This is a genomic window from Bradyrhizobium macuxiense (genome assembly GCF_007993935.1).
GTDB lineage: Bacteria > Pseudomonadota > Alphaproteobacteria > Rhizobiales > Xanthobacteraceae > Bradyrhizobium > Bradyrhizobium macuxiense_A.
In genome coordinates, this window is the sequence record NZ_VITY01000003.1 from 613,956 (window position 1) to 671,626 (window position 57,671).

Here is a 57,671-nt window from a genome sequence, read left to right on the forward strand (position 1 = left end):
GGCGCTCGTCTGCAGTATTTCGGCAGCCGTCTCCAAGGCCTCGTGACCCTCGTCCGCAAGGGCAAGGAGCCGATCGCGACAGATCCGGTGCTGGCGAGCAGAGCCCGGCTCAAATCCACGGCGATCACCGCTTTTCGGCAGTACGTTCCCGGTCCGTATTCCGGGCGGGTTTGCATATTCCTTCCGAACAAGGCCTGGCTGCGATCGGGTGCGGGGCCGCGCCGATGGCTTCGTGCGGTGCCTCATGCCGAATTTTTTTTCGGGCCCGAGGGCTGTCACGCGGACTCCATGCTGGAAGAACCTGACGTGTCCGCGATCGCAGCGCTTTATCGCCAGGCAACCCGGGAGCCGACCGACTGACGCAATTTCACTGATTGCAATTTGATTATTGATTGCCTGATGGAGCGTAGTTCATGAATGAAGTCCTGCCCATTGTGGAGGAGGGCGTAGCGCTTCCCCTTCTGAACCGTGCCGATCATCAAGCACTGGTTGTCGCGTATAACGCCACGGCGGCAAGCTACCCGTCGGACCGGACGATCATCGATCTGTTTCGCGACCGGGTGACGCACAGCCCGGACGCCGAAGCGATCCGCTTCGGCGATGTCATGCTGACGTATCGGCAGCTTGACGGACGCTCCAATCAGATGGCCGCGCATTTGAGCGCGCTCGGCGTGGGGCCGGGTCGGATTGCCGTTGTGTTCATGGAGCACTCCATTGAGGTCGTCGTCGCGATCCTGGGCGTCCTGAAATCCGGCGCAGCCTATGTGCCGGTGGACGCGGCAACGCCGAAGGGGCGCATCGCAACGATCCTGACGGATATTTCCGACGGAACCGACGGGCGGTCGCCAGTCGTGATCACGCAGGCGCGCCTGGAATCCGTCATCTCGCCTGATCTTGCCGAGATTGTCGTGCTCGACGCCGATTTCGCTTCGATTGTGAGCCAACCGGACTCGGCGCGGCCGTCCGCTGCCACGCCGGACGCCACCGCCTATATCATCTTCACCTCTGGCTCGACTGGCACACCCAAGGGCGTCGAGATCGCGCACCGGAGCCTTGTGAATTACATCTGGTGGGCCGCCCAGGTCTACAGTTCCGGCGAACGTCTGGCCTGGCCTCTGTTCTCATCTCTGGCTTTCGACCTGACCGTCACGACGCTTTTCACGCCGCTCATCACCGGAGGCCGCATCGTGGTCTATCTTGGTGATCCCGGCGTGCAGAGCATGGTCGTGCTCAAGGTCATCGACGACAATGCCGTCGACATCATGAAGCTGACGCCGGCGCATCTGGCGATGGTTCGCGACCGCAATCTTGAAACCACACGCTTGCGGAAATTCATCGTGGGCGGCGAGGACTTCAAGACCGAGCTGGCGCGCGACATTACGAAAGCCATCCCGCATCCGGTCGAGATCTACAACGAATACGGACCGACCGAAGCCACGGTCGGCTGCATGATTCACCGTTTCGATATCGAACGGGATCAAGCGGGATCGGTCCCGATCGGCGTGCCGGCCGCCAATGCCGGAATCTACGTCCTCAGCGAAGAATATCAGCCGACCGGTCCCGGCATCATCGGTGAGATGTTCATTGCCGGCGACGGCCTCGCGAGGGGCTATTTCAATCGGCCTGACCTGACCGACGACCGTTTCCGCACGGCGATCGATCCCCGAGATGGGTTCACGAAGCTGCGGCTGTACAAGACGGGCGATCTTGCCCGCTGGAGTCGGGAAGGGCGCCTGGAATTTCTCGGCCGCGCAGATCATCAGGTAAAGGTCGGTGGTGCGCGTGTCGAACTCGGCGAGATCGAAGCACGGCTTCTCAAGCACCCGCAGGTGCAGGAATGCGCGGTCGCCGTCATCGAACCGTCCGCGGCCGGAGGCGGCATGGCTCGACTTGCGGCCTACTACGTCTCGCCAGACGCTCTGACCGTGGCGGACCTGCGCGCCCACCTGGCCGAAGAGCTGTCGGAGTCGATGATTCCGACGCACTATGTTCGCCTCGAGCGGATGCCGCTCACCGCCAACGGCAAGGTCGACCGCAGCTCGCTGCCCGAGCCGACGGCGGAGAACATCCGGTCAGCGCAGGAATTCACCGCTCCCGCGACGGAGACCGAAAAGACGCTGGCCGCGTTGTGGTGCGATCTACTGAAGGTCAAGTCGATCGGACGTCGCGACAACTTCTTCGAGCTGGGCGGCGAGTCGCTATTGGTGGTGCGGGCGGTGGCGCGGATGCGAAAGGTCTTCGGCGTCGACGTGCAGATTCGCAACCTGTTCGAGCGCCCGACACTGTCCGAATTGGCGGAGGTGATCGACGGGATGCGCTGGGTGGCTCATTCCGAAGCCGCTTCGGCATCGGAGGGACCGAGAGAGGAAATCGAACTGTAGCGTGGCGGCACGCTCCCAATCCGGACGGAAACATTTGCGTTGGACTGATGGTAGAGCGCACGAACATGATGGACAAAGCTTTGGGACCGGCGCAAGGACCGGGGCTGCCCTGGGCGGCGGCGGAGTATGAGCTGCTGCGGGATCAGGTCCGCCGGTTCGTCGAGGAGGAGATCAAGCCCTGCGCGGACAGCTGGGAAGAGCAGGGGTTCATTCCCCGTCCCGTCCTGCGCCGCATGGGCGAACTCGGTTTCTTCGGTATCCGTTACCCCGGCGGGTATGGCGGCGCCGAGATGGACGCGGTCGCGTCGACGGTTTTCGCCGAGGAGCTTGGGCGCTCGACCTATGGCGGCGTCGCCGATGCGATGCTGGTCCAGGCCGAGATGGCGTCCGTGTATGTCTTTCATGACGGGACCAAAGCCCAGCGGGCGCGCTGGATGCCGGGCATCATCCGCGGCGAGGTGATCACCGCGGTTGCCATCACGGAACCGGACGCCGGCTCGGACGTGAAGGCCATCCGCACGCGCGCGCGCCGGGAGGGCGACTCCTATATCCTCGACGGCACCAAGCTCTACATCACGAACGGCGTCCACGCCGATCTCTACTGCGTCGCAGCCAAGACCAATCCCTCGGCAGGAAGCAACGGGATCACGATGTTCCTCGTCGAGAAAGGCACGCCCGGCTTCAGCGTCGGCCGTGTGCTGGACAAGCAGGGCTGGCGCTCCTCAGACACGGCGGAACTCGTCTTCGACGGTTGCCGGGTGCCCGCCGAGAACGTGCTCGGCGCCGAGGGGCAGGGCTTCTACTCCATCATGCGCAACTTCCAGAACGAGCGCCTTGTCCTTTCCGCCATGGCGATCGGAATGGCCGAGGCGGCGATCGAGATGACCCTCGCCCATGTGAAAGCTCGCCGTGCCTTCGGGGGCGTCCTGTGGGACTTGCAGGCGATCCGTCAACGCCTCGCGATGCTCGCCGCGAAGGTCGAGGCAAACCGCGAGTTTCTCTATGCCACCGCGTGGCGCATGGCGGCGGACGACGATTGCATCCGTGAGATCTCGATGTTGAAAGCCATCTGCGCCGAACTGGTCAACGAGGTCGCGTATGCCTGCGTCCAGTTCCACGGCGCCATGGGCGTCATGCGGGAGAGCCCGATCGAGCGCATCGCGCGTGACGCGCGCGTCCTGCCCATTGCCGGCGGCGCAACGGAGGTGATGCTGGAGGTGGTCGCCTCGATGTCGTGAGCCGCATGCGGCGCACGTCGCGGAGGGCGTCCAGCAACGACGCCTGGTCCAGCGCTGCATCGCCCCAGGCCCATATCCGTAATTCGCATAAGGTATATTATGGAATATTTATAGGCGAAGTTTCACTTCGCATACCCAGCCACTAAAGGTATGATTTCATGACCGGAATCATACCGCGTGGCCCGTCGCAGCCTTTTCCTCCCAACGGGCTTTGGAGCCTGTGGGATATGCTTTTGAAGTACGGCTATATCTGCGCGCACACGATGGATCAGATTGACGAAATCTGCATCTACGCCCGGAAGTTCCCGGATGGGACTTTCAAGAAGAACCCGCCCTTGGGTGCCTCTAACAGTTGGCCCTTTCTGACCGTCTTCCAGAACGTCGATTATCTCGCAAAAGAACTCGAAATGACGCCCGTCACGGACCAGTCGGGCCGACTAAAAAAGCAGATCGAGATACTCGACCCGCCCATGCAGGAGCTGGTGCCAGGATTCATAGAACTGCGTGTTCGGCTTGAGGAAGGACTGAGGCGCAAGGAGTTCCTGTTCATCCCAGAAGATATGGCCAAGCTTTACAACGACGCCGATCCTCGTAGGGGCGCGGCTAAAGGAATTGATCCGTTTGAGTTGGGTGACAAATTCAAGGAAACCCACGCGGACATCGCCAGCGCGGCTCGGTGCTTAGCTCTTGGTGAAGGCACCGCCAGCGTTTTTCATCTCATGCGCGCATTGGAATTTGTCGTCAAAAAGCTCTCAGGCAGGCTCAAAATTACCGTTACGCATAAAACGCCATGGCGCGTGCTGACGAACAGCATGGACGGCAAAATAAAAAAGATGGACGACGATACGCCTGCAAAAAAGAAGAAGAAAAACCAATGGGAATTGGCCTGCACCAATCTCCATCACGTTGGCTCGGTTTGGCGCAACGAAACCATGCATCCATCGGCCACCTATACGCCACGTCAGGCGATGGACGTTTTCGATGCCTGCCGCGTTCTTATGAACTCGCTCGCCCGCCTTTAGGCTTGGCAACCTTATTGAACGCCTTGTCCGCGCCCTTCTCTGTCTCGTCTGCTTCTGCCTCTTTGGCGGCCTCTAGGAAGCGTTTGGACTGCTCTGGATCGTCCGGCTTGCGCTCTAGCTTCTTTGGCATTTCGTGACTCCACGGCATTGCGCCGCCGCAAGGGCTACTTCCTGCGGCGGCCACGTTTGAATGGGATCAGATCAAGCTGATACGGCGCTTTAGGCCTCCGTTTCGCTATGAGTTGTTTGGTACGTCAGTCGCTTGCCGGGGAAGCCTTTCAGGGCCAAGTCGGCGCGCTGTTCGTCGTTGATTTCTAGCGCCTCGCGAGTGTTCTGGCGGAAGTCGAATTCTGCCAGATAGCGGTCAAGGTGCTTGGTGCTAACGCGCTGGTAGATACCAACCAGACCACGCTTCAGGACGCTGAAAAACCCTTCGAGCGTATTGGTGGAGATCATCAATTCCGGCTCGCCCGTGATCGGATATTCGTAGCGAACATACTCGCCCTTGGAATGATCCACCATGTCATGGCGGGCAACCGGCGCATACTTGTAGCGGGTCGCGGTGTCGGTCATCAGGTTGCTTTCGGGATGCACATTGGCGCGGACGACGCCCATGGCGCTGCGGTGGTCCAGCATCGTCGAACGGATATCGCCACCGCGTTCTACAAGGCTAAGGACGATGGGGTTGTGCGTCTTGCGACGGAAATCGGCCGGGCGGCGGGTCTTGCGGCTGCGGGCGAGTTCGGTTTCGTCGGCCTCCACAACCTTGCCAGCGCCACCGAGCGGGCCAATAGAGCCGCCGGGAGCCATGGCAAAGCGGACGCGATGGCCAAGGTGCCAAGCCGTCTTCATGCCGCAGCCCAGCGTCCGCTGAAGCTGGCGGGTGGAGATGCCTTTCTTGGAACTGCAAAGCAGGTGGATGGCCTGAAGCCAGAGCCTCAAGGGAAGATGGCTGTCCTCAAAGATCGTGCCGATACGAACGGTGAAGGGCTTGCGGCAGGCGTAGCACTTGCGGAGACCAACGCGGGTAGTCTTGCCCTGAAGGCGGCCGATCTTAGCCGCGTCGCTGTTCTCACAATGCGGGCAAACGGGACCGTTCGGCCAAAGCTGGGCTTCTACGTATTCAAAGGCGGCTTCTTCGTTGTGGAAGCGATCAGCGGAAAGAACAGACTTAGCCATGGCTTATCTCCAATGGCCAAGATTCTAGGTTTGGTGGCTGGGTATGTCAAGTGAAACATCGCCTATTTATATCTATAATTAGATCAGATATTTAGTGGGAAATCTTCGCACAGGACCGCAGCCAGGCGTCGGTCCTGACCGATCCCGCATCGGTCCAGCCCGTCCGGATCGCACCGCAATCCACGCGCACGCGTCTCGTCAGAAAGCCGATATTGCCGCGGCGTACGGACGCTGCAATAAGCCCAGCTGTGCAGAGATCGCTGGTGACCCCGCGGCATCAGGTCCGTATAGGAATGGCATCTCAGAACAACAACAAGCCTCTCGAGGGAGCAACACCAATGAGCTTTTCACGACGCACGCTGCTGAAGGTCTCCGCCGCTTCCGCCGTCCTGGGCGGAATTGGCGCGCCGTATGTCGCGCGCGCCCAGTCGGCCGAATTCTCGTACAAGTTCGCCAACAACCTGCCGGAGTCGCACCCGTTCGTGGCGCGCGCCCGGGAGATGGCCGCGGCGATCAAGACCGAGACCAACGGCCGGTTTGACCTCCAGGTGTTCCCGAACAGCCAGCTCGGTTCGGATACGGACATGCTGAGCCAGGTCCGCTCCGGCGGTGTCGAGTTCTTCACGTTGTCCGGTCTGATCCTGGCGACCCTGGTGCCGGCGGCCTCGATCAACGGCATCGGTTTCGCATTCCCTGACTATCCCACGGTCTGGAAGGCCATGGATGGCGAGCTCGGCGCCTATGTGCGCGGCGAGATCAACAAGGCCGGCCTCGAGGTCATGGACAAGATCTGGGACAACGGCTTCCGCCAGACCACGTCGTCGACCAAGCCGATCAACGGTCCCGACGATCTCAAGGGCTTCAAGATTCGCGTGCCGGTATCGCCGCTGTGGACCTCGATGTTCAAGGCGTTCGATGCATCGCCCGCCTCGATCAATTTCAGCGAGGTCTATTCGGCGCTGCAGACCAAGATTGTCGAGGGCCAGGAAAACCCGCTGGCGCTGATCTCGGCGGCGAAGCTTTACGAGGTGCAGAAGTACTGCTCGCTGACCAACCATATGTGGGACGGCTTCTGGTTCCTGATGAACCGCCGGGCCTGGGCGGCGCTGCCTGATGATATCAAGACCATCGTCGCCAAGAACGTCAACGCGGCGGCCGTCAAGGAGCGCGAGGACACCGAGAAGCTGAACGCCACCGTGAAGCAGGAATTGACCGGCAAGGGCCTGGTGTTCAACCAGCCCGAGGTCGGGCCGTTCCGCGACAAGCTCCGGACTGCCGGCTTCTACGCCGAGTGGAAGGGCAAATACGGCGAGAAGGCTTGGGATCTGCTCGAGAAGTCCGTCGGCAAACTGTCCTGATCGATCAGGCGGGAGGCTCGCCAGCGGGAGATTTGCTATGGCTCATGTCGAGATGACGCCGGCCGTGGCCGGCGAGGCGGCGTCACAACCCCCTCGCCGTCGCTCCGTTCTCGGTTCCATCGAGGCGGCGCTCGGATGGCTGGTCGAGATCCCGGCGGCGATCCTGGTCGTCGCCGAGGTCCTGATCCTGTTCGCCGGCGTGGTGTCGCGCTACGTGCTGCACGCGCCGCTGATCTGGTCCGACGAGCTGGCGTCGATCCTGTTCCTGTGGCTCGCCATGCTCGGATCGGCGGTGGCGTTCCGCCGTGGCGAGCACATGCGGATGACGGCGCTGGTCGCAAGCGCTGGGCCGCGGCTGTGGGCCTATCTCGACGTGGTCGCGACCTGTGCCGCGCTGGCGTTCCTGATCCTCATCCTGCGGCCGGCCTATGAATACGCCTACGAGGAAAGCTTCATCACGACGCCGGCGCTGCAGATCTCCAACACCTGGCGCGCGGCCGCATTGCCGGTCGGCACCTGCCTGATGGCGCTGTTCGCGCTGCTGCGGCTGGCGCGGGTCGGCGACATCAAGACCTGCCTGCTGGCGGCGCTGACCGTGGTCGCGTTGATCGGCGTGTTCTGGCTGGCGCAGCCGCTGCTGCGGCCGCTCGGCAACCTCAATCTGATCATCTTCTTCGTCGGCGTGGTCGGCTTCTGCGTGTTCGCGGGCGTTCCGATCGGCTTTGCCTTCGGCATGGCGATCTTCGGCTATCTGGCGCTGACCACGCGCACACCGCTGATGGTGCTGGTCGGCCGGATGGACGAGGGCATGAGCCACCTGATCCTGCTGTCGGTGCCGCTGTTTGTCTTCCTCGGCCTGCTGATCGAGATGACCGGCATGGCGCGGGCAATGGTCGCGTTCCTGGCGAGCCTGCTCGGGCATGTCCGCGGCGGCCTGCATTACGTGCTGGTCGGCGCCATGTACCTGGTCTCAGGCATTTCCGGGTCGAAGGCCGCCGACATGGCCGCCGTCGCGCCCGTGCTGTTCCCGGAAATGAAGCAGCGCGGCGCCAAGCCGGGCGATCTGGTCGCCCTGCTCGCCGCCACCGGCGCGCAGACCGAAACCATTCCGCCGAGCCTGGTGCTGATCACCATCGGCTCGGTCACCGGCGTCTCGATCTCGGCGCTGTTCACCGGCGGCCTGCTGCCGGGCGTCGTGCTGGCGATCACGCTGTCGGGGCTGGTGTGGTGGCGCTACCGCGGCGAGGACCGCAGCCACGTGCAGCGGGCAACCGGCAGCGAGATCGGCAAGGCGTTGGTGTTCGCCCTGCCCGCATTGGCCCTGCCCTTCGTGATCCGCTACGCCGTGGTCGAAGGCATCGCCACCGCCACCGAAGTCTCGACGATCGGCATCGTCTACGCCTTCGTCATCGGCCTCCTGATCTACCGCAAGTTCAACTGGCGGCGGCTGGTGCCGATGCTGATCGACACGGCGTGCCTGTCGGGCGCGATCCTGTTCATCATCGGCACTGCGACCGGCATGGCCTGGGGCCTGACCCAGTCCGGCTTCTCACGGGCGCTGGCGGCGGCGATGACCGGGCTGCCCGGCGGTTCGGCGACCTTCATCGCGGTCTCGATCCTGGCCTTCGTGATCCTCGGCAGCGTGCTCGAGGGCATCCCGGCGATCGTGCTGTTCGGGCCGCTGCTGTTTCCGATTGCGCACCAGGTCGGCGTTCACGAGGTGCACTATGCCATGATCATCATCCTGGCGATGGGCATCGGGCTGTTCGCGCCGCCGTTCGGCGTCGGCTATTATGCCGCCTGCGCCATCGGGCGCGTCGATCCGGCCGAGGGTATTCGGCCGATCTGGGGCTACATGCTGGCGCTGTTGATCGGCCTGATCATCGTTGCCATCTTCCCCTGGATATCGATCGGTTTCCTTTAAAGCACCTTGCGGATCGGATAGAGCCATGAGTGCAGCTCAAAACCAGTACTCGACCGGGCTCGACAAGACGCCCGCGAACTACGTGCCGCTGACGCCGCTGAGCTTCCTGGCGCGCTCGGCCGCCGTCTATCCCGACCATCTCAGCGCGGTCTATGAGGGCCGCAGCTTCACCTGGAGCGAGACCTACGAGCGCTGCAAGCGCTTCGCGTCCTATCTTGCCAGCCACGGCATCGGCCATGGCGACACCGTCGCGGCGATGCTGCCGAACATCCCGGCGATGAACGAGCTGCATTTTGCGGTGCCGATGACCGGCGCGGTGCTCAATGCCTTGAATATCCGCCTCGATGCGGCGTCGATCGCGTTCCAGCTCGACCATGGCGGCGCCAGGATCATCCTGGTCGATCCCGAATTCTCCGGCGTCATCGCGGAAGCGCTGACGCTCGTGAAAGGCGCAAAGCCGTTCGTGATCGATGTCGATGATGCGGCGTTTGTGGGCGGCAAGCGGATCGGTGAGATCGAGTACGAAACAGCGGTCGCGGCTGGCGATCCGGCATTCGTGGAGCGCCCGCCGGCCGACGAATGGGATGCGATCGCGCTGAGCTACACCTCGGGCACGACGGGCAATCCGAAGGGCGTCGTGACCCATCATCGCGGCGCGTATCTGAACGCGGTCAGCAACATCCTCGCCGGCAATCTCGGCCAGCATCCGGTCTATCTCTGGACGCTGCCGATGTTCCACTGCAACGGCTGGTGCTTCCCGTGGACGATCGCGGCGACCGCCGGCGTCAATGTCTGCCTGCGCAAGGTCGATCCGGCCAAGATCTTCGAACTCATTCCGCAGCACGGCGTCACCCACATGTGCGGCGCGCCGATCGTCTACAACACGCTGATCAACGCGCCCGATGCGCCGAAGGGCGGCAAGGCCAAGCCCGTCGTCGGCCTGATCGCCGGCGCGGCACCGCCGGTTGCCGTGCTCGAAGGCGCCGAGCGCATCGGCGTCAAGCTGACCCACGTCTATGGTCTGACCGAGGTCTACGGCCCCGCCTCGGTCTGCGCCGAGCAGCCCGGCTGGGACGAGCTGTCGGCCGATGCGCGCGCGCAGCTGAAGCGGCGTCAGGGCGTGTCGTATCCATTGCAGGAAGGCGTCACGGTGCTCGACCCCGAGACCATGCGCGAGGTGCCGCGCGATGGCGAGACCATCGGCGAGGTCATGTTCCGCGGCAACATCGTGATGAAGGGCTATCTCAAGAACGAGAAGGCGACGCAGGAAGCGTTTGCCGGCGGCTGGTTTCACACCGGCGATCTCGGCGTGCTCGACGAGCACGGCTACGTCATCATCAAGGACCGCTCCAAGGACATCATCATCTCAGGCGGCGAGAACGTCTCCTCGGTCGAGGTCGAGGACATCCTCTACAAGCACCCGGCCGTGCTGTTCGCGGCTGTTGTCGCCAAGCCCGATCCGAAATGGGGCGAAGTGCCCTGCGCTTTCATCGAGCTCAAGGACGGCGCCAAGGCGACCGAGGCCGAGATCATCGCCTATTGCCGCGAACATATGTCGGGCTTCAAGACGCCGAAATCGGTGGTGTTCGGGGTGATCCCGAAGACATCCACGGGCAAGATCCAGAAATTCCTGCTGCGGAACGCGGTCGGATCGGCCAAGGCGATTTCGGCCTGAGGCTTCAGCCCGCCCGGTCGAGCGTGAGCCGCATGCCGTCATAGGCCGGGATCACCCCGGCCGGCAGGCTCTGCCGCAGCACCTCGTAGTCGAGGTCGGAATGCATGTTGGTGATCACGGCGCGCTTCGGCTTGAAGCGCTCGATCCATGACAGCGCGTCGGCGACGCTGAAATGGCTGGGATGCGGCGCATAGCGCAGGCCGTCGACGATCCACAGCTCAAGGCCTTGCAGCGCCGGCCAGCTCTCCTTGGGAATATCGTGCAGATCGGGCGTATAGGCGGCATCGCCGATGCGGTAGCCGAGCGCGGGAATTTGGCCATGCTGCACCAGGAAGGCCTCGAGCTTCAGCGGACCGCCCTTCCCTTGCACCGTGTGGCTCTCGCCGGCCTCGATCGAATGCCGGGTCAGGATCGGCGGATAGTCGCTCCCCTCCGGCGAGATGAAGCAGTAGGAGAACCGCGCCATGATGTCTTTGGCGGTCGACTGGTTGAAGTAGACCGGGATGCGGCGGCGCTGGTGCAGCACCACCGAGCGCAGATCGTCGATGCCGTGGGTCTGGTCGGCATGCTCATGGGTCAGGAACACCGCGTCGATATGCTCGACATTGGCATCAATCAACTGCTCGCGCAGATCGGGCGCGGTATCGATCACGACCCGCGTGGTGCCGTGCTCCATGGTGCGCTCCGCCATGATCGAGCAGCGGCGGCGCCGGTTTTTGGGGTTGTTCGGATCGCAGGCGCCCCAGCCGAGCGCCGGGCGCGGCACGCCGGCGGAAGAGCCGCAGCCCAGGATGGTCAGTGTCAGCGTCATGCAGCAACCTTCGGCGCCGGCACCTTGGAGAACAGCCGGAAGAAGTTTTCGGTGGTCTGCCGCGAGATCTCCTCCAGCGAGACGCCGCGCGTCTCGGCGAGCACCTTGGCGACCTCGACGACATAGGACGGCTCGTTGCGCTTGCCGCGGAATTTGCCGGGCGCAAGATACGGCGCGTCGGTCTCGACCATGATGCGGTCGGCCGGCAACTCCGCGGCCAACGCGCGCAGGGCTTCCGACTTCTTGAAAGTCAGGATGCCCGTGAAGGAGATCGACAGCCCAAGCGAGATCGCCTTCATCGCGAGCTCGCGCCCGCCGGTGTAGCAGTGCAGAACGGCTTTGAACGGCCCCTTCGCGACTTCGTCCTCCAGGATGCGGCCGCAATCCGCGTCGGCCTCCCTGGTGTGGATGACCAGCGGCAGGCCGGTTTCGCGCGCCGCCGCGATGTGTGCGCGGAAGCCGCGCTCCTGCGCCTCACGCGAGCCATGCTCATAGAAATAATCCAGCCCCGCCTCGCCGAGCGCCACGACCTTCGGATGCTTGGTCAGCTCGATCAGCTCGCTGGCCGGGACGCCATCTTCTTCATCGGCATGATGCGGATGGGTCCCGACCGAACAGTACACGTCCGGAAAGCGCTCGGTGATCGCAAGCAGGCCGCCGAGCCGCTTCACCCGGGTCGAGATCGTGACCATGCGGCCGATGCCGGCCGCTTCGGCTCGCCCGACGATCCCGTCGAGATCATCGGCGAAATCGGGAAAATCCAGATGGCAGTGACTGTCGACCAGCATGAATTTCGAACCGCTCATTCGGTCTTCGGTTCCACGTAGCGCGGGAACACCCCGACCGGCGCCGGCAGCGTCGTGCCCGGCCTGATCCGCTCCGCGATCGCCGTGAAGTTGCGCGCATCCGCTGCGATGCCGAGGCTGTCGAGCATCTTGCCGCAGGACTCGGGCATCACCGCCTGTGCCATGATCGCGATCTGGCGCACGACTTCGGCGGTGACATAGAGCACCGTCTTCTGGCGCGCCGGATCGGTCTTGGCCAGCGCCCACGGCGCCTCGCCGGCAAAGTAGCGGTTGGCCTCGGCGACCACGGCCCAGACCGTGTTGAGCCATTGATGGATCTGCTGCGCCGCCATCGCGGTCCGCGACGTCTCCAGCATGGCGTCGGCCTGCGCCAGGATCGCCTTGTCGTTGTCGCTGAACTCGCCCGGCTCCGGCAGCACGCCGCCGAGTTGCTTGGCGATCATCGACAGCGAGCGCTGCGCCAAATTGCCGAAATCATTGGCGAGGTCGGCATTGATGCGCGCGACGATAGCCTCGTGGTTGTAGTTGCCGTCCTGGCCGAACGGCACCTCGCGCAGGAAGAAGTAGCGCACCTGGTCGACGCCGTACTGGTTGGCGAGATTGAAGGGATCGACCACGTTGCCGACCGACTTCGACATCTTCTCGCCCCTGTTGAACAGGAAGCCGTGCGCATAGACCCGCTTCTGCAAGGGGATGCCGGCCGACATCAGGAAGGCCGGCCAGTACACCGCGTGGAAGCGGATGATGTCCTTGCCGATGATGTGCACGTCGGCCGGCCAGTAGCGCCAGTGCTTGTCGCTTTCATCGGGATAACCGACGCCGGTGATGTAGTTGGTCAATGCGTCGACCCAGACATACATCACGTGCTCGGGATCGTTGGGGACCTTGACGCCCCAGTCGAAGGTGGTGCGCGAGATCGAGAGGTCCTTCAGCCCGCCGCGCACGAAGCTCATCACCTCGTTGCGGCGCGAATCCGGGCCGATGAAATCGGGCTGGCTTTCATAGAGGTGCAGGAGCTTGTCCTGGTAGGCCGAGAGCTTGAAGAAATAGCTCTTCTCCTCGACCCACTCGACCGGCGTGCCCTGCGGACCGCGGCGGACATTGTCCTCGCCGACAGTGGTCTCATCCTCGGCGTAATAGGCCTCGTCGCGCACCGAGTACCAACCCGCATAGGTGTCGATATAGATGTCGCCATTGTCCTGCATGCGGCGCCAGATCTCCTGCACCGACTTGTGGTGAGCAGGTTCCGAGGTCCGGATGAAGCGGTCGAAGGAGACGTTGAGCCGCTCGTCCATCTCCTTGAAGCGCGCGGCATTGCGGGTCGCGAGATCGAACGGCGTCATGCCCTCGCCCTGCGCGGTCTGGATCATCTTCTGGCCGTGCTCGTCGGTGCCAGTCAGGAAGAACACGTCCTTGCCGTCGAGCCGCTGGAAGCGCGCCAGCGCGTCGGTCGCGATCGCCTCATAGGCGTGGCCGATATGCGGTTGCCCGTTCGGATAAGCGATCGCAGTCGTGATGTAGTAGACGTTGCCACGGTCCGCGGCGGGCGCCGAAACGGATGCGGATGCGGGAGCCGCCGCTGCGGCCTTGGGCGGCTTCGGCGCGCGAACGGTTGTTGGTCGCGGCGCCTTCTCCGCAGCCGGAGGCTTCGGAGGTGCGGGCTTCCGCGCCACTGATGCGACAGCCGCTGCGGCTGCCTTCTTCGGCGCCGCCTTGGTGGCCTTCGCGGGAGCCTTCCTGGCCGTCTTCTTCGCAGCCTTCTTTACCGTTTTCTTGGCAGCTTTCTTCGTCGGCGATTTCCGGGCGCCGGTCTTGGGCTTGGCGGCCTTCTTCGCCTTCTTGGCGACGCGCCCACCCTTCTTGGCCGCGCGCGATTTCGCAGCGGCCTTCCTCGTCGCGCGGGCGGGCGATGCCTTCTTCGTCTTCTTTGCCTTCTTCGACGATTTCTTCTTAGCGGTCGCCACCACGGAATCCTTTGCAGATCGAAACGAGATTGTCGGGAGTGTTGTCAGATAGATGTGTTTTGAGACAGACGTGCTTTGAGACAGACGTGTTTTGAGACTTGGCGTCTACCGGGTCGCATCCGCGAGCATCGAAAACACTGAGAAAACCAGCGGCTTGCGCTCCAGATTGTAGGCTTCGGTATCGCGCGCCGCGCGGACGATCTTTTCCCATACCTCCGCCAGCCGTGCAAGGCGCGGCAGATTGGCATTGGCGTCGCCGGTTCGCATGCGCTCGCTCATCCAGCGATCGATGCCGTCGATGAAAGCGGCGAGCGCGACGCGGTCGCTGGTGCCGAGCGCATCGCCCAGCGCGTGCAGCTCACGTGGATCGACGCTGGGAAGTGTCGCGAGCAGCGCGGCCGTGCGTTGCTGCAGCTTGAGCGCGTCGCCGCCGAGCAGCGACAGCGCCCGCCCGACGCTGCCCTCTGATGCTGCCGCGGCTTCAGTCAGCGCAGGATCGTCCGCAGCGATGTCGGTTGCCGCCGCGGCTGCACGCAGCACATCGCCCGTCTCCAGCGGCCGCAACAGCAATTTGCGGCAGCGGGACAGGATGGTCGGCAGCACCCGCGACGGCGCGTGGCTGACCAGCAGGAATAGCGACTGCTGCGGCGGCTCCTCGAGGATTTTCAGGAGCGCGTTCGCGGCGTTGGGATTGAGCTCGTCGACGGTGTCGACGATGCAGACGCGCCAGCCGTCGACCGCGGCCGTCGAGCCGAAGAACGAGATCGTCTCGCGCGTCTCGTCGACCGTGATCACGGTGCGCATCACGCCGCGGTCGTTGAGGCCGCGCTCGAGCACCAGCAGCCCGCCATGGGCGCCCGCCGTGATCTGCCGCGCCACCGGATCGGACGGATCGACCCGCAGCGTCGGCGCGTGCTGGACCTGGGACGATTTCGGATTGCGGAACGCCAGCACGAAGCGCGCCATGCGATAGGCCAGCGTCGCCTTGCCGATCCCCTGCGCGCCGCCGATCAGCCAGGCATGCGGGATTCGCCCACTGCGGTAGGCATCGAGCAAGGCGGTCTCCGCCTCGCGATGCCCGAACAGATCGGGCGTTTCGCGTGGATGGCGAGCGGTGCTCTCCTGTTCGACCTTGCGCGCGCTCATGCGGGATTGTCCGCCGTGAGCGTTGCGCGCAGGTGCTCGCGCAGCGCGGCCCATATCTTGGCCGTGACCGTGTCCGGATCAGGTGTGGCGTCGATCAGGACGCAGCGCTCCGGATCTTCGGCCGCAATCCGGCGGTACGCGTCACGCAAATCTTGATGGAACTTGATGCCCTCGGCCTCGAAGCGATCGGCCGAAGCGTTGCCGCGGCGCGCGGCGGCGCGCTGCAGGCCGACCTCGACCGGCACATCGAGGATGAAGGTCAGATCCGGCTTGAGATCGCCGATGGTCACGCGCTGCATCGCGTTGACGAGTTCGGGCGACACCTGCCCGAGCTGGCCTTGATAGGCGCGCGTGGAATCGAAGAAGCGGTCGCACAGCACCCAGATGCCCTGGTTGAGCGCCGGCAGGATCACGGTGCGGACGTGGTCGTCGCGCGCGGCGGCAAACAGCAGCGTCTCGGCCTCGGGCCCGAGCAGCTTGCCCATTCCCGACAGCACGAGGTGACGGATGATCTCGGCCCCCGGCGAGCCGCCGGGCTCGCGGGTGACGATCGCGCGCAGCTTCGCGGTATCGAGGCGCTCGGCGAGCTTGCGGATCTGGGTCGATTTCCCCGACCCCTCGCCGCCTTCAAAGGTGATGAAGCGACCGCGCAAGCTCGGCCGTTGGACTGCTGCTTCCGCCATGTCAGAGCTTCTCGACCCCTGCGCGGAACATTCCGATGACGAGCTCCTGGGCGCCGTCGAGCGCGCGGCGCATCGTCGATCCCGTGCCGACGGCGTCCGCTGCGTAGACAGGGGCCTCCATCGCGACGTTGGCGCCGCGCCAAACCCGGACGACGCCGATCTTCTGGCCTGCGGTGATCGGCGCCTTGACCGGGCCGCTGTAGATCACGCGCGCCAGCAGCTTGTCGTTGCCGTTCTTCGACACCATCACCTTAATCGGATCGGGGCTGACCAGCTTGACGGAACGGGTCTCGCCGCCGAACACCCGGGCGTAGCCGACCGGCTGGTTTGCCGCGATCAGGACCCGGGTCTCGAAGCTGCGGAAACCCCATTCCAGCATCTTCTTGGCCTCGGTCGCGCGATCCTCCGAATCCTCGAGCCCGTTGATGACGACGATCAGCCGCGTGTCGTTCTGGACGGCCGAGCCGACCATGCCGTAGCCGCCTTCCTTGGTGTAGCCGGTCTTCAAGCCGTCGGCGCCGGGCAAGGCGGTCAGCAGCGGATTGCGGTTCTGCTGGCGGATCTTGTTCCAGGTGAATTCCTTTTCGCCGAACAGCTTGTACCTGTCCGGGTAGGTCAGGATGATGTGGCGGGCCAGCACCGCAAGTTCCCGCACCGTCATCTTGTTGGTCGGGTCCGGCAGCCCGTTGGAGTTGCCGAAGGTCGACTTGGTCATGCCGAGCTCGCGGGCGCGCTTGGTCATGAAGTCGGTCGCGAACGTGTGCTCGTTGCCGGCGATGCCCTCGGCCAGCGCGATGCAGGCGTCGTTGCCGCTCGGGATGATCGCGCCGTGCAGGAGGTCGTCGACCGAGACTTTGCTGTTGATCGCCGCAAACATCGTCGAGGTGCCGGACGGCGCCCCGCCTCGCCGCCAGGCGTTCTCGCTGATCCGGTACTCGTCGGTCAGTTTGATGTCGCCTTTCTTGATGGCGTCGAACACCACCTCGGCCGTCATCAGCTTCATCATGCTGGAGGGCGCGCGCAGCTCGTCGGCGTTCTTCTCGAACAGCACGCTGCCCGAGGAGGCCTCGACCAGGATCGCGGTCGGCGCATCGCCGTCGAACCCGCCGTCTTCCTTCTTGGCGCCCTGGACGCTGTTGTTGGCGGCATAGACCACCCCGCCGCAGCCGATCGCCGCCACGAGCGCGGCTGCGATCACGCCACGCCAGCAACGCCCGGCGCGAGCTAGCAACGTGCGGGGAACTGCGGTTGGGGCTGCCATCGGCGATGTCCTGAAAGACTGCGTTCTAACAGCTGGAAGTATCGCAAACAACTGAGGTTTCGCCGCTTGTACACGGCCGGCTGGATTGCCGGCTGGGCCGAACGCCCGTATCCTTGGAACCCAGCTAACGACAGCAGAACCGGCAAACAAGGCGGAAACGCGAATGTCATCCTCCCGCATCATTTCCGCCAACGGCATCGACATGTTCGTGCGCGAGGCCGGGCAAGGCCCGCTGGTCGTGCTCTGCCACGGCTGGCCGGAACTGTCCTACTCGTGGCGACACCAGATCGCAGCGCTGGCTGCGGCAGGCTTCCGCGTCGCCGCCCCCGACATGCGCGGCTTCGGCCGGACCGCCGCACCGGCCGATGTCGGCGCCTACACGATCTTCGATACCGTCGGCGACATGGTCGCGCTGGTGGCTGCGCTCGGCGAGAAGAAGGCTGTCATCGTCGGTCACGATTGGGGAGCGCCGGTGGCCTGGCACGCGGCCCTGTTCCGTCCCGATGTCTTCACGAAGGTCGCCGGCCTCAGCGTGCCGCCGCCATTTCGCGGCCGCGGACGTCCGCTGGAAACCCTGCGCGAGAGCGGCATCACCAATTTCTATTGGCAGTACTTCCAGCCGCCGGGCGTTGCCGAGGCCGAGTTCGAGCGCGACATTGCCCAGACCATGCGCCTGGTGCTCGGGCGCGGCGTCTCCGATCCGAGCTCGATGTTCGTCGACGAAGCCAAAGGCTTCCTCGGCAAGCTGCCGACCGGAACGCCACTGCCGGCCTGGATCACCGAGGCCGACATCGCCGAATTCGCCGAGGCCTACCGGCACTCCGGCTTCCGCGGCGGCCTGAACTGGTACCGCAATCTCGACCGCAACTGGGAGCTCACCGCGCCCTGGCAGGACGCCCAGATCCATCAGCCCTCGCTGTTCATCGCCGGCTCGAACGATTCGGTGATAACCGGGCTGATCGGCGCCAAACGGGTTGCGGACATGGAGCGGGTGCTGCCGAACCTCAAGCAGAAGCTGATCATCGAGGGCGCCGGCCACTGGATCCAGCAGGAACGCCCCGACGAGGTCAATGCGGCGCTGATCGCGTTTCTGAAATGATCAGGCCAAGGGCCTGATTCGCAATGAGTTGACTTAGTAGAGCCCGCGCCCGCTCAGCACTTCGGCGGGCCCGCGCGCGTCGATCGGCACATAGGCGGCGGCCGGGCTCGGGGTCGCAGCATAGCGCGGGTCGCTCTCGTAGGAGACTTCGCGCGGATTGTTCAGGGCGCGGCCCCGTGACCGGCTCGAGGCCGACATCTCTGAGGTGGCGCTGACCGAGGCATAATCGGCCTGGGTGTTGCCGAGGCTGTAGGGCCGGCCCTCCGGCAACGGAACATCGCCGCGGAGACGGCCGGACGAGGACGACATCTCAGGTACGAATGGCCGCGCCGAGGCGACCCGGACCATCGACGGTGACGGCGCCGGCGTTCCGGTCCGCAAGGTCGCCATCAGCTGGCGGTCGTCGGAGCCCTCGAGCGGCGCCCGGCCGACATATTCGACGCGGACGCGAGCCACGCCATTTCCTTTGAAATCAAGCAGTTCGGCGGCCTTGTTCGAGACGTCTATGAGGCGGTTGCCGTGATACGGGCCGCGGTCATTGACGCGGACGACGAGCGATTTGCCGTTGCTCAGATTGGTGACCCGCGCGTAGCTCGGCATCGGCAGGGTCGGATGGGCGGCCGTCAGCGAGCCCATGTCGAACACCTCGCCATTGGCGGTCAGGCGGCCATGGAAATCGTCGCCATACCAGGACGCCAAGCCTTCGGCGCGGTAGTTCTCGTTCTCCTCCGGCACGTAGGTGCGGCCGGCGACGACATAGGGCTTGCCGATACGGTAGGTGCCGCCGCCTTTCGGCACGGGGTCGCCCAGCGCGACGACGCGCGGGCTCGACGACACGCCGTATTTGGGATCGACCCGGCTCGCGAACTTGTTGGAGGAAGCACAATTGGCGAGGACGAGGCACGTCGCCACCGCAACGGCGCCGCGCGCCGTCCGGATCATCGAATCTGGCCGTCTAGTCCCCATCTGCCCCAAGTACCATTCTGCCGGACCCGCGCCCACTTCGCGGCGTCGGGATCATTTTCTTCACGGTGCGGCCCACCTCCGCACCAGAGCTTGACGATATCGCAACCGGAACACGGCGGAAATGGGGAGAGCCTTAACCCTATGGCACTTTGGTAAACCGCCTGTTGCGCCACCTCAGTTGTTCTACGGAGCCTCGGCCACCCGAAACGCCCTCGCCTGTCCCGCTATCAGACACACTGTTGCAGCAAATCATCAGTGGGTCGGCATCTTGAATTCCAACAATTGAATCTTTTTGACTGTGCAAGGCTGCAATCGTTTTCTCTCCCGCGTGGGGCGCAAAGGAAGTTTGCGATGATCGAGGCGGTTACAGCGGTGATGGGCTTGGTGAGTGCGGCGATCTTCTTGGCGCACGCCGTGGAAGGCTATCGGTACCGGGCCTGACAGTCCGTTGAAGGCGGAAAGACGCGTCACCTCTTTCCAGGAGAGAATGTTCGGAAAGCTTTAATCAATTCGGATGAGCATCGGTTGAAGGCAGGTGTGTCATGCGTAATCACGATTTGGTCTCCGACGGATTCCTGACCCTCACCGCGGCAAGCCTCGTGCTGCTGTGCTCGAGCCTGCTGGCCTTCGCTTTCGGCTGAACATGTGATGCGTTGGGCGCCATCTGCGCCCATGCGACGGGTCGACCGCCCTCACCTAATCATCCCTCGCCGATCCGACGTCGGCATCAGCGCTAAATCCTGATGATACTTGGCCAGGTACGCACGCGGCGATCTGATCCGCACCGCAGCTGCGCCGTCTTCTCCCAGACCCAGTCCTGACGCACCCTCCACCTTCCCAGCGAAAGGATTGACGAATGACCGGCGCGGTAAGAGAGGGAACCTCTGCACTCCTCGTCAGCACGGACGGCCGGTTGCTCATGCAACTGCGCGACGACCTTCCGCACGTGTCCGATCCCGGCAAGATCAGCCTGTTCGGCGGGCGGCGGGAGGGCACCGAGACCTTCCTGGAATGCGTCGTTCGCGAGATCCATGAGGAGATCGGCCATTACGTGCCGCCCGAGCGTTTTGAGCTGATCGGGAGTTATTCCGGACCGGATCCATCGACACCGGGTGGCGCCCTTCGCGGTGAGGTGTTCCTCGCTCGCGACGTGCCGATCGATCAACTGAACGTCACCGAAGGCCGCCTTGAGATCGTCGCGGTCGACGACCTCGAACGTCTCAGCGGCATGCTGGCACGGCCGGCGGAGTATGCGCTGGCGATCTTCCTGAAGCGCGATCCGGCTAGCTGAGTGACGAAACCAGCCCGCGCACGAGATCGTCGATCATCGGCAGCGCGACCGCGGGATGGGCAACGTCGATATCGTGCACGTGCCAATAGGTCACCCTGCCGGCAACCTCAGGGAACCGCCGCTCGATGAGCGGGCGATGCTCGGCCTCCTTGAGCGCGATCACGAGGTCCGCGCCGTCGAAGTCAGCCAACGAACATGGCTGCGGATAGCGCGCTGCGCCTTCGGGAACGATGCCGCTGGCGCGGAGACGATCATCCGCAAACACCGACATGGCGCCGACATTATCGGGCGAGCCGCGTTCGGCTGCGCCTCTGGACGATGCGCGCCACGGGACGTTTTCGGCTCGTGCCAGATGATTGAACAGCTCTTCTGCGTATCGACTGCGATAGTAGTTGCCGGTGCAAAGGAACAGGACGCGCTTCATGGGTTCATGATGGCCAACGTTGGCCGCGGCGGTCAACCGCGTTGCATTCAACTGCGCATGATCCGCGGCGCGGCTCGTTGACGCCGGCAAAGCCAAGGCGGGCCTTTTCGATCAAATCGGGCCTTTTTCAATGTGCATACCGGCAAATGACCAATTGGCGCCCGGTTGCACAGGCAGGTTCGCGTTGCGTTCGGCCGCGCCCTACGCTATGGGCCTGATCAGCTCAGACGGAAGGGTGGCCGAGTGGTTTAAGGCACCGGTCTTGAAAACCGGCGTGCCCGCAAGGGTACCGTGGGTTCGAATCCCACCCCTTCCGCCAGTACGTCCATCCGCTGCACGACTTTGATAACTTTGGGCTCTGCCGCAAGCGGTCAAAAAGCTGCGGTTGGAATCCACGGTTATTGATTGGATCGTCCAGACTTCCGCGTCTGCTTGCTAGACGGCAATTTTTGAAGTGGCCGCCGACAGTTCGGCGAGCTCGGACTCGGCCTCCAGAATGCCCTGCGCTACGGCACTCTCAAACCAATGCCGCGCCTCGCGAACGTTCCGTGGTTCCGCAGCTCCTGATCGCAGATAGCGCCCGAGCATGAGCTGCGCGTGGCCGTGCCCCAGTTCGGCGGCGGCTCGAAACCAGTGCGCGGCTCTGGCCCGGTCGATCGCGGCGCCATGACCTCCACTGTGGATCGCGCCAAGCGCGAACATCGCGCCGCTATGTCCCTTTTCGGCAGCTTGCTCACAGAGCTTGATTGCCTTCGCGACGTCGGTCTGGCCGCCGCGGCCGTTGACCAGCATTTCGGCCAGGGCCGCCTGACCGTCCGCGTTACCGGCCTCGGCGGCAAGCGCAAACCATTCGCGTGCGGCTTTCAGGTCTGCCTGGACACCCCGGCCTTCGCTCAACAGCCGACCAAGCATGTATTGGGCTTCCGGCAGGCCCTCTGCCGCCCGCCGCAGCCAAATCGCAGCTTGCTGCTCGTCTCGCTCCCCGCCGACCCCCTGAAGCAGGCAGACTCCAAGATTGAAGGCCGCGGCGAGGTCGCCACCGGCGGCGGTTTTCCTGAACCAGTCGGTCACCGGGGGCCGCCCGCCGGGCATAGCGAGACCCGCGAGTAGCTGTTGCGCGAGAGTGATCTGGGCGCTGCTGTCTCCAGCATCGGCCGCTGCGTGCAACCATCTTGCGGCCTCTTCGGCGTCGGTGGGCACTCCCGCGCCGGTCATATAGAACGAGCTCAGGGAGCGAGCCGCGGTTGCGCTGCCGGCCTCCGCGGCGCGCCGGTACCAGCTCGCAGCTTCAGCGTAGTTCGGCGGCATCGCGCCGCCCTTGGTGTAGAGATCGCCGATCATCTCGGCCGCGCGAGCATCTCCCGCGAGCGCAGCGCGTCTCAACCAGGATTCTCCGAGTACCGGATCCGGGGTCACGGTCCTGCCTTCGATCAGGGCTGCTCCCCATTTCATCTGGGCGGTGCGGTGCCCGAGCTCTGCGGCCTTTCGAAAATGCTCGGCTGCACTGGCTGGATCTTTCTCGATGCCGGTTCCCTCTTCGGCGAGAACGCCGAACATGTAGAGAGCCGACGGAATCCCGGTCGCGGCAGCGGCGCGAATATGCTCGGCGATCTCCGCCTTGCGTTCCGAGAGCCTGACATCACCGGCTAGCGTCAGCGCGTAACCGAGGTGGCCCTGCGCGCAGCCGCCGGAAGCCGAACGTTGATAGCAGTCGCGCGCCTCGTCCAGATTGCGCAGATGCTCAGGACCGTAGGTCAAGACATAGCCGAGCAAGGCCAAGCCTTCCGCCGAGCCGGCATGTGCCGCCATATGAGCCCATTTGTGCGCAGCTTCGAAATCGGGGGCGGCGCTGCTGGCGACATTCGTTGCAGTCGCAGAAAAGAGCCGCGCTGCGCCCTCGCCGGCGCTCGTCTCCGGAGCGGACGCCAGCCCCTGCACGAGCAGCGCCGCGAGCAAACATTGGGCCTCGACGCTGCCACGCAAAGCTGCCTGCTCCAGCCAGCGCACAGCCTCGGCCGGGCTGTAAGGCACGCCTGATCCCTGCAGGTAGAGCCGGCCGATCTGATACGCAGCCTCAGGCAAGCCCGCCTGGGCGGCCTGCGCGAGCAGTGGCAGAGCTTCCGTGAACTGCTCTTTCTCGAGCAGCCCCAGGCCGCGCCGCAACGCGGCCGCTGGCGAGGCTTTGCCGATCAGTCGATCAAACAGCATATGCAAACCGCTTTATCGTTCGTCGCAGACTGTTGAGGTTCAGGGCTCCCGCATCGCTTCCTGGGTCACCGGCAGCATCAGTCCGAGCAGATATTTGAGGACCGTGCGTTGCCCGACCTTGATGTCCGCAGTCACGGGCATGCCAGGCACCAGCTTAAAGCCCGCAGGCACGTCGTGCAAAGCCATCCGGTCGAGGCTGATCCGGCCGCGATAGAACGGCTCCGTCGTCGCGGCTGCGGGAATTGCGCTCGTCGGATTGCGCGCTTCAGCCTGCGCATTGAAGGCATCGGGGCTCACCACGTGGACGGTACCCTCCGCCATGCCGTATTGCGAATACGGAAAGGTGTCGAATTTAATCGCGACCGGATCGTTGACGTGGACAAAGCCGTTGTCCCGGCCAGGAATGTTGGCTTCCACTTCAAGCGGCGCATCCGTGGGCACCAGCGTGATGAATTGCTGTCCCGACTGCATCACCGATCCGACCGATACTTTCGAGACCGCCTGGACGATCGCATCCACATTGCTGCGCAGCTCGACCAGCTTCCGGCGCAGCTTCGCCTTGGCGACGAGCTCGCGGGTGTTCGCCGCCTTGACCGAACTCTCCTGCAGCTTCTGCGACGTTTCGGCCTTCCAGCCGCGGATGAAGCCATCCCGTTCGGAAGCGAGCGCAGATTGGTCGCGCTTGGCGCCCTCGCCGGTCGCGACGGCGTTGGCGAGAGCGCGCTCCATCTCCACGCGGGTATCCTTGGCGATCAGCGAGTTCAACCGGCTGCCGGTCTGGGTTGCCTCCAGCTTCCTGCGCATGTCCTCGATGCTCTGCGCGACATCAAGACGTTCGCGATAGCCGGCCGCGTCCGAGTTCGAGCGGGCGATCACCGAATCGAGCTCTTTGAGCTTCTGATCGTAATTCTGCAGTTTCAGATCGAACTGCGCATGGCGATGCTCGAAGATCGAGGCCTGCAGCATCCAATGCGGATCGCTGCCGTCGAACTTGAACGCCTGGCCATCCGCTTCGGCACGCAACCGCGCGACTTCAGCGTCGAGGCTGCTGGCCTGATCTTCGAGCGCGACGAGGTCGGCTTCCGCAAACGTCGGATCAAGCCTGGCGAGCACGTCGCCGGCATGCACACGTTGTCCCTCCCGCACCTCGATCGACCGCACGATCGAGGTTTCGAGCGGCTGTACCAGAATAGTTGGCGCCTGGGAGACGACGATGCCTCGCGCCGAAACCACCTGATCGACCGGCAATACGCTGGCGATCACGATCAGGGCGAGCACCATGCTGGCCACCAGCCAGACCATGTGCTGTGCCGAGCGCGGGATCGGGGTGTTGATGATGGCCGTCGAGGGTTGCTGAAACTCGAGGATGATCGGCAGGGTCGGATCATTTTTCCGCGAACCGAACAGGGTCGGCAATGACGGCGTGTGGACGTCGCTCATTGATCTGGTGCCCCCGTGACCAATCGCGGCGCCGCGCTCGGCTTTGGCGCCGTGACATGACGATTTTGCTGATTCCAGAGCTGGCGGTAGATCGCACAGCGCTCCACCAGGACGTCATGCCTGCCGTAATCGACGATGCGACCCTGGTCCAACACCAGGATGTGATCGCAATCGACCAGGGACGACAGCCGATGCGAAACGATGATCATGGAGCGGCCGGTTGCGATCCGCTCCAGGTTGGCGGTGACCACCGCTTCGCTTTCCGGATCGAGAGCACTTGTTGCCTCATCCAGAATGAGAATCCGCGGGTCGGTGATCAGGGCCCGCGCGATCGCAAGACGTTGACGCTGACCGCCTGACAGGTTGGGTGAGCCTTCCTCGATATAGGTATCGAAGCCGTTCGGCATCCGCTCGATGAACTCCTCCGCGCCGGCGAGCCGCGCGGCGTACACGGCGTCCGACAGCGTCAGGCCGGGGCGCCCCGCGATGATGTTGTCGCGGATCGAACCGCGAAACAGAAAGTTCTCCTGCAGCACGACGCCCAGACTCTGGCGCAGATGGCGCAGATCTACATCACGCAAATCGACGCCGTCGATCTTCACGAAGCCCTTGTAGTCGCGATTGATCCCTTGCAGCAGACGGGTAATCGTCGACTTGCCGGAGCCGCTGCGTCCGACAATTCCGAGTGTCGTTCCGGCCGGCATCGCGAAGGTAACGCGGTCCAGCGCCGGCACGGTCGTGTTGCTGTAGGTGAAGGTAACGTCCTGAAACGAAATTTCGCCGGCGAATTTTGGCCGCAGCCCGGCCGATCGCGCATTGCTTTCGGTCGGCCGGTTGAGCACCGACGCCGCCTCGCCAATGGCCGCACCGATCTCCTCGTATTCCTCGATCAAGCGCGCCAGCCCGACAAGCGGCTGCGCCGCCCGGCCGGACAGCATCAAGAAGGCGAACAGGCCTCCGACCATGTAGCCGGACGGATCGTTCATGGCGATGTAGGCACCCAGCATCACGGTGCCGATAACCATGATACGCTCGATCGGCGTCACCAGCGTCTGAGGCCAGTTGGAAAGCTTGCTGAACGCGAGCTGCCATTTGCCGACCTCGGCAATCCGCTCGTCCCACAACGACCGGCGCTGCGGTTCGAGCGCCAGGGCCTTGACCGTCTTGATGCCGACGATGGTCTCGCCCAGCGTGGCCGACTTCCATGTCTCGGCCGTGGTGACCCGGGAATACATCTCGCGCATCGGCTTGAGGTAAGCCAGAATGATCAGCAGGATCATGAAGGCGCAACCGAGCACGATGCTGGCCAGAATCGGGCTCAGGTAAAACAGGAACGGCAACAGGACGCAGAGCGTCATGAGATCCAGGAATGTGGTCAGCAGACGTCCGGTCAGGAACTGCCGCACTTTGTAGACCTGGGCTATGCGAAACATGGTCTCGCCCGCAGGATGTCTCTCAAAATAGTCGAGCGGCAAGCGCAACAGCCGATTGAAGACGTGCAGATTGAGCCGCGCATCAAGACGCGCGCCGACCACCGCGATGATCAGGCGGCGGGCATGACCCAGGATCGCCTCGTACACCACGACCACCGCCATCACCGTGGCCAGCAGGATCAAGGTCGAGGTGCTGTGGAATTGCAGCACCTTGTTCACCATCGTCATCACCAGCAGCGGAGGGAAAATGGTGAGGAAGCTGATGGTGACCGAAGCTATTCCGATGTCGCGCAGCGATCGATGTTCCTGCAGCACCAGCTCCGACAACCAGCGCAAGCTGAATGGCGCGTCGGCCGCGACGTGTCCGCGATTGGCGCGTACCAGGATCGCCTCGCCCTCCCAGACCTGGGCGAGGCGCAATTCATCGACCGCGACAGGCCGTGCCTCCGGTGGGGCGCCGGGGTCTCGCATCAGCAGGACGTGTTGCTCGGCATTGACGCCGACCATCAGCCCGGCGCTGCCATCCTTGAACAGCAGGACCACCGGTTCGTCGCTGCTCATGCGCAGCAAGTTGCGCCAGCCGGTGCGAATGGCGCGTGACCATAGCCCCGCGTTTTGCGCCCACTCCGACATCGACGCGGCCGATGGGAGCGATTGTGATGCGTCACCTCTGAACTCGTTGACGTCGAGTTCGACGCCGTGGTGACGCGCCACCTGGATCAAAGCCTGCAAGCGGACCTGGCGCAGCGGGTTTGAGCCGCCATCGACGGCCTCGCTCGGCGTGGCGGGACCGATGTTCAGAACTGTTTGGCCCGTCTTGTCGACGCCCGGCTCCCGTGCCGATCTGCCGGAAGTCTCCTTTGTCCACGCAGAAACGAAACGGGAGGCGCGCCGCGCGATCTGCGGCCTTATCCCCGCGAACGCCGCGACCACGTGGCTGGTGGCGAACTTGGCCCCGTCACGCAGCCGGGGAACAACGCGTGTCCAGGCGTCGCGAGCTGCCCGGGCAAGCTCACCCCTGCCCTTGCGCTGGGCGGAAGACCGCCGTTGCGGCAGCCGCGAAGGCGTTTGGTCCGCCTGCTTCGGGCCGTGCCCGGCACGCTTCGCCGGCGGGACTTGCGCAATTCTTGCTTCCGTGAGCGCGACTGTCGCGATTTTGAACTGAGCTTCTCGCCGGCCGAATGACGACGCCTGAACGCGTGCGTTGGCTTCGACCTGCATCACCGCTTCGTCAAATGCGCGCGCCTCCGCTTCGGCCTCTTCGCGTGTGAGGTCGTGGCGTTCCTGCAGACGATCGGCGAGCAACGACCGGCCGCGACAATAGAGGTCATGTCGCCCTGCTTCGTCGCCAGGGCTCAAGCCGGCAATAGCCTTTTGCAGCAAGCGAACAAATTTGTTTTCGCCTGCCTGGTCGCTTCCACTACCTGGGCCGGCCAATATAAATCTCCAATCGAAATATGCGGTATTTTTTCACTATGCCTCGGCGAAATCAACGTTTTTGAGCCGGATCGACTCTGGAAGTCCGGTGTTTGGTTTACGTCACGCGCCTGGATCTCGCCGCGTTCAGGCGAGTCCAAACAATTGTTCCAGACGAGACGGCAATGCTCCGCCCGCCCCTATTTCCGTACAGCTTCGTTTCCAGCGCGCGAGATAGGCATCAATCGGGAGCGAGCTGCGTTCCGGCCAGCGATTGAGCGCGCCGATATCCTCGATGCAAGCGCGATCGCTCTCGTAGACGGCCAGGATGCCCTGAATTGCCGGCCCGCGCGAAACCGGCTGCCCTGCTTCGAGCTGCTCCCGGTTCGTATGCAGCCACGATGCTGCGTTTTCCGATGAACCCGCGGAACTATCCGGCTTGTCGGGCCGAAGCAGGTCGACCCGGTATTTCCGGATCGCGCCGGCAAAGGCTTGATCGTCGGCGAACGGCGGCGATCGTTCCCAATTGTCGGCGAGCAGCCGGAGCCCATGAATGGAAAAAGTCTCGACCAAGGCTTCTTCAAGCCATTGGGTCGGCAGCCGCGGTTTTGCCGAGAACTGCCAGCTGTTGGCGAAGACATGCCCGAGCTCGTGGCCGAACTGATAGGCAGTCTTGCACCAATCGGCCGCTCCGACGTTCAAGATGATCGAAGCAGCCTGCGGCTGATCACGATGCAGCCAGACGGCGGGCGGGCCCTGATGATGGTTCTCGATCAACAACTTTGCGGGCTGACGATCGGACAACAGGCGAAGCTTGCCGAGATTGACGGCCCTGACCCGCGTCAACACGCGCAACGCCGCCTCGCCGTAGCTCCAATCGCCGAGCAACTGGATCGGCACGGTCAGCAGATTGCTCGTGCTTGCACGCGCGGACACGGTGCTCCCGCTGGCAACAAGTGCGGCCGTCGTCAGCTTCAAGAAGCGACGCCGGCCAATTGCGCTCGAACCTAACATCATCTGGTTGACCAGGAACGGGCGCCGTAGCGCCCGTTCCGCTGCTCCTCGCAACCGCTAAGAGTCGTGCTTCGGCATATGGTCGATCCACCCGGGCCGCTCGTCGACGTGGCCGACAGTTCCAACTCCGCTGCTGTGGTTCGGATCGTTCGCCGAGCCTGTGCTCGACTGATTGATCCTGGCCAGCAGGCTTTCGGCCAAGCTCTTGATGGTGGTCAGATCCGCCACCAGTTGCTTGCCGCCGCCGGCTTGCTCGAGGGAATGGACGACCTGGTCCAGTTCCGCCAGCTGCGTCTGCAGGAACATTGCCTTCAACGGGCCGACGACACTGTTGTGGTCGATCGACGTCGTCAGCGTCGAGTCGTGACCACCGTCATGCGAGCCGGTGTGGCCATGCCCGCCGGTGTCACCGGTCGCTCCGGTTGCGCCTGTCGCTCCGGTGGCACCAGTCGAACCCGTCGCGCCGGTCGCGCCGGTGGCACCCGTGCTACCGGTTGCGCCTGTCGAACCCGTCGCTCCGGTTGCACCGGTGCTTCCAGTGCCTCCCGTTCCGCCCTTCGGCGGATCGAGCGTCCACACCGCGTAGGTGTGACCGTCGAAGGTCGCCGTGCCGCTGTTGGAATAGAACCCGGCACCGACCTGGTTGCTGCTGTCGATGGTGACTCTTCCACCATCGAACGACAACTGACCGCTGCCGTTCCACGACGGCAAGCCGGCACCGACACCTCCGATACTGTCGCCAGCATTGAAGTGTTCGACAGACGGGTTCTTGCCCGCGTTGTTCGACACCTGCAGCAGATCGAGAGAGTTGACGGTCCCCGGCGCCATGTTGATCGTCAAGCCGCCGTTGTTCGTTCCCTCGACCACGACCGTCGCATTGTAGAGATCGATCGTTCCGGACAGGTTGCTGCCTGTCACGATCAGCGTCTCGTTCGTAGCGACGATCGTAGCGCCGCCGGTCGGACCACCCGTGGTCACGACGGGGACCCCTGAAGGTCCGGTCGCGCCGGTTGCTCCGACAGGCCCGGTTGCGCCGGTCGCACCTGTTGCACCGGTCGAGCCCTTCGGCCCCGTGGCTCCGGTTGCGCCAGTGGCTCCCGTTGCTCCGGTAGCACCAGTCGCTCCGGTGGCACCCGTTGCGCCGGTCGAACCGGTGGAGCCCTTCGGCCCTGTGGCGCCGGTTGCTCCGGTCGCGCCAGTTGCTCCCGTTGCTCCGGTGGCACCCGTTGCACCGGTCGAACCGGTGGAGCCCTTCGGCCCTGTGGCGCCGGTTGCCCCGGTCGCTCCAGTTGCTCCCGTTGCTCCGGTGGCACCCGTTGCACCGGTCGAACCGGTCGAGCCCTTCGGCCCTGTGGCGCCGGTTGCCCCGGTCGCTCCAGTGGCACCCGTTGCTCCGGTCGCACCTGTTGCACCGGTCGAGCCGGTGGAGCCCTTCGGCCCCGTGGCGCCGGTTGCCCCGGTCGCGCCAGTGGCTCCCGTTGCTCCGGTGGCACCTGTTGCGCCGGTCGAACCGGTTGCACCAGTCGCACCTGTGGCTCCGGTCGCGCCCGTAGCTCCGGTTGCACCGGTCGCGCCAGTCGTACCCGTGGCTCCAGTCGCGCCAGTGTTGCCGGTCGCACCCGTGGCTCCGGTTGCACCGGTGTCGCCCGTCGTGCCTGTTGCTCCGGTTGCTCCAGTGTCGCCCGTTGCACCCGTGGCTCCGGTTGCTCCAGTGTCGCCGGTTGCGCCCGTGGCACCAGTTGCGCCGGTGTCGCCGGTCGCACCTGTGGCTCCGGTTGCTCCAGTGTCGCCCGTTGCACCCGTGGCTCCAGTTGCGCCGGTGTCGCCCGTCGCCCCCGTGGCTCCGGTTGCACCGGTGTCGCCGGTCGCGCCTGTGGCTCCGGTTGCGCCGGTGTTGCCGGCTGCACCCGTGGCTCCCGTCGCGCCGGTATCACCGGTGGCTCCGGTTGCACCCGTGGCTCCGGTTGCACCTGTGGCTCCGGTTGCACCGGTGTCGCCAGTCGCACCCGTTGCACCAGTTGCGCCGGTATCACCGGTCGCACCCGTGGCTCCGGTTGCTCCAGTGTCGCCCGTTGCACCCGTGGCTCCGGTTGCGCCGGTGTCGCCGGTTGCTCCAGTGTCGCCCGTTGCACCTGTGGCTCCGGTCGCGCCAGTGTCACCAGTCGCACCCGTGGCACCAGTCGCGCCGGTATCACCGGTCGCACCCGTGGCTCCGGTTGCACCGGTCTCGCCCGTCGCGCCTGTGGCTCCGGTTGCGCCGGTGTCACCCGTCGCGCCCGTGGCTCCGGTTGCTCCAGTGTCGCCCGTTGCTCCCGTGGCTCCGGTCGCGCCAGTGTCACCAGTCGCACCTGTGGCTCCCGTCGCGCCGGTATCGCCGGTCGCACCCGTGGCTCCGGTTGCACCGGTGTCGCCAGTCGCGCCCGTGGCTCCAGTTGCGCCGGTATCACCGGTCGCACCCGTGGCTCCGGTTGCTCCAGTGTCGCCCGTTGCACCCGTGGCACCGGTTGCACCGGTGTCGCCGGTCGCGCCTGTGGCTCCCGTCGCGCCGGTATCGCCGGTCGCACCTGTGGCTCCGGTCGCGCCAGTGTCACCAGTCGCACCCGTGTCGCCGGTTGCGCCGGTGTCACCCGTCGCACCTGTGGCTCCGGTTGCTCCAGTGTCGCCCGTTGCACCCGTGGCTCCGGTTGCACCGGTGTCGCCAGTCGCGCCCGTGGCTCCGGTCGCGCCAGTGTCACCCGTTGCACCCGTGGCTCCGGTTGCACCGGTGTCGCCGGTCGCACCTGTGGCTCCGGTTGCTCCAGTGTCGCCCGTCGCACCCGTGGCTCCGGTTGCGCCGGTGTCACCAGTCGCACCCGTGGCTCCCGTCGCGCCGGTATCGCCGGTCGCACCTGTGGCTCCGGTTGCGCCGGTGTCGCCGGTCGCGCCTGTGGCTCCGGTTGCACCGGTGTCGCCCGTTGCACCCGTGGCTCCCGTTGCACCGGTGTCGCCGGTCGCGCCTGTGGCTCCGGTCGCGCCAGTGTCGCCCGTTGCACCCGTGGCTCCGGTTGCGCCGGTGTCACCCGTCGCGCCCGTGGCTCCGGTTGCGCCGGTGTCGCCGGTCGCGCCTGTTGCTCCGGTCGCACCCGTGGCACCAGTTGCGCCGGTGTCGCCGGTCGCGCCCGTGGCTCCGGTTGCACCGGTGTCGCCCGTCGCGCCTGTTGCTCCGGTTGCTCCAGTGTCGCCCGTCGCGCCTGTGGCTCCGGTTGCTCCAGTGTCGCCAGTTGCACCCGTGGCTCCGGTTGCACCGGTGTCGCCAGTCGCGCCTGTGGCTCCGGTTGCACCAGTGTCGCCGGTCGCACCCGTGGCTCCGGTCGCGCCGGTGTCGCCGGTCGCGCCCGTAGCTCCGGTTGCTCCTGTGTCGCCAGTCGCACCCGTGGCTCCGGTTGCGCCGGTGTCACCAGTCGCACCCGTGGCACCCGTGGCACCAGTCGCGCCGGTATCACCGGTCGCACCTGTGGCTCCGGTTGCTCCCGTGTCGCCCGTTGCACCCGTGGCTCCGGTTGCACCGGTGTCGCCCGTCGCACCTGTGGCTCCGGTTGCGCCGGTATCGCCCGTCGCACCTGTGGCTCCGGTTGCGCCAGTGTCGCCGGTTGCGCCCGTGGCACCGGTTGCACCGGTGTCGCCAGTCGCACCTGTGGCTCCGGTCGCGCCGGTGTCGCCGGTCGCACCCGTGGCTCCCGTCGCGCCAGTGTCGCCGGTTGCACCGGTGTCACCAGTCGCGCCCGTGGCTCCCGTCGCGCCAGTGTCGCCAGTCGCACCTGTGGCTCCGGTTGCGCCGGTCAAACCTGTCGCGCCCGTGGCACCAGTCTCACCTGTGGCCCCGGTTGCGCCCGTCGCACCCGTGGCTCCGGTTGCACCTGTGGATCCGGTTGCGCCTGTCGCGCCGGTGGCACCAGTCGCACCTGTGGCCCCGGTTGCGCCCGTCGCGCCCGTAGCTCCGGTTGCACCTGTGGATCCGGTTGCGCCTGTCGCGCCGGTGGCACCAGTCGCACCTGTGGCCCCGGTTGCGCCCGTCGCACCCGTGGCTCCGGTCGCACCTGTGGCCCCAGTTGCGCCCGTCGCGCCTGTGGCTCCGGTTGCGCCCGTGGCACCCGTTGCGCCAGTTGCACCCGTGGCTCCGGTTGCGCCAGTCGCACCGCTGGCCCCAGTCGCGCCTGTCGCGCCCGTAGCTCCGGTTGCACCTGTGGCCCCAGTTGCGCCTGTCGCGCCCGTAGCTCCGGTTGCACCTGTGGCCCCAGTTGCGCCTGTCGCGCCTGTGGCTCCGGTTGCGCCAGTCGCACCGCTGGCCCCAGTTGCGCCCGTCGCGCCTGTGGCTCCGGTTGCGCCCGTCGCCCCGGTCGCACCCGTGGCGCCTGTTGATCCTGTTGCGCCGGTCGGACCGGTATTGCTCGCTGATGAAGCTGCCGTTAGCTGGAACACGCCATCGTTATTTGTACTATCAGCACCGCTTACGGTCCCGGCACCCGAAGCGGGAACAGTAAACTGTCCCGCAGCAATTATAGTCGCAGCCTGATTGTTATTGACAGCGTTCGGAACGATTGCGGTGATTGTGTATGTTCCACTCGAAGGAACATCGACGATCATTTGAACAGACGTAAATGGGCTTGCGTTGTTCGAGGGAAGCGAAAAGCTGCCAACGATTACCCCGGACGAGTTCGTGACGTAGTACTGAACAGCAAAGCTGCTTGATATATTTGCGGTAGTATCGAGTGAGCCTGTCAGTGTGACTTCAAGACTGAGCACGCCGGCATAGGTGGTCGTTCCGATCTGAGTAAGGGGCGGAAGTCCCGCGCTTGCCGACACGGCCAAATCCCATTGGCCACCCAACGCAGCAGCGCCTACCAGACCAGTGGCCGCCGAAACATATGTCCCGCTTACCTGTGAAAGCGCATTCACGAACACTGCACCGACGGTTTCCGCCCCCGCCTCGCAGCTCCACAGCCGCAGATCTCCGTCTTCGCGCAACTTCGCGCCGATGGCCGTCAAATACTTCGCATCGCGCTCGATCGTGTCGACCGACCACTCACCGCTCGTAAAGCAAACCCGTCCTGGCGCGCCGTGCGCGACTATGTGGATAGCATCGAGCCCGTCGATCCCCTGGAGCGCTTCGGCCATCTGCTGTGCGGCTGGCCGGCGGTGATCGAGCACGATGGCCTGGACCTCGGGCCGCAAGTGCTGCAGCAGCGTGCTGAGATCCGGAATGAATGAATCGACAAAAAGAAATTCAGACTTGCCGCCCATCGGCCTGGTCCTTTCGTCAAAAAACACATGTTGGGCCGCGCGCTGTTGGCGCTCGGCCCGAAATCAAAAAAAGAAGCCGCCCGGCAAAGAGCTCAGGCGGCGCGCCCGCTTGTTCCACCTGACGGCGGAGTGTCTAAATCACTTCGTACTGCAAGAAATTCGGCGGGTTTGAACTCGCCGTTAGATTGAAACGTTCCGATGTCGTAGGCGCCGGACAGGCGCGCAACCTTGAGCCGGATCTCGACGCGGTTGAACTGGTTCGATGCGTCGGGAAGCGTAACCTGCGACACGATCGCCTTGCTGCTGCGATCGATGATGAAATACGTGATGTTCCCCGTCGTCTGCCCGCGCGGCAAGTTCCCGGTCACCAGGATTTCGTGAAGGCCGATCGCGGAGAGTACACCGGCATATGAATCGATACCGGTAGCCGTGATCGGCGGTCGGGCATGCTCGCGTTTCGGAGAAACCTTCGGCTTACCGGCACAATCATTCGACATGCAATAACTCGACACGCTACCCGCGATCTCTCCGAGCCAAAATGCCGGAGCAAAATCGTCAGTTTGAAAAACCCCACCCAAGCAGCACCGGCAGCTGCGTTGGTCTCAAATCTCAATAGCAACTAGCAGCAATAAAAATTAACCACGAAAGGCAAGCCTTCCAGAAGCGGCTCTTTTAAAGCGGATTAGAACGGGAGCTGCAAGAGATTTTTAATTAATGCGTGTGCGAGCGAGGGAACTCCCGAACAAATACGGGGCCTCCTCGTCAACCCGCGCGATTCACCGTAAAGGACCTTTGCGCTCCTCCTTCGGCGAATTTGGATTAATGTGAAAGTATCGGGGGACGCGGACGAAGATTGCTCGTCCGTCTCGATCGGACCGGCATATTTCGCCGGCCTGGCGCAGGGATTAACCGCAAATCATAGAGTTCGCGACAGTGTCAGACGCCAAGCGGCTTTGCCTGAATATGATCGTCAAGAACGAGATGGCAAATCTGCAACGCTGTCTCAATTCCGTCGCAAAACACATCAGCTGCTGGGTGATCGGAGATACCGGCTCGACCGACGGCACCCAGGAATTCGTCAAGCGCTTCTTCGCCGAACGGCAGATTCCCGGCGAGTTGCACAGTTTTCCGTTTCACAATTTCGAGCAGGCCCGCAATGCGGCTCTGGATCACGCCTACGCGTCGTCGCTCGATTACGATTACCTGCTGTTCGACGACGCCGACATGGAACTGGTTGTCGAGGACGCGGATTTCCGCAGCAAGCTGACCGGCCCCGGCTATCGCTTGCGGCAATCGACATCAGGCGGTCTGAGCTATTCGAATACACGGATCGTTCGCCGCGACGCCGGCGCACGCTATCACGGCGTCACGCATGAATATATCGACGTGCCTGGCGGCGTCGAAGAACTGAGTGGTGTGTCGTATGTCGACCATGCCAGCGGATCCAATCGCGTCGACAAATTCGAGCGCGACATCCGTCTGCTGAAAACGGCGCTCGAGAAGGAGCCGAAGAACGCTCGTTACTGGTTCTATCTCGCGCAATCCCTTCGCGACGCCGGCCGTGCCGCCGAAGCTGCCGATGCATATGCCAGACGCGCCGACATGGGCGGTTGGGATGAAGAAGCCTGGATGGCGCGTCTGCAACAGGCCCGCTGCCTGCGCAGCCTCGGCGACGAAGATGGATTTGTCAGCAAGGCCCTCCAGGCGTTCAACCAGCGTCCGCAACGCGCGGAGCCGATTTACGACCTCGCAAGGTTCTACCGGGACCGAGGGCAGAACCACGCGGCCGCGCTGTTCGCCGAGTACGGGCTGACAATTGGATATCCGAGGTCCGACATCCTGTTCGTCGAGGACTACGTCTACAGGACCGGACTACTGGAGGAATATTCGATCGCCGCAAACTACGCCGCCGACCCGGAGCGAAAAAGCCGCGGCTTCGCAGCGTGCAACTATCTCGCGCTCAATCGGGAGATTGCCGACGCGCCGCGCGAACTGGCGTGGTCAAATCTGCATTTCTATGCGCAGCCGGCACACGCCGTCCTGCCTTCGTTCCAGTCGAAGCGCATCGACTTCTCCGCGCCTGACGGCTACGTCCCGCTGAATCCGTCGGTGACGCGATTGGGAGACCAGATCCTCGTCGCACAGAGAGCCGTCAACTACGTCATGACGGAGGATGGTCTCCAGTATGAGACATCGAACGAGGAGCCGATCAAAACCCGCAACTTCCTTCTCCACCTTGACGACGATCTGTCAGTCCGTTCCAGCGGCGAAATCCTGGCGCCAGGCGATTTGCCTGCGCCGGCCTTCCCTGCGGTCCAGGGCTTCGAGGACATGCGGCTGTTCGCCTGGCGCGGCGCCCTGTGGAGCAGCGCCTGCATCCGCGAGCTCACGCCGGAAGGCTGGTGCGAACAGGTATTGGCGCGCCTGCAGGAGGACGAGAGCGGCCGCTATCGTTTGGTCGAGTGGCGAAAAATTGAGGCCGACGGTCCAAAACGAGATGAAAAGAACTGGATGCCGCAGGTCGCCGGAGACGACCTGAACTTTCTCTATCTCTGCGATCCCACTCGCCTTGTAGACGCCGAAGGCAAAACGCTGCAGGAGCACGATCCGCCGATCTCAGCGGCGCGCTTTCGCGGCGGATCGCAACTGGTTCCGTTCGATGATGGCTGGCTCGCCTTGATCCATGAGGTGCAGTGGCGCCCGGCCGAACGCAGGCGCTTCTACTTTCACCGATTCGTCCGCTTCGATCGCTGCAACCATATGGTGGCGGTCAGCCAGCCGTTCTATTTCAACCGGAAAGGCGTCGAATTCGCAGCCGGGCTCGCGTGGCATCCGGACCAGCGGCGGCTTGTGGTGTCCTTCAGCGTTGCCGACTCCGAAGCGTGGATCGCGACCGTCGAAGCTTGCGACATCCGTCGAGCGCTGGAGCCGACGAACAACATCTGGGATGGCCGCACCCGCGACCGCCCACCCATGCCCGTTGATCCCGTTGTCGAGTCCGTGGTGATGGGGCAGCCGGTCCGGTTCGTCGTGACCAACCCGTCAGACGCGGTCATGAAGTTTCACCAACGCGGGCAATTCTACGAGACCGAGGAGCTTGAGCTAATCTCGAGTCACTATCGGGGGACCGGAGCCTTCGTCGACATTGGCGCGAACGTCGGCAATCACGCGGTATACATCTCGAAGTTCACCAATGCTCCAAGGATAATCGTCTTCGAACCCAATGATGTCGCCGCGTCGATCCTCAAGGCGAACTGCAGTCTGAACGGCTGCCGCAACGTCGACATCAAGCACCTCGGCATCGCGCTCGGCGCGAAACGTGGGAAACTGCGCAAGGAAACTCCCGATCCCGACAATCTCGGACACACCTGCCTGTTCGCCGACCCACTCGGCGAGGTCAACGCAATTCCGGGCGATTCAGTGTTGCTCGACGAGCCGGTCGAGTTCATCAAGCTCGACGCCGAGGGGATGGAATTCGAGATACTGGAAGGACTGCGCGAGACGATCAAGCGTTGGCGTCCGACCATATTCATAGAGATATGGGACTCCGCCAGCACGGCTTTCAATGACTGGTGCGACCAGCACGGATATCGCACGATCGGGAGCTACCAGCGCTATTCCGGCATCCAGAACTACCTCATTGCGCCAATCCCGATCGAGAAGGATGGCCCCGTCGAGGCCCAATCAACCGACGATTTCTTCTGGAGTTTTGCCCCCTTCCTTCGCCAAGCCGATTCGATAGAAATACGTCTCGGCTCGACCAAAGACTTCGATCAGCGAATTGCTCCGCTGCTCGGAGACGCGTCAGGGCCGCTGCCGCAGATCAATCTGTTTTACGAACCGATGTCGGATCAGCACCAAACGCTGATCGCGGCAACTTCGTCGATGCGCTCCGCCGGGCATGCAGTTCGTGTCTGGACCTATTCGGCTCAAAAGCTTGCGTTCCTTGCGGCGCGCGGCATCGCGATCGGGAATGCGTCGGACATCGTGCCAAAGGCGCTGTTCGACCGAGCCGCGCAACGGTCGGAAGTGCGTTTCTTTAGCGACATATTTCGTTACGCCTTACTTTACGAGCACGGCGGCCTCTGGATGGACGCCGACATCATCCTGCTCAAGCCATTCCCGTTTGTCGGCGATTACTTCTTCAACCTGCAGTGGCGCGGTGGACACCGCGGACACTTCATCTGCGGCAACGTGATCTATGCAAAGCCGTTCAGTCGTCACTTGCGAGCGCTGTACGAGCGTTCGGTCAACTGCCTGTACGGAACAGCCCCGATCATGTTCGGCGATATCGGGCCCAAACTGCTGTCCGACTACATCGCCTCCCCCGATGGTGAGGCACTGCGCGCCAGCGTCTTCAGTCCCGTGTTCTTCAACCCGATCGATTGGACGGAGGTCGATGTCTTTCAACGACCGGCGACGGAGCTGACAAGCTACCTCCATGACGACCGCGTATTCGGCTTGCATCTATGGACCGCACGCAATCAAAGTCGTGCAGAAAACCCCGGCTCCCTGATCGCATCCCTGACGAGCGCCGAAGATGGGCCGCTTGCTCTGGCGGATTTGGCAGACCGCTTCAATACCGACAAGAACCGACATACCGGTAACCGGCACGGCTACGCGCGGATCTACCAGCGCCTGTTATCGAGCAGGCGCCTTTCGTTGCGCCGGATCATGGAGATCGGCCTTTGCCGAGGTCTCGCGGAGGGCAAGCAGACGGAAGTGCCGTCGGTCGCCCTGTGGCAAAGCTTCTTCCCGTTCGGTCAGGTCGTCGGCGTTGATCTGACCGACTTCTCGGCGCTCAACAATGAGCGGTTCAGGTCCGAAGTCTGCGATCAGTCCGATCGAGAACAGCTCCGTGCCCTCGCCACTCGGCTCAAACATGAAATCTTTGACGTCATCATCGATGATGGCAGCCACGCCTCGCTCGACGAACAGCAGACCTTGGTTGAACTGTTTCCTTTGTTGGCCGACGGCGGCTGGTATTTCATCGAGGATTTGGATTGGCAGCCGCCGGGCGAGCACCCGGCCAGGATTGCACTTACCAAGACACTGCTTCGCGAGATGAAGCAGCACGGCGAAGTCCGCTCGCTGGATCCCTTTGGCGTCGCCAACCTTGCTCACCAATTTGCGGAGATTCTTTTTTTCGACAGTCACTATGAGTTGGCCAGGGCCAGGCTGATGGGCGGACTCGTTGCCATCCGCAAGCGGGGCGGATCCCGCTTGATATGAGCACCGTGAACCGTCAGCCGTCAGACGCTCTGCATAAGTCCGGCGATTTGCTCAGGAGTTAGCTTGAAGGTTGCCGTCTACACTATTGCGTTGAACGAAGCCGCGCATGCCGAACGCTGGGCGAACTCGGCGGCCGACGCTGACTATCGAATTGTGGCTGATACCGGCAGCAGCGATGACACGGTCGAGCGGCTGGAGCGTGCAGGAGTGATCGTTCACCGGATTGCGATTCGGCCCTGGCGTTTCGACGTCGCTCGAAATGCAGCGATGGCGCTCATTCCATCCGACGTTGAAATTTGCTGTTCGATGGATATGGATCGATACCTCGAACCGGGCTGGCGGCAGAAGCTCGAGGCCGCGTGGGCACCGGATACGACTGCCCTCTTCTGCCGCACCGTCTACCGAACGCATCCCGACGATCCAACAATCCTGCGGGGTTGGCCAACGAAGAATTTTCATCATCGCTGGGGTTATCGATTCAAGCGTCCGGTTCATGAAGCTCTCTCCTATTCCGGCAAGGAAATCACCAAAGAGTGCATCGATATCGTCATGTGCGAGGTGCAGGACCATTCAAAGGACACGCGACAACAGTATCTTCCGCTGATGGAAGTGGCGCATCGAGAGGATCCTGGCGATGCGCAGATCTGCTTCTGGCTCGGTCGGGACTATATGTGGGCGAACAGAAGCGGCGAAGCGACCGCCCTGCTCTCGCGTTATCTGGAACTGCCCACCAGCACGTGGGGTGAGGAGCGCGCCGAGGCGATGCGCTATCTCGCGCGAACTGCACCGACCAGGAAGATGTACTGGCTGGATCGAGCGCGGCTGGAAGCCCCACACCGGCGCGAGATCTGGCTGGACCTCGCAGAGCAATTTCACGCCGAAGCCGATTGGACCAATCTCTTCTGGGCGTGCGCAAACGGCATAGGAAAGACGCATCGCACCGGCAGCTATCTCGATGACGAGCACAGCTGGGGTTTTCGGCTATACGACCTCGGCGCTATCGCCGCTTGGCACCTGAACATGATGGATCAGGCTGTCGCATGGGGGCGTGCCGCCCTCGATCTAGACCCCAGCAATCAGCGACTCATCAATAATCTGGAGTTCTTCGTTAAGCGCCGAAGCGAGTTGAATTCGGGGAAGGCGACGTGACTTCTGAATTTTCGCATGCCAAATTCTTCACGTCATTCGGTACGATCGCATATGTCGACCCGGCAACGGGAGCGCTCCGGCACGGTCCAGGCGGACAGGTGCCCGATAATCTGGTCCTGTTACTGCCCCCGGATCCGGCGAGCCGCTACTGTCGCGTGCGCTACACGGCGGACGTTGCGAAGCCGTCCGAGGACTTCGGTTTTGGTCGGCTGGGGCTCAAGCCGCTACTGGACAAGAACAGCACGGCGGCGCCGCTGGAACTGATCCGTCTGGAGCGCGGGCTGTTCTGCCTGAAACTGGGCAATGCTTTTCTCTCGGCGTATCCCGGCGGTGACTTCGGCCTCGCGGAGACCTGCAGCAACTGGGAGTTGTATCTCACTTCCGAAGACCTGGGGCCCGACAGATTCCCCGCGGCAGACTACCGGTCTCAAAGTTACGCAAGCAGGGACATTCAGCAATACATCGTTCATCCGGCGGTCCGGGTTCAGACGGGTGTGAAGCCGCGGAAAGCGAGGCTATTGGCCTTCGGCTATCCGGCTTGGTCTCATGGACGGGTCTATTATGACCTGAGCAAGCATTTGTACGAGAATGGCTACATCTTAGATATCCTGAACTGGCGGCAGAACCACGCACAACACTTTGACGCGCTTCAATCGTACTATGATTGCTTCATTACCGCGCTGGACGGTGTCAGCGTGTTGGTTGATACCTACAAGGTACCGTACGAACGGATCATCGCGGTGTCCCACCACGAGTTCGACATCCGGATGCTCATCGAAAAGAAGGGCATCGAAGTCTTCGAAAAATTCTCCAACTATGCCGTTGTGAGCGACTATGTCTACTGCGCCTCCCTCATGGCCGGCGTATCCAGGGTCCCCATGGTCGCCTCTCTTGGAGTCGACTACGAAACCTTCTACTCCCCGATTGCTGAGCGTTTGGACGCGGTCGGCTACGCTTCCTCCATGGCGACAACGACATATGGAGTCGAATGGAAGCGAGGTGTGCTCGCTCAATCGGCGGCGACGGCCGCCGGGCTACCATTCAAGGTAGCCGGTTCGACGGCCAAACAAACGTCATTTCACGACATGCCGGAGTTTTACCGATCGGTCGGCGCCATCGTTACGAGCTCTATCAGCGAGTCTGGCCCCTTGCCCGTCTTGGAGGGCGCTGCCGCGGGACGGCTTGTCATTGGAACGCCCGTCGGCCATTTCCCGCAGAAGGCCAATCAGGGCGGTGGTATCATCGCTCCCATTCAAGCCGACAAGTTTGTGTCCTTCACCACGGCGACTCTGACCTTCTACAAGGAGAACCCTTCAGCCTATGTCGAGAAGTGCCAATCGATCCAAGAGGCCGCAAGAAACTTCGATTGGAAGTTCTCAATACAAGATTGGGTTGATTTGATTGAGCGTCGAAGACTCTGAACACCGGCCACTCCTGCCCGATGATCGCAATTGGATGCTTGATCGCGCCGTAGAATTTATGAGATCGGCCCGGAAAATCTCAACAACTCGGCGTAGTTGACGGGACACCCCTTCCGCCACGCATACCGCCTCCGCAAAACGGCTCGTTGCAACTCCCTTCCCGAACCAACAATTAACGACTCGGCTCGAATATCAGGGGCATTGCCGTTCGGCGCTCACCGAGAGGTTGAAATGAATTGGGTCAAGGCGTTGCTGCTGCTGTCCGTACTGCTTCTTGGATGTGCCGACCTCGCCACCACCAACAGGATCTTGGAGCTCGGGTTCGGCGAGGCGAACCCGTTCATGCAGATGGCCCAGGCCTGGTTCGGCGTCTGGTGGCTGATCCCCAAACTGGGCTTGACCTATCTCGTCATCGCGCTGCTTTGGCGCAGCGAAAACCTTTCCAGGATCGCTCTTGTCGTGGCGTTCTGCTCAACGCCCGTGATCAACAACCTCGTCATCCTCGCCGGCGCAAGCTGAACCAGCACACGCCGTTTGTGCTGGCGATGCGATCATCCTGCTCGTTGTCGTGAGCAGGCATGATCCAATCGATATCCCAGATCTCGGCCGCCTGATCACACTCCCGTTCACTTGCCAGGCCCCACCGTCAGGTCTGCGCGATGAACTCCGCGATCAAGCCGGCGACTTCCTGCGGCGCATCCTCGAAGCAGTAATGCCCGACGCCGGCAAGGCGCCTGACCGGCGCCGCCGGGAAGATCGCGGAAAACAGCGGCAGGAAATGGTCCGCATGCAGTGTGCGGTCCGCTTCGCCCCAGATCGCCAGCGCCGGCTTGCCGCGGATCGCGCGATCGGCGGCGGCAGTCGGCGCCTCGAATTGGTGCGCACCGGTCGCAAAGCCTCTGGCCCATCCGATCGCACCGAGGCAATCGGCCGGGCGCGCGAAAGGTGAGCCGTAGGCGGCGAGCCAGGCGTCAGTGATGACCGCGTTGTTCTCGAAGCCGTTGAGCTTGAGCGTGCTCAGGATATTGAAGCCGAGTTGGCCGAGAACCGGCTCGAGCTCACCGTTCGCCGCAGCCGATGCGATCCACTGAAACCAGGGCGAGACCTGCGCATTCGCGGTGACGCGCGCGAGCAGATCGCTCTGCCCGAACGGCGTCGGCCCGTTGGCCGAGATGACGCGGCGGATCCGATCCGGATGGCGTGCCGCGAGCCCCATGCCGACGGGACCGCCGAAATCGTGCATCACGAGGGTGACGTCGGTGAGGTCGAGCGCGACGACCAGAGCTTCGAGATTGTCGACATGGTCCTGCAGCCAATAGCTGCGCTCCGCCGGCGTCGCGCTCTTGCCAAAGCCCATGTGATCCGGAACGACCACGCGCCGCGTGGCGCACAGGACTGGCACCAGGTGCCGGAACAGATAGCCCCAGGTCGGTTCGCCATGGAGGCAAAGCACCACCTCGCCGTGCCGCGGGCCTTCGTCGACATAATGCATTCGGAAGCCTGATGCCGCGCTGAAGTGCGGCGTGAAGGGAAAGGTGCCGTCGAACGTTGCATCGGGTTGAACCATGGCTGGTCTCGGATGGTTTTAATTTGAAACCATCGTGTAACCCTTGAGGTTTTACTTTGCAACCGATATATCGAACCCTCGATCGGGCGGTCCATCGGGCCGCGCCGCGATGATGAGCGTCAGGCGGACCACGATGGCCAAGCGGGTGAGCCACAGGGACTCGATGTGCGGTGTAGCCCGGCCGCTCGATGCAATCGGCGACTGGTGGTCGCTGTTGATCGTCCGCGACGCGTTCGACGGGCTGCGCCGGTTCGGCGAATTTCAGAAGAGCCTCGGGCTTGCCAAGAACATCCTCTCCGCCCGGCTGCGCAATCTCCTCGCGCACGGCATCATGGAGACGGTGCCCGCGGCGGACGGCAGCCCCTATCAGGAATATGTGCTGACCGAAAAGGGACGCGGGCTGTTTCCGCTCCTCGTCGCGCTCCGGCAGTGGGGTGAGGATTTCTTCTTCGAGCCCGACGAGGCGCATGTGCTCCTGGTCGATCGAAAGAACGGATTGCCGGTGCGGCGGCTCGAACTGCGTGCGCAGGACGGACGCGTCGTCGGTGCAGAAGACACGATGGTGCGGCTGCCCGCCGGGAAAGGGATCGCGTGAGGCGCGCGTGCGCCGCGTGGGCATCGTCATCGGCAACTGGATCTTAACCCTCCTTGCCGCAGCATCGGCTGCGTGGAGGTTCGACCAATGCAGACATTCCGGATTTCGCTGAGCGATGGGACGCGGCAATTCCACACGGCGATTCAGGCGCCGGATCCCGCCTCCGCGCGTATCAAGGCCGCCTACTTCTTCGATATTTCGAAGTGGCGGATCCTGAGCGTGTCGCTGACAGGGGCCAGTGTCGCGGCGGCGTAGTCGCTGCGCGCCTTACGCCATCCGGTCGAGCTCGGTGGCCGCAAGTCGTGCGATCGCAAGGTCGATCTCGGCGAGCGGATCGTCATCGCCGAGGAACCATGCAGCCGACAAGCCTGTCCAGGCGATAATCCATGACAGCAAGCGCCGGCGATCCAGCTTCGCTGCTTCCACGACGATGTCGAGACGCAGCGCGAAGCGGCCGGGTTCGGTTGCGACCGGCCGTGCCGGATCGGCAAGATCGGGGTTGTTGAAGATGTTGGCGAAGTCGAAGCCACGCTGGTTCCCTGCGGCGCAACGTGGCAGGACCGCTCCAACCGGTTCCGCGCTGTCCTGCCCATGTTGGCTGATGACAGCCCCCACCCATCTCGCGCTACAATGCCGCAGCCGGTGCGACGGAGGGTGTGGCGATGCCGCGAAAGGGAATAACCGGACACGACGAGTGGGTGGTCACCGAGGCCCTGGCCACGGCGCTGGTTGCGCTTGAACAGTTGCCGTCGAAGCACCAGCCCCGCGCGCATATGGAGGATGTCCGGAAGATTCTGACCGCGAGATGCGAGGCCGGCGCTGTCACGCTGCATCTTGCGCAGGCCAAGTGCCGATTGTTTCCGGATACCAATCCGCTGACGATCTATGAGGAATACGGCCTCAAGGATGGGCTGGGGTAACGGCCGCTGCCGCGTTGCCGGCCTGAACCAACCCCACTGAAGAGCGAACGGCTACTCGTGGCTGATGCGCCAGATCGTGCCGTTGCCGTCTTCGGAGACCAGCAATGTACCATCGCGCGCCACGGTGACGCCAACCGGTCGGCCCCAGACTTCATTGTCGCCGATGACAAAGCCGGTAACGAAATCCTCGTACTCGCCGGTCGGCACGCCGTCCTTCAACCTGATCCGAATGACCTTGTAGCCGGTGCGCTTCGACCGATTCCACGAGCCGTGTTCGGCGGCAAAGGCATCGCCGCGATATTCGGGCGGAAAACTGCTGCCTGTGTAGAAGGTCAGGCCGAGTGAGGCCGAATGCGCCTGCAACAGCACGTCGGGGACTGTCACCTTGTCCTTCAGGTCGGGCCGCGCACCGGCATGCGCGGGGTCCTCGTTGGCGCCGATATAGTACCAGGGCCAGCCGTAGAACGCGCCCTCGCGGATCCGCGTCACATAATCGGGCACCAGGTTGTCGCCGCGGCCGTCGCGCTCGTTGGTCGAACACCATGGCGTGCCGCTTCCGGGCTGAATCGCGAGGCCGACGCAGTTACGAATACCTGTGGCGAACAGTTTCTGGTTCTTGCCGTCGGGATCGAAGGCGAGCACGGCGGCGCGATCGGTCTCGGCACCCCACGCCGCGCCAAGCGCGTGGTCGCGGCTCCAGGCTTCAATGCCGTCCGGAGGCCGGCCAAGCCCCTCGCCCGCGTTGCCAGCAGAGCCGACAGACACCAGCATCCGCTTGTCGTCTGGCGTGAACACGATATCACGCGTGGAATGGCCGTAGCCATGCGGCAGGCGAGCGACGATCGTCTCGGGCGCTCCAGACGCCTTGAGGTCGCCGTTGCGGTAGGCAAAGCGCACCACGCTGTCGGTGTTGGCGACATAGAGCCATTGCGGATTTTCGCCGCTCGGGAAGAATGCGATGCCGAACGGCCGGTTCAGTCCAGTCGCGTAGACCTCATTGGTCGCAGGCTTGCCGGCGCCGTTGTCGCTGCGCAGGACGCGGATGCGGCCGGGGCCGGTTTCAGCCACGAAGATGTCGCCATTGGGCGCCGTGCGAATGATCCGCGGTCCGCTCAGCCCACTGGCAAACAGCTCGATCTTGAACCCCGCCGGCACATGCGGCACCGCAGACGCAGGTCGCTGCACGACGCGCGATGAATTGCTGCTGGAGGCCGTTGCCCCGGGCTTGGGCAAGTCTTGCGGTCTGATCAGGCGCACCGTGCCCGGTCTGTCGCGCTGCCAGTCGCCAAAGGCCTCCGCCCCCTTCAGCACGGGCTCGGCGCCTGCCCGCGTGATGCCGGTCGCTGCGAGGAAAACGACGGACAGACTCACGCCGGCAAGTTTTGTTTTATGCATATGCTCCTCGCGTGAAATCCGATCAGCCGCGCAATTCATACCGCGGTCCGGCCGCTATCCGCATTCACAATATCGTCTGCTCTAGTGTCCCTTTGGCGGCGCAGCCAGATCGACCGGCTTGATGATCAAGGCCAGCGGGATCATCACAAGGCCGATGATCGAGAGCATCCAGAACACGTCGATATAGGCGAGAAGATCGACCTGCCGCTGCAGGGTCTGGCCGACCCAGGCGATCGCCTGCGACGCCGCGTCCGATGCATTCGACCCCTGCGACTGGAAGTAGCGCGTCATCGTGTCGATGGTCTGCTGATATCCGAGATCGGACGGCGCGGCATGCTCGATCAGCCGGCTCTGGTGGAATTGCTGACGTTGCGCCAGTGCGGTCTGGGCCAGCGCGACGCCCATCGATCCGCCGATGTTGCGCGCGACATTGATCAGCGCCGAGGCCTGGTTGGTCTTGTCCGGCGGCACGCCGTCATAGGACGCCGTCGTAACCGGCAGAAACAGGAACGGAAGTCCTGCGGAGAGGAAGATCCGGGCGAGCGCGGCATAGCCATAGGTGATGTCGCCGTTCAGTCCGGTCAGATGCCACATCGAATATGCGACGATGCACCCGCCGACCGCGATCAGATATTTGGGCTGCACGCGGCTGACGAGATTGCCGACCACCGGCATCAGGATCAGCGTGACGATGCCGCCGGGCGACAACGCAAGCCCGGCAAGCAGCGCGGTATAGTTCAGCTCGGTCTGCAACAGTTGCGGTATCAGCTGCGTCGACGAGATCAGCACCGCGCCCGTGCACAGCATCACCAGAAAGCACGATCCGAACTGGCGGCGTCCGAGCAGGCGGAGGTCGATGATCGGGTCCTTGCGCGTCAGCTCCCAGGGGATCAGGGCGATCAAGCAGACTGCCGAAGCCAGTGCGAAGCCCGTGATCATGTCGGACCCGAACCAGTCCTTGCGCTGGCCTTCGTCGAGCACGAATTCGAGCGAGCCGAGCCCGATCGCGACCAGCACGAAACCGATGTAGTCGACGTGCAGGCCGTCCTTGAGCAGCTCCTTGCGCTCCTCTTCGGCGCCGGACGGCTCCTTGACCAGCGTCCCGACCAGGAACAGCGAGATCAAGCCCATGGGTACGTTGATCAGGAATATCCAGTGCCAGGTATAGGTGTCCGTGATCCAGCCGCCGAGTGTCGGCCCGATCACGGGGGCCACTACCACTGCGACGCCGTAGATCGCAAACGCCTGGCCACGCTTGGCCGGCGGAAAGGAGTCGGCGAGGATCGCCTGCTCGCTGGTCGCCATGCCGCCGCCGCCAAGGCCCTGGATGATCCGGAACAGGACCAGTGCCTCCAGGCTCCACGCGAGCCCGCACAGCAGCGAGGCGAATGCGAACGTGCCGACGCAGATCATGTAGAAGCGCTTGCGGCCAATCACGGTCGAGAGCCAACCCGAGATCGACAGCACGATCGCGTTGGCGACGAGATAGCTGGTGATGACATAGGTGCTCTCGTCGATGCCGACTGCGAGGCCTCCCGCGATATGGCGCAAGGCCACGTTGGCGATCGTGGTGTCCAGCACCTCCATGAACGTCGCGATCGAGACGACGAAGGCAATCAGATAGGGATTGTGTCCGCCGGCGGCCGACCGCTCCGGCGACCATGCTGCGCCGCCGCCTGCCGCAACGTCACTCATCGCACCCTGGTCCAGGGCACGACCGACATGCCCGGCCCGACCGGCACATCATCAGGCCAATTGTCGACCACGATCTTCACGGGAACGCGCTGCACGACCTTGACGAAATTGCCGGTCGCGTTCTCCGCCGGCAGCAGGCTGAACGCGGTGCCTGAGCCCGGCTGAACCGACGCCACATGGCCGGTGAGCTTGCGTCCCGGATAGGCATCGATCCTGATCTCGACCGGTTGGCCCGGGCGCATGTCGGTCAGTTGCGTTTCCTTGTAGTTGGCGGTGATCCAGACCTCGTCGGGCACCAGCATCATGACGCTCTGTGCCGGCGCGACAAAGGTACCGACCGCACCGCTCAGTTTGACGACGCGTCCGGACTGCGCCGCAGTGATGCGGGTATATTGCAGATTGAGCTTGGCCTGATCGAGCTGCGTCTGCGCCTGCTCCAGCGATGCCTTGCTGCTCTTCAGCTGGGCCTCGAGGGTCTTGACGCCGAGCTCGGCCGCGGTCACCGCCGTCCTCGCACGGCTCGCATTGGCTTGTTGAGCGTCGAGGTCGGAGCGTGTCTGCTGCTGGCGCTGCACCGTGCCTGCGCCCTTGTCGACGAGGTCTTGCGCGCGGGCGGCCTCCTGCTCGGCAAATTTCAATTGTGCTTCGGCCTGTTGCGCCTGCGCCCTGGCTTCCTTGATCTGCTCCTGCTGGCTGTCGATCTGCGCCTGGACGTTGCTGATATTGGCTTCGGCGACCGCCACCTGCGCGCTGGCCTGATCGACCGCGATCTTGTAGTCGCGCTCGTCGATCCTTGCGAGGAGATCGCCGGCATTGACGTGCTGGTTGTCGGTAACAGGGACTTCGACGACATAGCCGCCGACCTTTGCTGCCACGGCAAAGCTGCGCGCGGCCACAAAGGCGTCATCGGTCGATTCATAATGCCGGATATTGAGCCAGTAGACACCGCCAGCAACGAGCGCGAGCAGGAGCAGACAGGCTCCGGCTGTGGCAAGCATCCAGTGCTCGCGCAGCCGGTCGCGCATGGACCGCTTGCGCTCGGTCTCCTGCTGCGGTGAGGACATGTGGTCCGGCCGCGAGTTTTGCTCGGGGGCGCGCTCAGGCTGCCGCGGCTTTTCCGCGGACGGCCCGCGCTCTCGGGTTTGGGCATCCACGGCAGCACCTCAAGCTACGTACGGAGCAATCTGCCTCGTTAACCGCAGCGTCGAGTGCTTGGTTCCTGTTCCGTGAAATGCGCTACACGGCCCTGGAACTGACCAGCGGCTTGTGCGCGGCTGCCGACAGGTCGCGATAGGCCGCCGCTTCGCCAACCAGCGCCTTGAGCGGAACCGTGAGCCGGCAGATCAGACCCTCGACGCGCCAATCGAAGTCGGCCCGTCCGCCGAGCTGGGTCTCGATGCTGGCGATGACGCTTCTGGTGCCGAAACCCTTCTGCTTCGGCTTGGTCACCGGAGGCCCGCCGGATTCCACCCAGGCCAGGATCAGCATCTCGTCCTGCACTTCCCAGGTGATCGCGAGCCGGCCCGGGAGCACCGACAGGCTGCCATATTTGGCGGAGTTGGTGACGAGTTCGTGAAGCGCCAGCGCCAGCGTCTGCGCCGTCGCCGGCTGCAACTGCACCTCCGCGCCATCGATCTGGATCTGTCCCGCTTCGGAATAAGGTGCGATCTCCTCGGTCACCAGCCGCCGGATCTCGGCGCCCTGCCAGCTCGACAACGACAGCACGGTGTGAACGCGCGCCAGCGCCGTGATCCGGCCTTCGACCGCCCGCACATAGGCGGTGACGTTCTGCGCGCGCGTCAGCCGCACGATCGATTGCGCCAGCGCGAGCGCGTTCTTGGCGCGGTGGTCGACCTCGCGGGTCAACAGGCTCTGCCGTTCCTCGGCCTTCTTGCGATCGGTGATGTCGACGGTGACGCCGCTCACCCGCACCACCCTGCCGTTCCGGTCGCTGGTGGCCGCGGCCGTCCCGACGCACCAGCGCACCTCGCCGTCCGGCCGCATGACGCGGAATTCGGCTTCATAGGACGTCTGTCCCTTGCCGAACCCGGCCCAGGCTTGCCGCAGTTCCTCGACGTCGTCAGGGTGAAACAGTTGCTGGATGTTGTCCGACGTCAGCGCGAAGGATTTGGGGTCGACGCCGAAGATCTTGTATTGCCCCTCGTCCCACATCCAGTCGCCATTGACCCAATCCCAGTCCCACGAGCCCATCTTGCCCGCGGCAATCGCCATGCTGCGGCGCGCCTCGCTCTCGACCAGCCGGGTGGTCGACTGCTCAAGCTCGGCGGTGCGCGCACGCACGCGGTCCTCGAGCTCGGCATTGAGGCGTTCGAGCTGCCGTGTCTTGCGGTAGAGCTCGGCGAACACGCGGATCTTTGCGCGCAACACTTCCGGCACGACCGGCACCGGGACGTAGTCGACCGCGCCCATCTCATAGCCACGCAGCCGGTCGATGTCGCTGACCTGGATTGCCGAGATGAAGATCATCGCGGTCTTCTGAAAACGCGGATGCTCGCGGATCATCGCCGCGAGTTCGAAGCCGTCGAGCTCGGGCATGCAGACGTCGACCAGGATGACGGCGACTTCGTTCTTGAGTAGGAACTCGAGCGCCTCGCGGCCGGACGATGCCGCGACGAGCGTTTCGCCGAGCTCCTTCAGGATGACCTCATAGGCCAATAGCTTGGCCGGCTGGTCATCGACCAGAAGGATGTTTACCTTTTCATGGTCCATCATGTTCGATCGCCGATCAGCGATGCAACCACATGCGGATCGCCAGCAGCAGTTGCTCTGTGTTCACGGGTTTCGCCAGGTAGTCGGATGCGCCTGCTTCCAGGCATTTCTCGCGGTCACCTTTCATCGCCTTCGCGGTCAGCGCAATGATCGGCAGCCGCGCAAAGGCGGGGTTTTGCCGGATGGCGCCGATGGTCTGGTAACCGTCCATCTGCGGCATCATGATGTCCATCAGCACGATCGCGATTTTCGGATTGGATTCGACCAGCGAGATCGCCTCGTGACCGGTTGTCGCAGTCAACACCTTCATACCTCGCCGCTCAAGCACGCTCGACAGCGCGAAGATGTTGCGGGCGTCGTCATCGACCAGCAGCGCGGTCTTGCCAATAAGATCCTCATCGGAACTATTGAGCTTCTCCAGCATCCTCTGTTTTTCGACGGGCAATTCCGTGATCACACGGTGCAGGAACAGTGACGTTTCGTCGAGCAGACGCTCGGGCGACTCCACCCCCTTGACGACGATGCTGCGCGCCATCGTGTGCAGTTCCGCGTCCTCTTCCGCCGAGAGTTCCCGGCCCGTAAACACCACAACGGGAATATTGGAGAGCTTATCGTCCTTGCGGATCTGATCCAGCACCTCGAAACCGCTCATGTCGGGCAGGCGCAGATCGAGCACGACGCAGTCGCATGGATTTTCGCGGAGCGTGGACAGCGCCCCTGCCCCGGTGCCGCTGGTCACGATCTCGATATCCTCGTGCCCGAGCAGCTCGGTGATGCTGAGCTGCTCCGCCGCATTGTCCTCCACGATCAAGAGGCGTTTGCGACGCGGTCTCGCATATTCCTTGATCTGCGACAGTGCCGCGCTGACGCCTTCGGTCGTCGTCGGCTTGTTGACGAAGGAGAAGGCGCCGCGCGCCAGCGCATGTTGCCGGTCCTCGTCGAGCGTGATGATCTGGACGGGGATGTGCCGGGTCAGCGGATTGTGCTTGAGCTGGCTCAGCACGGTCCAGCCCAGCATGTCGGGCAGGAACACGTCGAGCGAGACCGCGCTCGGCTGGAACTGCTTGGCGAGATCGAGCGCCTCGGCGCCGCGGCTTGCGACCAGCACCTTGAAGCCCTTGTCGCGCGCGAGGTCGATCAGCACCCGCGCGTAATGCGGGTCGTCCTCGACGATCAGCAGGATGGTGTCGCCGGGCTCGAGCTCGTGCCGGTCATCCGGCAGTTGCTCGATCACCCGCTCCTGCGCGCCTGTCGCCTGCAACGACGGCGCCGGCGTGTGCGGCATCGGCAGCGGCGCCTGCGGGCGCAACGCCACGGACGGTCCGGCATATTTCAGCGGCAGATAGAGTATGAACGTCGAGCCCTTGCCGGGCGCGCTGCGCAGATGGATCTCGCCGCCGAGCAGGCTCGCCAGCTCACGGCTGATGGCAAGGCCGAGACCCGTGCCGCCGTATTTGCGGCTGGTGCCGGCATCGGCCTGCTGAAACGCCTCGAAGATCAGCTTCTGCTTGTCCTGGGGAATGCCGATGCCGGTATCCGAGACTTCGAACGCAACGACGGCGGGCGCGGCGTTCAGGATCGGATGCTCGGCGCTCCAGCCGCCGAGCGCGGCGGACACGGTCAGGCTGACGCCGCCGTCGGCGGTGAACTTGAACGCATTCGAGAGCAGGTTCTTGAGCACCTGCTGCAGCCGCTTGGAGTCGGTGACCATGCTGCGCGCGAGGTTGGAGTCGACATCGATGCTGAAGGAAAGATGCCGGTTCTCCGCCTCATGCCGGAACGGCCGTCCAACCGTTTCGAGCAGGCTCGAGGTGAGGATTTCCTCGGCGTCGACCGTCACTGTGCCGGATTCGATCTTGGACAGATCGAGGATGTCGCTGATCAGGTTCAACAGGTCGGTGCCGGCGCCGTGAATGGTGCGGGCGAACTCGACCTGCTTGCCGGTCAGATTGCCGTCCGGATTCTCGGTGAGCTGCTGGCCCAGGATCAGGATCGAGTTCAGCGGCGTCCGCAACTCGTGCGACATGTTGGCGAGGAATTCGGACTTGTACTTCGAGGTCAGCGACAGCTCGGTCGCCTTCTCTTCCAGCGCGCGCCGCGCCTGCTCGATTTCCTGGTTCTTGCGCTCGACGTCGACGTTGCGTTCGGCGAGCTGCTGGGCTTTCTGCTCGAGCTGGTCGTTGGTCTGCTGCAATTCCTTCTGCTGGGTCTGCAACTCGCCGGCGAGCTGCTGCGACTGTTTCAGCAGCGCCTCGGTCTGCATCGTCGCCTCGATACTGTTGAGCACGATGCCGATGCTGTCGGTAAGCTGTTCGAGGAAGGTGATCTGCGAGGTCGTGAACGAGGAGATCGAGGACAGCTCGATCACCGCCTTGACCTGGTTCTCGAACTGCACCGGGAACACGACGAGGTTTTTCGGCATGATCCGCATCAAGGCCGAATTGATCGGCACCGCATCGCCGGGAATATCCGAGACGAGGCGCTGGCGCTTGTCGAGCGCGCACTGGCCGATCAGTCCCTCGCCGAACTGCACGATCTGCGGATGCGGATTGCTGCTGTCGCTGGCATAGGCCGACAGGAGCCGCAGCTGCGCATTCTCGGGATTGTCGACCTGGTAGATCACGCCCATATGCGCGTTGATCAGCGGCGCCAACTCGGTCAGCAGCAGGCGGCCGACGGTCGCGAGATCGCGCTGGCCCTGCAACATGTTGGTGAAGCGCGCCAGATTGGTCTTCAGCCAGTCTTGCTCGGTGTTGCGCTCCGTGGTGAGACGGAGGTTGCCGATCATCGTGTTGATGTTGTCCTTGAGCTCCGCGACCTCGCCGCGCACGTCGACCTGGATCGAGCGCGTCAGGTCGCCCTTGGTCACGGCGGTCGCCACTTCCGCGATCGCACGCACCTGGGAGGTCAGGTTGGCCGCGAGCAGGTTGACGTTGCCGGTGAGGTCCTTCCAGGTGCCTTCGGTGCCGGGCACGTTGGCCTGACCGCCGAGCCGTCCCTCGACGCCGACTTCGCGCGCCACGCTGGTGACCTGTTCGGCGAAGGTCGCAAGCGTTTCCGTCATGTTGTTGATGGTGTCGGCGAGCGCGGCCACCTCACCCTTCGACTTCACCGTTAGATTTTGCTTCAGGTCGCCGTTGGCGACCGCGGTCACCACCTTGACGATGCCGCGCACCTGCTCGGTCAGGTTCGCCGCCATGACGTTGACGGTGTCGGTGAGGTCCTTCCAGGTGCCGGCAACGCCGCGCACCTCGGCCTGGCCGCCGAGCTTGCCCTCGGTGCCGACTTCGCGGGCGACGCGCGTCACCTCGCCGGCGAAGGCGTTGAGCTGGTCCACCATCGTGTTGATGGTGTTCTTCAGCTCAAGGATTTCGCCCTTCACGTCGACCGTGATCTTGCGCGACAGGTCGCCGCGCGCCACGGCGGTGGTCACTTCCGCGATGTTGCGGACCTGGGTGGTCAGGTTCGCGGCCAAGAGGTTGACGTTGTCGGTGAGGTCCTTCCAGGTGCCGCCGACGCCGGGCACCACGGCCTGGCCGCCGAGCCGTCCCTCGGTGCCGACCTCGCGCGCCACGCGCGTCACTTCGGCGGCGAACGAGCGCAGCTGCTCGACCATCGTGTTCAGGGTGTCCTTGAGCAGCAGGATCTCGCCGCGCACGTCCACTGTGATCTTCTTCGACAGGTCGCCGCCGGCGATCGCGCTCGCCACCTCGGCGATGTTGCGGACCTGCGCGGTCAGGTTCGACGCCATGAAGTTGACGTTGTCGGTGAGGTCCTTCCAGGTGCCGGCGACGCCGGGCACCTCGGCCTGGCCGCCGAGCTTGCCCTCGGTGCCGACCTCGCGCGCGACGCGCGTCACTTCGCCGGCAAAGCCGTTGAGCTGGTCGACCATCGTGTTGATGGTGTTCTTCAGCTCGAGAATTTCGCCCTTCACGTCGACCGTGATCTTGCGCGACAGGTCGCCGCGCGCCACGGCGGTCGTCACCTCGGCGATGTTGCGGACCTGCGCCGTCAGATTGCCGGCCATCGAGTTGACGTTGTCAGTCAGGTCCTTCCAGGTGCCGGCGACGCCGGGCACGTTGGCCTGGCCGCCGAGGCTGCCGTCGGTGCCGACCTCGCGCGCCACGCGCGTCACCTCGCCCGCGAAACGGTTGAGCTGGTCGACCATCGTGTTCAGCGTCTCCTTCAGCTGAAGGATCTCTCCGCGCACGTCGACCGTGATCTTGCGCGACAGGTCGCCGCCTGCGATTGCGGTTGCGACTTCCGCGATGTTGCGGACCTGCGCCGTGAGGTTACCGGCCATCGAGTTGACGCTGTCGGTCAGATCCTTCCAGGTGCCGGCGACGCCCGGCACCTCGGCCTGGCCGCCGAGCTTGCCGTCGGTGCCGACCTCGCGCGCCACGCGCGTCACCTCGCCCGCGAAGGCGTTGAGCTGGTCGACCATCGTGTTGAGCGTTTCCTTCAGCTGAAGGATTTCGCCGGACACATTCACCGTGATCTTTTTCGACAGGTCGCCCTTCGCGACCGCGGTCGCGACCTCGGCGATGTTGCGGACTTGCGCCGTCAGGTTCGAGGCCATCGAGTTGACACTGTCGGTCAGGTCTTTCCAGGTGCCGGCGACGCCGCGCACTTCGGCCTGGCCGCCGAGCTTGCCTTCGGTGCCGACCTCGCGCGCCACGCGCGTCACTTCGCCGGCGAAGGCGTTGAGCTGGTCCACCATCGTGTTGATGGTGTCCTTCAGCTCGAGGATTTCGCCGCGCACGTCGACCGTGATCTTCTTCGACAGGTCGCCATTGGCGACCGCTGTCGTGACGCCGGCGATGTTGCGGACCTGCGCCGTCAGGTTCGACGCCATGAAGTTGACGTTGTCGGTCAGGTCCTTCCAGGTGCCGGCGACGCCGAGCACGTTGGCCTGGCCGCCGAGCTTGCCTTCGGTGCCGACCTCGCGCGCCACGCGCGTCACTTCCGACGCGAAGGCGTTGAGCTGGTCGACCATCGTGTTGAGCGTTTCCTTCAGCTGAAGGATTTCGCCCGACACGTTCACCGTGATCTTCTTCGACAGGTCGCCGCCGGCGATCGCGGTCGCGACGTCGGCGATGTTGCGGACCTGCGCGGTCAGGTTCGACGCCATGAAGTTGACGTTGTCGGTCAGGTCCTTCCAGGTGCCGGCGACGCCGGGTACCTGGGCCTGGCCGCCGAGCTTGCCCTCGGTGCCGACCTCGCGCGCCACGCGCGTCACTTCCGAGGCAAACGAATTGAGCTGGTCGACCATCGTGTTGATGGTGTCCTTCAGCTCGAGGATTTCACCGCTGACGTCGACCGTGATCTTGCGCGACAGGTCGCCGCGCGCCACGGCCGTGGTCACGTTGGCGATGTTGCGGACCTGAGCGGTCAGGTTGCCGCACATCGCGTTCACGGAGTCGGTGAGGTCCTTCCAGGTGCCGGCGACGCCCGGCACGATCGCCTGGCCGCCGAGCTTGCCGTCGGTACCGACTTCGCGCGCCACGCGCGTCACTTCCGATGCGAATGAACGCAGCTGATCGACCATCGTGTTGATGGCCTCCTTCAGCTGCAGGATCTCGCCGCGTACGTCGACCGTGATCTTCTTCGACAAGTCGCCGTTGGCGACCGCGATCGTCACCTCGGCGATGTTGCGGACCTGGCCGGTCAGGTTGTTGGCCATCGAGTTGACGCTCTCGGTCAGGTCCTTCCAGACGCCGGTCACCTCCGGCACCTGGGCCTGGCCACCGAGCTTGCCTTCGGTGCCGACTTCGCGGGCCACGCGCGTCACTTCCGAGGTAAAAACCGAGAGCTGCTTGATCATCGTGTTGACGATGTTCGCAGACTGCAGGAATTCGCCGCGCAGCGGCCTGCCCTCCACGTCGAGCTGCACGGTCTGCAGCAAGTCGCCCTGCGCGACCGCTGCGACCGCGCGGGTGACTTCGCGGGTCGGCCACAAGAGATCGTCGATCAGCGTGTTGACCGAGCTTTCCATGTCAGCCCACGCGCCACTGGCGAGGCCGAAATTGACGCGCTGGCGGGTCTGTCCTTCGCGGCCGACGACCTGCCCGACGCGCGCCAATTGCTGCGCCATGCGCTCGTTGGCGGCGGCGATTTCGTTGAAGGCGTCCGCGATCTTGCCGTCGATACCGAGATAATCGCCACGCATCCGCACCGAGAAGTCGCCGCCGCGCATCGCCTGCAGCGACTGCAGCAGATCGTGCGAGGAATCGAGACTTCCATTCGATGATTGGGCGCGGCGTGTATCAGCACGGGGACGAGGCGGCGAACCGAGATCGGTCATGGAATTTCCCCTACGCGCTGGCTACGAATCCGGGGACTCGGGAAAGCCAGTGTGACCATAAGAATGACTGCCTTGGATCTATTCAAGCGGGAAAACGCCAAAACCGCGATTTGTGACGCAAACCGAGTGGCTTAATGGTGAATGGAACCAAAAGTTCCAATGACGAATGAAACTTTTTCGCGAAACGTTGCTAGCGATCTGCCGGCCAGGTTCGCCGCACCAATTGCACCCGTTCGATGCGGCTGCATTGCTCGCAGCGATACTGAAGAATGTCCCTGCCCTCGCTGCCTGGAGAGCTGCTCTCAAGCCGCATCGTCCTGACGCAGCTGATGCAGGAGATCAGCGTCAGCAGCGGGCTACGATCGTCATTCATCGATGCCCGCGGTGGCGCGGTCGGATCGGTGATCATGGCGCTGGGCGATGCTATGGTGTCGGCTCTCACCACAACAAAATGCCGATCCTGCGGCACAGGTTCCGGCCTGGAAACCCGATTTAGGCTCGAGGCGGCGCGTCGGCCCTGGTTCAGCCGAGCGGCGGGATCACACCCTGGCGTTGCCGTGGCCCGGTTTGGGCTTGGCCTTATCCGGCCTGGTCTTGTTCAGCTTGGCCTTGTCCGGCTTGGCCGTCGCGATCGGGCGATCCGC

General features: G+C 63.8%; 40 protein-coding genes, 1 tRNA gene and 1 pseudogene (2 of these 42 cut by a window edge). 17 read left to right on the forward strand and 25 right to left on the reverse strand.

The window, feature by feature from the left end; genetic code table 11:
* From FBZ93_RS10850 to FBZ93_RS10865, 4 genes are all read left to right on the forward strand, one after another.
* Positions 1–360, forward strand: partial view of a thioesterase domain-containing protein gene (locus FBZ93_RS10850; protein ID WP_146985867.1) — the end only. 639 nt of this gene lie to the left of the window's left edge; 360 of the gene's 999 nt are visible here — the last part of the coding sequence; its start codon lies beyond the left edge, outside the window; the stop codon is at positions 358–360.
* 53 nt (positions 361–413) lie between these two features.
* Positions 414–2,381 (forward strand): non-ribosomal peptide synthetase, encoded by a 1,968-nt coding sequence (locus FBZ93_RS10855; protein ID WP_146985869.1) that lies wholly within the window; start codon positions 414–416, stop codon positions 2,379–2,381.
* Between the two features lie 65 nt (positions 2,382–2,446).
* Entirely contained in the window at positions 2,447–3,619 is a 1,173-nt protein-coding gene (locus tag FBZ93_RS10860) for an acyl-CoA dehydrogenase family protein (protein ID WP_246667433.1), read from the forward strand.
* A 158-nt stretch (positions 3,620–3,777) separates the two neighbouring features.
* Complete coding sequence (locus FBZ93_RS10865) at positions 3,778–4,641, forward strand: hypothetical protein (RefSeq protein ID WP_146985871.1); 864 nt, start codon at positions 3,778–3,780, stop codon at positions 4,639–4,641.
* Here the strand turns inward: FBZ93_RS10865 and FBZ93_RS40570 are convergent.
* Complete coding sequence (locus tag FBZ93_RS40570; RefSeq protein ID WP_167528968.1) at positions 4,616–4,771, reverse strand: hypothetical protein; 156 nt, start codon at positions 4,769–4,771, stop codon at positions 4,616–4,618. The genes FBZ93_RS10865 and FBZ93_RS40570 overlap by 26 nt on opposite strands.
* A gap of 89 nt (positions 4,772–4,860) precedes the next feature.
* Positions 4,861–5,820, reverse strand: coding sequence for an IS1595 family transposase (locus FBZ93_RS10870; protein WP_146985873.1), 960 nt, complete (start codon positions 5,818–5,820; stop codon positions 4,861–4,863).
* A 338-nt stretch (positions 5,821–6,158) separates the two neighbouring features.
* Here FBZ93_RS10870 and FBZ93_RS10875 point away from each other — a divergent pair, with 338 nt between their 5' ends.
* The 3 genes from FBZ93_RS10875 to FBZ93_RS10885 are packed head-to-tail and all read left to right on the forward strand — an operon-like array spanning position 6,159 to position 10,777.
* Positions 6,159–7,178 (forward strand): TRAP transporter substrate-binding protein, encoded by a 1,020-nt coding sequence (locus tag FBZ93_RS10875; RefSeq protein WP_146985874.1) that lies wholly within the window; start codon positions 6,159–6,161, stop codon positions 7,176–7,178.
* 37 nt (positions 7,179–7,215) lie between these two features.
* The gene (locus tag FBZ93_RS10880) at positions 7,216–9,102 is read left to right on the forward strand and encodes a TRAP transporter large permease (protein WP_146985876.1); all 1,887 of its coding nucleotides are present in this window, start codon (positions 7,216–7,218) and stop codon (positions 9,100–9,102) included.
* 25 nt (positions 9,103–9,127) lie between these two features.
* Positions 9,128–10,777 carry an acyl-CoA synthetase gene (locus FBZ93_RS10885; RefSeq protein ID WP_146985878.1) on the forward strand — a complete coding sequence of 550 codons (1,650 nt, stop codon included), beginning with the start codon at positions 9,128–9,130 and terminating at the stop codon, positions 10,775–10,777.
* A gap of 4 nt (positions 10,778–10,781) precedes the next feature.
* Here the strand turns inward: FBZ93_RS10885 and FBZ93_RS10890 are convergent, their stop codons facing one another.
* The 6 genes from FBZ93_RS10890 to FBZ93_RS10915 all read right to left on the reverse strand — a co-directional run bounded on the left by FBZ93_RS10890 (position 10,782) and on the right by FBZ93_RS10915 (position 17,448).
* On the reverse strand, positions 10,782–11,588 hold the full coding sequence (locus FBZ93_RS10890; protein ID WP_146985880.1) for an MBL fold metallo-hydrolase: 807 nt from the start codon (positions 11,586–11,588) through the stop codon (positions 10,782–10,784).
* On the reverse strand, positions 11,585–12,376 hold the full coding sequence (locus FBZ93_RS10895) for a TatD family hydrolase (RefSeq protein WP_146986035.1): 792 nt from the start codon (positions 12,374–12,376) through the stop codon (positions 11,585–11,587). The genes FBZ93_RS10890 and FBZ93_RS10895 overlap by 4 nt, the downstream gene beginning before the upstream one ends.
* Before the next feature lie 14 nt (positions 12,377–12,390).
* Positions 12,391–14,358, reverse strand: a complete 1,968-nt coding sequence (metG, locus tag FBZ93_RS10900; RefSeq protein ID WP_146985881.1) for a methionine--tRNA ligase — start codon at positions 14,356–14,358, stop codon at positions 12,391–12,393.
* Positions 14,359–14,463: 105 nt separating this feature from the next.
* A complete protein-coding gene (locus tag FBZ93_RS10905; RefSeq protein ID WP_146985883.1) occupies positions 14,464–15,504 on the reverse strand; it encodes a DNA polymerase III subunit delta' in 1,041 nt (346 codons plus the stop codon).
* Positions 15,501–16,187 (reverse strand): dTMP kinase, encoded by a 687-nt coding sequence (gene tmk, locus FBZ93_RS10910; protein WP_146985885.1) that lies wholly within the window; start codon positions 16,185–16,187, stop codon positions 15,501–15,503. Before tmk ends, FBZ93_RS10905 begins: the two co-directional genes overlap by 4 nt.
* A 1-nt stretch (position 16,188) precedes the next feature.
* Positions 16,189–17,448, reverse strand: coding sequence for a D-alanyl-D-alanine carboxypeptidase family protein (locus FBZ93_RS10915; RefSeq protein ID WP_146985887.1), 1,260 nt, complete (start codon positions 17,446–17,448; stop codon positions 16,189–16,191).
* 163 nt (positions 17,449–17,611) lie between these two features.
* Between FBZ93_RS10915 and FBZ93_RS10920 the strand changes: the two genes are divergently transcribed.
* On the forward strand, positions 17,612–18,547 hold the full coding sequence (locus FBZ93_RS10920) for an alpha/beta fold hydrolase (RefSeq protein ID WP_146985888.1): 936 nt from the start codon (positions 17,612–17,614) through the stop codon (positions 18,545–18,547).
* 33 nt (positions 18,548–18,580) lie between these two features.
* On the opposite strand, the gene FBZ93_RS10925 is transcribed toward FBZ93_RS10920, so the two are convergent.
* Positions 18,581–19,489: a septal ring lytic transglycosylase RlpA family protein gene (locus FBZ93_RS10925; protein WP_246667434.1), complete on the reverse strand. Its 909-nt coding sequence runs from the start codon at positions 19,487–19,489 to the stop codon at positions 18,581–18,583.
* Between the two features lie 880 nt (positions 19,490–20,369).
* Between FBZ93_RS10925 and FBZ93_RS10930 the strand changes: the two genes are divergently transcribed.
* The gene (locus tag FBZ93_RS10930) at positions 20,370–20,804 is read left to right on the forward strand and encodes an NUDIX domain-containing protein (protein WP_146985892.1); all 435 of its coding nucleotides are present in this window, start codon (positions 20,370–20,372) and stop codon (positions 20,802–20,804) included.
* Here the strand turns inward: FBZ93_RS10930 and FBZ93_RS10935 are convergent.
* A complete protein-coding gene (locus FBZ93_RS10935; protein WP_246667435.1) occupies positions 20,797–21,324 on the reverse strand; it encodes a low molecular weight phosphatase family protein in 528 nt (175 codons plus the stop codon). The two genes, FBZ93_RS10930 and FBZ93_RS10935, sit on opposite strands and share 8 nt — an antisense overlap.
* A gap of 133 nt (positions 21,325–21,457) precedes the next feature.
* Here FBZ93_RS10935 and FBZ93_RS10940 point away from each other — a divergent pair.
* Positions 21,458–21,547 (forward strand) — tRNA-Ser (locus FBZ93_RS10940).
* A 116-nt stretch (positions 21,548–21,663) separates the two neighbouring features.
* Here FBZ93_RS10940 and FBZ93_RS10945 read toward each other — a convergent pair.
* From FBZ93_RS10945 to FBZ93_RS10970, 7 genes and pseudogenes are all read right to left on the reverse strand, one after another.
* Positions 21,664–23,436: a tetratricopeptide repeat protein gene (locus FBZ93_RS10945; RefSeq protein ID WP_146986039.1), complete on the reverse strand. Its 1,773-nt coding sequence runs from the start codon at positions 23,434–23,436 to the stop codon at positions 21,664–21,666.
* Between the two features lie 39 nt (positions 23,437–23,475).
* Positions 23,476–24,876 carry an HlyD family type I secretion periplasmic adaptor subunit gene (locus FBZ93_RS10950; protein ID WP_146985894.1) on the reverse strand — a complete coding sequence of 467 codons (1,401 nt, stop codon included), beginning with the start codon at positions 24,874–24,876 and terminating at the stop codon, positions 23,476–23,478.
* On the reverse strand, positions 24,873–27,746 hold the full coding sequence (locus tag FBZ93_RS10955) for a peptidase domain-containing ABC transporter (protein ID WP_246667436.1): 2,874 nt from the start codon (positions 27,744–27,746) through the stop codon (positions 24,873–24,875). The genes FBZ93_RS10950 and FBZ93_RS10955 overlap by 4 nt, the downstream gene beginning before the upstream one ends.
* A 126-nt stretch (positions 27,747–27,872) precedes the next feature.
* Positions 27,873–28,574, reverse strand: coding sequence for a hypothetical protein (locus FBZ93_RS10960; RefSeq protein WP_167528991.1), 702 nt, complete (start codon positions 28,572–28,574; stop codon positions 27,873–27,875).
* A gap of 222 nt (positions 28,575–28,796) precedes the next feature.
* Positions 28,797–32,561 carry a hypothetical protein gene (locus FBZ93_RS10965; protein WP_246667447.1) on the reverse strand — a complete coding sequence of 1,255 codons (3,765 nt, stop codon included), beginning with the start codon at positions 32,559–32,561 and terminating at the stop codon, positions 28,797–28,799.
* 1,017 nt (positions 32,562–33,578) lie between these two features.
* Positions 33,579–34,019, reverse strand: a pseudogene (locus FBZ93_RS41285) (DUF4347 domain-containing protein); the annotation flags it as partial.
* 92 nt (positions 34,020–34,111) lie between these two features.
* On the reverse strand, positions 34,112–34,516 hold the full coding sequence (locus tag FBZ93_RS10970) for a hypothetical protein (RefSeq protein WP_146985899.1): 405 nt from the start codon (positions 34,514–34,516) through the stop codon (positions 34,112–34,114).
* A gap of 436 nt (positions 34,517–34,952) precedes the next feature.
* On the opposite strand from FBZ93_RS10970, the gene FBZ93_RS10980 reads away from it, so the two are divergent.
* From FBZ93_RS10980 to FBZ93_RS10995, 4 genes are all read left to right on the forward strand, one after another.
* Positions 34,953–39,251: an FkbM family methyltransferase gene (locus tag FBZ93_RS10980; protein WP_208763988.1), complete on the forward strand. Its 4,299-nt coding sequence runs from the start codon at positions 34,953–34,955 to the stop codon at positions 39,249–39,251.
* A gap of 63 nt (positions 39,252–39,314) precedes the next feature.
* On the forward strand, positions 39,315–40,400 hold the full coding sequence (locus tag FBZ93_RS10985; RefSeq protein WP_167528992.1) for a glycosyltransferase: 1,086 nt from the start codon (positions 39,315–39,317) through the stop codon (positions 40,398–40,400).
* Positions 40,397–41,821, forward strand: a complete 1,425-nt coding sequence (locus tag FBZ93_RS10990; RefSeq protein WP_146985905.1) for a glycosyltransferase family 4 protein — start codon at positions 40,397–40,399, stop codon at positions 41,819–41,821. Before FBZ93_RS10985 ends, FBZ93_RS10990 begins: the two co-directional genes overlap by 4 nt.
* Before the next feature lie 231 nt (positions 41,822–42,052).
* Positions 42,053–42,340: a DUF5658 family protein gene (locus FBZ93_RS10995; RefSeq protein WP_245321145.1), complete on the forward strand. Its 288-nt coding sequence runs from the start codon at positions 42,053–42,055 to the stop codon at positions 42,338–42,340.
* A 127-nt stretch (positions 42,341–42,467) separates the two neighbouring features.
* Here the strand turns inward: FBZ93_RS10995 and FBZ93_RS11000 are convergent, their stop codons facing one another.
* Positions 42,468–43,388, reverse strand: a complete 921-nt coding sequence (locus tag FBZ93_RS11000; RefSeq protein ID WP_146985907.1) for an alpha/beta fold hydrolase — start codon at positions 43,386–43,388, stop codon at positions 42,468–42,470.
* Between the two features lie 133 nt (positions 43,389–43,521).
* On the opposite strand from FBZ93_RS11000, the gene FBZ93_RS11005 reads away from it, so the two are divergent.
* Positions 43,522–43,983 carry a winged helix-turn-helix transcriptional regulator gene (locus FBZ93_RS11005; protein WP_146985909.1) on the forward strand — a complete coding sequence of 154 codons (462 nt, stop codon included), beginning with the start codon at positions 43,522–43,524 and terminating at the stop codon, positions 43,981–43,983.
* 87 nt (positions 43,984–44,070) lie between these two features.
* Positions 44,071–44,238: a hypothetical protein gene (locus tag FBZ93_RS40575; RefSeq protein WP_167351835.1), complete on the forward strand. Its 168-nt coding sequence runs from the start codon at positions 44,071–44,073 to the stop codon at positions 44,236–44,238.
* Positions 44,239–44,250: 12 nt separating this feature from the next.
* Here the strand turns inward: FBZ93_RS40575 and FBZ93_RS11010 are convergent, their stop codons facing one another.
* On the reverse strand, positions 44,251–44,598 hold the full coding sequence (locus FBZ93_RS11010; RefSeq protein WP_246667437.1) for an aminoglycoside phosphotransferase family protein: 348 nt from the start codon (positions 44,596–44,598) through the stop codon (positions 44,251–44,253).
* 47 nt (positions 44,599–44,645) lie between these two features.
* On the opposite strand from FBZ93_RS11010, the gene FBZ93_RS11015 reads away from it, so the two are divergent.
* A complete protein-coding gene (locus FBZ93_RS11015; RefSeq protein WP_021081918.1) occupies positions 44,646–44,903 on the forward strand; it encodes a hypothetical protein in 258 nt (85 codons plus the stop codon).
* Between the two features lie 51 nt (positions 44,904–44,954).
* Here FBZ93_RS11015 and FBZ93_RS11020 read toward each other — a convergent pair whose 3' ends face one another.
* From FBZ93_RS11020 to FBZ93_RS11050, 6 genes are all read right to left on the reverse strand, one after another.
* Complete coding sequence (locus FBZ93_RS11020; protein WP_146985911.1) at positions 44,955–46,298, reverse strand: PQQ-dependent sugar dehydrogenase; 1,344 nt, start codon at positions 46,296–46,298, stop codon at positions 44,955–44,957.
* Positions 46,299–46,379: 81 nt separating this feature from the next.
* Positions 46,380–47,993, reverse strand: a complete 1,614-nt coding sequence (locus FBZ93_RS11025) for a DHA2 family efflux MFS transporter permease subunit (protein ID WP_146985913.1) — start codon at positions 47,991–47,993, stop codon at positions 46,380–46,382.
* Entirely contained in the window at positions 47,990–49,057 is a 1,068-nt protein-coding gene (locus FBZ93_RS11030; protein ID WP_433995396.1) for an HlyD family secretion protein, read from the reverse strand. Before FBZ93_RS11030 ends, FBZ93_RS11025 begins: the two co-directional genes overlap by 4 nt.
* Before the next feature lie 172 nt (positions 49,058–49,229).
* The gene (locus FBZ93_RS11035) at positions 49,230–50,723 is read right to left on the reverse strand and encodes a sensor histidine kinase (protein WP_146986042.1); all 1,494 of its coding nucleotides are present in this window, start codon (positions 50,721–50,723) and stop codon (positions 49,230–49,232) included.
* Positions 50,724–50,739: 16 nt separating this feature from the next.
* Complete coding sequence (locus tag FBZ93_RS11040) at positions 50,740–57,027, reverse strand: HAMP domain-containing protein (RefSeq protein WP_433995397.1); 6,288 nt, start codon at positions 57,025–57,027, stop codon at positions 50,740–50,742.
* Between the two features lie 539 nt (positions 57,028–57,566).
* Positions 57,567–57,671, reverse strand: partial view of a hypothetical protein gene (locus FBZ93_RS11050; RefSeq protein WP_146985916.1) — the 3' end only. The gene runs 231 nt beyond the window's last position; only the last 105 of its 336 coding nucleotides appear in the window; its start codon lies beyond the right edge, outside the window; the stop codon is at positions 57,567–57,569.

Coding starts and splice junctions, on each gene's coding strand:
- FBZ93_RS10950 (WP_146985894.1), bottom strand. CDS start 24,876: ATGAGCGACGTCCACACGCCGTCATTGCCGACCCTGTTCGGTTCGCGG.
- FBZ93_RS11020 (WP_146985911.1), bottom strand. CDS start 46,298: ATGCATAAAACAAAACTTGCCGGCGTGAGTCTGTCCGTCGTTTTCCTC.
- FBZ93_RS10925 (WP_246667434.1), bottom strand. CDS start 19,489: ATGATCCGGACGGCGCGCGGCGCCGTTGCGGTGGCGACGTGCCTCGTC.
- FBZ93_RS11030 (WP_433995396.1), bottom strand. CDS start 49,057: ATGTCCTCACCGCAGCAGGAGACCGAGCGCAAGCGGTCCATGCGCGAC.
- FBZ93_RS10895 (WP_146986035.1), bottom strand. CDS start 12,376: ATGCTGGTCGACAGTCACTGCCATCTGGATTTTCCCGATTTCGCCGAT.
- FBZ93_RS10875 (WP_146985874.1), top strand. CDS start 6,159: ATGAGCTTTTCACGACGCACGCTGCTGAAGGTCTCCGCCGCTTCCGCC.
- FBZ93_RS10970 (WP_146985899.1), bottom strand. CDS start 34,516: ATGTCGAATGATTGTGCCGGTAAGCCGAAGGTTTCTCCGAAACGCGAG.
- FBZ93_RS10890 (WP_146985880.1), bottom strand. CDS start 11,588: ATGACGCTGACACTGACCATCCTGGGCTGCGGCTCTTCCGCCGGCGTG.
- FBZ93_RS10930 (WP_146985892.1), top strand. CDS start 20,370: ATGACCGGCGCGGTAAGAGAGGGAACCTCTGCACTCCTCGTCAGCACG.
- FBZ93_RS10885 (WP_146985878.1), top strand. CDS start 9,128: ATGAGTGCAGCTCAAAACCAGTACTCGACCGGGCTCGACAAGACGCCC.
- FBZ93_RS40575 (WP_167351835.1), top strand. CDS start 44,071: ATGCAGACATTCCGGATTTCGCTGAGCGATGGGACGCGGCAATTCCAC.
- FBZ93_RS40570 (WP_167528968.1), bottom strand. CDS start 4,771: ATGCCAAAGAAGCTAGAGCGCAAGCCGGACGATCCAGAGCAGTCCAAA.
- FBZ93_RS10915 (WP_146985887.1), bottom strand. CDS start 17,448: ATGGCAGCCCCAACCGCAGTTCCCCGCACGTTGCTAGCTCGCGCCGGG.
- tmk (WP_146985885.1), bottom strand. CDS start 16,187: ATGGCGGAAGCAGCAGTCCAACGGCCGAGCTTGCGCGGTCGCTTCATC.
- FBZ93_RS10860 (WP_246667433.1), top strand. CDS start 2,447: ATGATGGACAAAGCTTTGGGACCGGCGCAAGGACCGGGGCTGCCCTGG.
- FBZ93_RS10905 (WP_146985883.1), bottom strand. CDS start 15,504: ATGAGCGCGCGCAAGGTCGAACAGGAGAGCACCGCTCGCCATCCACGC.
- FBZ93_RS11035 (WP_146986042.1), bottom strand. CDS start 50,723: ATGGACCATGAAAAGGTAAACATCCTTCTGGTCGATGACCAGCCGGCC.
- FBZ93_RS11025 (WP_146985913.1), bottom strand. CDS start 47,993: ATGAGTGACGTTGCGGCAGGCGGCGGCGCAGCATGGTCGCCGGAGCGG.
- FBZ93_RS11040 (WP_433995397.1), bottom strand. CDS start 57,027: ATGACCGATCTCGGTTCGCCGCCTCGTCCCCGTGCTGATACACGCCGC.
- FBZ93_RS10855 (WP_146985869.1), top strand. CDS start 414: ATGAATGAAGTCCTGCCCATTGTGGAGGAGGGCGTAGCGCTTCCCCTT.
- FBZ93_RS10995 (WP_245321145.1), top strand. CDS start 42,053: ATGAATTGGGTCAAGGCGTTGCTGCTGCTGTCCGTACTGCTTCTTGGA.
- FBZ93_RS10945 (WP_146986039.1), bottom strand. CDS start 23,436: ATGCTGTTTGATCGACTGATCGGCAAAGCCTCGCCAGCGGCCGCGTTG.
- FBZ93_RS10865 (WP_146985871.1), top strand. CDS start 3,778: ATGACCGGAATCATACCGCGTGGCCCGTCGCAGCCTTTTCCTCCCAAC.
- FBZ93_RS11015 (WP_021081918.1), top strand. CDS start 44,646: ATGCCGCGAAAGGGAATAACCGGACACGACGAGTGGGTGGTCACCGAG.
- FBZ93_RS11005 (WP_146985909.1), top strand. CDS start 43,522: ATGGCCAAGCGGGTGAGCCACAGGGACTCGATGTGCGGTGTAGCCCGG.
- FBZ93_RS10870 (WP_146985873.1), bottom strand. CDS start 5,820: ATGGCTAAGTCTGTTCTTTCCGCTGATCGCTTCCACAACGAAGAAGCC.
- FBZ93_RS10920 (WP_146985888.1), top strand. CDS start 17,612: ATGTCATCCTCCCGCATCATTTCCGCCAACGGCATCGACATGTTCGTG.
- FBZ93_RS11000 (WP_146985907.1), bottom strand. CDS start 43,388: ATGGTTCAACCCGATGCAACGTTCGACGGCACCTTTCCCTTCACGCCG.
- FBZ93_RS10880 (WP_146985876.1), top strand. CDS start 7,216: ATGGCTCATGTCGAGATGACGCCGGCCGTGGCCGGCGAGGCGGCGTCA.